This is a genomic window from Cronobacter universalis NCTC 9529 (assembly GCF_001277175.1).
Classification (GTDB): Bacteria; Pseudomonadota; Gammaproteobacteria; order Enterobacterales; family Enterobacteriaceae; genus Cronobacter; species Cronobacter universalis.
In genome coordinates, this window is the sequence record NZ_CP012257.1 from 3,826,359 (window position 1) to 3,882,708 (window position 56,350).

52 protein-coding genes, 1 tRNA gene, 3 rRNA genes and 1 riboswitch (2 of these 57 only partly in view) are annotated in these 56,350 nt (G+C 56.4%); of the genes, 18 read left to right on the forward strand and 38 right to left on the reverse strand.

Going from position 1 to position 56,350, the window contains the following annotated elements:
• A protein-coding gene (malK, locus tag AFK65_RS17610; protein WP_007702337.1) for a maltose/maltodextrin ABC transporter ATP-binding protein MalK crosses the window boundary here: on the reverse strand, positions 1–291 show its 5' portion. The gene continues 819 nt to the left of window position 1, outside the view; only the first 291 of its 1,110 coding nucleotides appear in the window; its start codon is at positions 289–291; the stop codon falls past the left edge of the window.
• Between the two features lie 368 nt (positions 292–659).
• Here malK and malE point away from each other — a divergent pair, with 368 nt between their 5' ends.
• The 5 genes from malE to AFK65_RS17635 all read left to right on the forward strand — a co-directional run bounded on the left by malE (position 660) and on the right by AFK65_RS17635 (position 5,808).
• Positions 660–1,850: a maltose/maltodextrin ABC transporter substrate-binding protein MalE gene (gene malE / locus AFK65_RS17615; protein WP_007702340.1), complete on the forward strand. Its 1,191-nt coding sequence runs from the start codon at positions 660–662 to the stop codon at positions 1,848–1,850.
• Between the two features lie 196 nt (positions 1,851–2,046).
• Positions 2,047–3,591, forward strand: coding sequence for a maltose ABC transporter permease MalF (gene malF / locus AFK65_RS17620; RefSeq protein ID WP_007702342.1), 1,545 nt, complete (start codon positions 2,047–2,049; stop codon positions 3,589–3,591).
• An 11-nt stretch (positions 3,592–3,602) separates the two neighbouring features.
• Positions 3,603–4,493, forward strand: a complete 891-nt coding sequence (gene malG, locus AFK65_RS17625; RefSeq protein ID WP_004387533.1) for a maltose ABC transporter permease MalG — start codon at positions 3,603–3,605, stop codon at positions 4,491–4,493.
• A 206-nt stretch (positions 4,494–4,699) separates the two neighbouring features.
• Complete coding sequence (locus AFK65_RS17630) at positions 4,700–5,341, forward strand: hypothetical protein (protein ID WP_038856162.1); 642 nt, start codon at positions 4,700–4,702, stop codon at positions 5,339–5,341.
• Entirely contained in the window at positions 5,341–5,808 is a 468-nt protein-coding gene (locus tag AFK65_RS17635; RefSeq protein ID WP_038856161.1) for an acyltransferase, read from the forward strand. The genes AFK65_RS17630 and AFK65_RS17635 overlap by 1 nt, the downstream gene beginning before the upstream one ends.
• Before the next feature lie 240 nt (positions 5,809–6,048).
• Here the strand turns inward: AFK65_RS17635 and AFK65_RS17640 are convergent, their stop codons facing one another.
• The 5 genes from AFK65_RS17640 to pgi all read right to left on the reverse strand — a co-directional run bounded on the left by AFK65_RS17640 (position 6,049) and on the right by pgi (position 11,867).
• Positions 6,049–8,145 (reverse strand): YjbH domain-containing protein, encoded by a 2,097-nt coding sequence (locus AFK65_RS17640; RefSeq protein ID WP_038856159.1) that lies wholly within the window; start codon positions 8,143–8,145, stop codon positions 6,049–6,051.
• Positions 8,145–8,879, reverse strand: coding sequence for a capsule biosynthesis GfcC D2 domain-containing protein (locus AFK65_RS17645; RefSeq protein ID WP_007702356.1), 735 nt, complete (start codon positions 8,877–8,879; stop codon positions 8,145–8,147). Before AFK65_RS17645 ends, AFK65_RS17640 begins: the two co-directional genes overlap by 1 nt.
• The gene (locus AFK65_RS17650; protein WP_007702358.1) at positions 8,879–9,514 is read right to left on the reverse strand and encodes a YjbF family lipoprotein; all 636 of its coding nucleotides are present in this window, start codon (positions 9,512–9,514) and stop codon (positions 8,879–8,881) included. The genes AFK65_RS17645 and AFK65_RS17650 overlap by 1 nt, the downstream gene beginning before the upstream one ends.
• A gap of 68 nt (positions 9,515–9,582) precedes the next feature.
• The gene (gene yjbE / locus AFK65_RS17655; protein WP_015742674.1) at positions 9,583–9,831 is read right to left on the reverse strand and encodes an exopolysaccharide production protein YjbE; all 249 of its coding nucleotides are present in this window, start codon (positions 9,829–9,831) and stop codon (positions 9,583–9,585) included.
• Positions 9,832–10,217: 386 nt separating this feature from the next.
• On the reverse strand, positions 10,218–11,867 hold the full coding sequence (gene pgi, locus AFK65_RS17660; RefSeq protein ID WP_038856155.1) for a glucose-6-phosphate isomerase: 1,650 nt from the start codon (positions 11,865–11,867) through the stop codon (positions 10,218–10,220).
• A 686-nt stretch (positions 11,868–12,553) separates the two neighbouring features.
• Positions 12,554–12,747, forward strand: a riboswitch (Lysine riboswitch).
• Between the two features lie 113 nt (positions 12,748–12,860).
• Here pgi and lysC point away from each other — a divergent pair.
• Positions 12,861–14,213 (forward strand): lysine-sensitive aspartokinase 3, encoded by a 1,353-nt coding sequence (lysC, locus tag AFK65_RS17665; protein ID WP_038856154.1) that lies wholly within the window; start codon positions 12,861–12,863, stop codon positions 14,211–14,213.
• Between the two features lie 22 nt (positions 14,214–14,235).
• Here lysC and AFK65_RS17670 read toward each other — a convergent pair whose 3' ends face one another.
• From AFK65_RS17670 to AFK65_RS17680, 3 genes are read right to left on the reverse strand one after another with little or no spacing between them, the layout of a single operon-like run.
• A complete protein-coding gene (locus AFK65_RS17670) occupies positions 14,236–15,021 on the reverse strand; it encodes a nucleotidyltransferase domain-containing protein (RefSeq protein ID WP_038856153.1) in 786 nt (261 codons plus the stop codon).
• 16 nt (positions 15,022–15,037) lie between these two features.
• Complete coding sequence (locus AFK65_RS17675) at positions 15,038–16,264, reverse strand: RtcB family protein (RefSeq protein ID WP_007702371.1); 1,227 nt, start codon at positions 16,262–16,264, stop codon at positions 15,038–15,040.
• A gap of 2 nt (positions 16,265–16,266) precedes the next feature.
• Positions 16,267–17,400 (reverse strand): slipin family protein, encoded by a 1,134-nt coding sequence (locus tag AFK65_RS17680; protein ID WP_007702374.1) that lies wholly within the window; start codon positions 17,398–17,400, stop codon positions 16,267–16,269.
• Positions 17,401–17,875: 475 nt separating this feature from the next.
• On the opposite strand from AFK65_RS17680, the gene rtcR reads away from it, so the two are divergent.
• The 3 genes from rtcR (at position 17,876) to AFK65_RS17695 (ending at position 20,926) form a co-directional block, all read left to right on the forward strand.
• Complete coding sequence (rtcR, locus tag AFK65_RS17685) at positions 17,876–19,468, forward strand: RNA repair transcriptional activator RtcR (protein WP_007702375.1); 1,593 nt, start codon at positions 17,876–17,878, stop codon at positions 19,466–19,468.
• 162 nt (positions 19,469–19,630) lie between these two features.
• Positions 19,631–20,563, forward strand: a complete 933-nt coding sequence (gene panS / locus AFK65_RS17690) for a ketopantoate/pantoate/pantothenate transporter PanS (RefSeq protein ID WP_007702376.1) — start codon at positions 19,631–19,633, stop codon at positions 20,561–20,563.
• Between the two features lie 90 nt (positions 20,564–20,653).
• Positions 20,654–20,926: a DUF3811 domain-containing protein gene (locus tag AFK65_RS17695; RefSeq protein ID WP_007702377.1), complete on the forward strand. Its 273-nt coding sequence runs from the start codon at positions 20,654–20,656 to the stop codon at positions 20,924–20,926.
• 30 nt (positions 20,927–20,956) lie between these two features.
• Here the strand turns inward: AFK65_RS17695 and AFK65_RS17700 are convergent, their stop codons facing one another.
• Positions 20,957–21,280 (reverse strand): helix-turn-helix domain-containing protein, encoded by a 324-nt coding sequence (locus AFK65_RS17700; protein ID WP_007702380.1) that lies wholly within the window; start codon positions 21,278–21,280, stop codon positions 20,957–20,959.
• Entirely contained in the window at positions 21,277–21,627 is a 351-nt protein-coding gene (locus AFK65_RS17705) for a type II toxin-antitoxin system RelE/ParE family toxin (protein ID WP_007702383.1), read from the reverse strand. Before AFK65_RS17705 ends, AFK65_RS17700 begins: the two co-directional genes overlap by 4 nt.
• A 216-nt stretch (positions 21,628–21,843) precedes the next feature.
• On the opposite strand from AFK65_RS17705, the gene AFK65_RS17710 reads away from it, so the two are divergent.
• Both AFK65_RS17710 and AFK65_RS17715 read left to right on the forward strand, forming a co-directional pair.
• Complete coding sequence (locus AFK65_RS17710) at positions 21,844–22,149, forward strand: type II toxin-antitoxin system RelE/ParE family toxin (RefSeq protein ID WP_032804980.1); 306 nt, start codon at positions 21,844–21,846, stop codon at positions 22,147–22,149.
• A 4-nt stretch (positions 22,150–22,153) separates the two neighbouring features.
• Positions 22,154–22,429: an addiction module antidote protein gene (locus AFK65_RS17715; protein ID WP_007702390.1), complete on the forward strand. Its 276-nt coding sequence runs from the start codon at positions 22,154–22,156 to the stop codon at positions 22,427–22,429.
• 16 nt (positions 22,430–22,445) lie between these two features.
• On the opposite strand, the gene AFK65_RS17720 is transcribed toward AFK65_RS17715, so the two are convergent.
• Both AFK65_RS17720 and metH read right to left on the reverse strand, forming a co-directional pair.
• A complete protein-coding gene (locus tag AFK65_RS17720; protein ID WP_038856148.1) occupies positions 22,446–24,077 on the reverse strand; it encodes a Na/Pi cotransporter family protein in 1,632 nt (543 codons plus the stop codon).
• A 471-nt stretch (positions 24,078–24,548) separates the two neighbouring features.
• The gene (metH, locus tag AFK65_RS17725) at positions 24,549–28,232 is read right to left on the reverse strand and encodes a methionine synthase (RefSeq protein ID WP_038856147.1); all 3,684 of its coding nucleotides are present in this window, start codon (positions 28,230–28,232) and stop codon (positions 24,549–24,551) included.
• A gap of 197 nt (positions 28,233–28,429) precedes the next feature.
• Here metH and iclR point away from each other — a divergent pair, with 197 nt between their 5' ends.
• The gene (gene iclR / locus AFK65_RS17730) at positions 28,430–29,266 is read left to right on the forward strand and encodes a glyoxylate bypass operon transcriptional repressor IclR (RefSeq protein ID WP_004387513.1); all 837 of its coding nucleotides are present in this window, start codon (positions 28,430–28,432) and stop codon (positions 29,264–29,266) included.
• Positions 29,267–29,309: 43 nt separating this feature from the next.
• Here iclR and aceK read toward each other — a convergent pair whose 3' ends face one another.
• The 8 genes from aceK to AFK65_RS17770 form a co-directional block, all read right to left on the reverse strand.
• Positions 29,310–31,100, reverse strand: coding sequence for a bifunctional isocitrate dehydrogenase kinase/phosphatase (aceK, locus tag AFK65_RS17735; protein ID WP_038856145.1), 1,791 nt, complete (start codon positions 31,098–31,100; stop codon positions 29,310–29,312).
• A 175-nt stretch (positions 31,101–31,275) separates the two neighbouring features.
• Positions 31,276–32,583, reverse strand: coding sequence for an isocitrate lyase (gene aceA, locus AFK65_RS17740; protein ID WP_007702409.1), 1,308 nt, complete (start codon positions 32,581–32,583; stop codon positions 31,276–31,278).
• Positions 32,584–32,616: 33 nt separating this feature from the next.
• The gene (aceB, locus tag AFK65_RS17745; protein ID WP_038856143.1) at positions 32,617–34,215 is read right to left on the reverse strand and encodes a malate synthase A; all 1,599 of its coding nucleotides are present in this window, start codon (positions 34,213–34,215) and stop codon (positions 32,617–32,619) included.
• Between the two features lie 272 nt (positions 34,216–34,487).
• On the reverse strand, positions 34,488–35,417 hold the full coding sequence (metA, locus tag AFK65_RS17750) for a homoserine O-acetyltransferase MetA (RefSeq protein WP_007702416.1): 930 nt from the start codon (positions 35,415–35,417) through the stop codon (positions 34,488–34,490).
• A gap of 268 nt (positions 35,418–35,685) precedes the next feature.
• Positions 35,686–35,801: ribosomal RNA gene (rrf, locus tag AFK65_RS17755) — 5S ribosomal RNA — on the reverse strand.
• A gap of 92 nt (positions 35,802–35,893) precedes the next feature.
• Positions 35,894–38,795: ribosomal RNA gene (locus tag AFK65_RS17760) — 23S ribosomal RNA — on the reverse strand.
• A gap of 202 nt (positions 38,796–38,997) precedes the next feature.
• A tRNA-Glu gene (locus AFK65_RS17765) sits at positions 38,998–39,073 on the reverse strand.
• 79 nt (positions 39,074–39,152) lie between these two features.
• Positions 39,153–40,695, reverse strand: a 16S ribosomal RNA gene (locus AFK65_RS17770).
• Together the 16S, 23S and 5S rRNA genes with 1 tRNA gene alongside form the textbook arrangement of a ribosomal RNA operon.
• Positions 40,696–41,171: 476 nt before the next feature.
• Between AFK65_RS17770 and AFK65_RS17775 the strand changes: the two genes are divergently transcribed.
• Positions 41,172–41,729, forward strand: coding sequence for a gamma carbonic anhydrase family protein (locus AFK65_RS17775; RefSeq protein ID WP_007702419.1), 558 nt, complete (start codon positions 41,172–41,174; stop codon positions 41,727–41,729).
• On the opposite strand, the gene AFK65_RS17780 is transcribed toward AFK65_RS17775, so the two are convergent.
• The 6 genes from AFK65_RS17780 to dprA are packed head-to-tail and all read right to left on the reverse strand — an operon-like array spanning position 41,705 to position 45,480.
• On the reverse strand, positions 41,705–41,962 hold the full coding sequence (locus AFK65_RS17780) for a DUF1488 family protein (RefSeq protein WP_038858798.1): 258 nt from the start codon (positions 41,960–41,962) through the stop codon (positions 41,705–41,707). The two genes, AFK65_RS17775 and AFK65_RS17780, sit on opposite strands and share 25 nt — an antisense overlap.
• A complete protein-coding gene (gene aroE / locus AFK65_RS17785; RefSeq protein WP_007702424.1) occupies positions 41,959–42,777 on the reverse strand; it encodes a shikimate dehydrogenase in 819 nt (272 codons plus the stop codon). The genes AFK65_RS17780 and aroE overlap by 4 nt, the downstream gene beginning before the upstream one ends.
• 3 nt (positions 42,778–42,780) lie before the next feature.
• Positions 42,781–43,353 carry an L-threonylcarbamoyladenylate synthase type 1 TsaC gene (tsaC, locus tag AFK65_RS17790; RefSeq protein ID WP_007702427.1) on the reverse strand — a complete coding sequence of 191 codons (573 nt, stop codon included), beginning with the start codon at positions 43,351–43,353 and terminating at the stop codon, positions 42,781–42,783.
• Positions 43,343–43,900 carry a DNA topoisomerase family protein gene (locus tag AFK65_RS17795; RefSeq protein WP_032804985.1) on the reverse strand — a complete coding sequence of 186 codons (558 nt, stop codon included), beginning with the start codon at positions 43,898–43,900 and terminating at the stop codon, positions 43,343–43,345. The genes tsaC and AFK65_RS17795 overlap by 11 nt, the downstream gene beginning before the upstream one ends.
• Positions 43,901–43,922: 22 nt before the next feature.
• Positions 43,923–44,396 (reverse strand): DUF494 family protein Smg, encoded by a 474-nt coding sequence (gene smg, locus AFK65_RS17800; protein ID WP_004388634.1) that lies wholly within the window; start codon positions 44,394–44,396, stop codon positions 43,923–43,925.
• The gene (gene dprA, locus AFK65_RS17805) at positions 44,368–45,480 is read right to left on the reverse strand and encodes a DNA-protecting protein DprA (protein ID WP_007702438.1); all 1,113 of its coding nucleotides are present in this window, start codon (positions 45,478–45,480) and stop codon (positions 44,368–44,370) included. Before dprA ends, smg begins: the two co-directional genes overlap by 29 nt.
• Before the next feature lie 129 nt (positions 45,481–45,609).
• Between dprA and def the strand changes: the two genes are divergently transcribed.
• The 5 genes from def (at position 45,610) to mscL (ending at position 50,427) form a co-directional block, all read left to right on the forward strand.
• Positions 45,610–46,125, forward strand: coding sequence for a peptide deformylase (gene def, locus AFK65_RS17810; protein WP_007702442.1), 516 nt, complete (start codon positions 45,610–45,612; stop codon positions 46,123–46,125).
• Between the two features lie 18 nt (positions 46,126–46,143).
• Positions 46,144–47,091, forward strand: a complete 948-nt coding sequence (fmt, locus tag AFK65_RS17815) for a methionyl-tRNA formyltransferase (RefSeq protein WP_038858795.1) — start codon at positions 46,144–46,146, stop codon at positions 47,089–47,091.
• 68 nt (positions 47,092–47,159) lie between these two features.
• Positions 47,160–48,449, forward strand: coding sequence for a 16S rRNA (cytosine(967)-C(5))-methyltransferase RsmB (rsmB, locus tag AFK65_RS17820; RefSeq protein WP_038858800.1), 1,290 nt, complete (start codon positions 47,160–47,162; stop codon positions 48,447–48,449).
• Positions 48,450–48,489: 40 nt separating this feature from the next.
• Positions 48,490–49,866: a Trk system potassium transporter TrkA gene (gene trkA / locus AFK65_RS17825; RefSeq protein ID WP_007764763.1), complete on the forward strand. Its 1,377-nt coding sequence runs from the start codon at positions 48,490–48,492 to the stop codon at positions 49,864–49,866.
• A 153-nt stretch (positions 49,867–50,019) separates the two neighbouring features.
• Positions 50,020–50,427 carry a large-conductance mechanosensitive channel protein MscL gene (gene mscL / locus AFK65_RS17830; RefSeq protein ID WP_032804988.1) on the forward strand — a complete coding sequence of 136 codons (408 nt, stop codon included), beginning with the start codon at positions 50,020–50,022 and terminating at the stop codon, positions 50,425–50,427.
• Here mscL and AFK65_RS21370 read toward each other — a convergent pair.
• The 11 genes from AFK65_RS21370 to rplO all read right to left on the reverse strand — a co-directional run.
• Positions 50,378–50,641: an alternative ribosome-rescue factor A gene (locus AFK65_RS21370; RefSeq protein ID WP_071602586.1), complete on the reverse strand. Its 264-nt coding sequence runs from the start codon at positions 50,639–50,641 to the stop codon at positions 50,378–50,380. The two genes, mscL and AFK65_RS21370, sit on opposite strands and share 50 nt — an antisense overlap.
• Positions 50,642–50,693: 52 nt before the next feature.
• Positions 50,694–51,119, reverse strand: a complete 426-nt coding sequence (zntR, locus tag AFK65_RS17835) for a Zn(2+)-responsive transcriptional regulator (RefSeq protein WP_007702465.1) — start codon at positions 51,117–51,119, stop codon at positions 50,694–50,696.
• A 2-nt stretch (positions 51,120–51,121) separates the two neighbouring features.
• On the reverse strand, positions 51,122–51,487 hold the full coding sequence (locus AFK65_RS17840) for a DnaJ family domain-containing protein (RefSeq protein ID WP_007702468.1): 366 nt from the start codon (positions 51,485–51,487) through the stop codon (positions 51,122–51,124).
• A 117-nt stretch (positions 51,488–51,604) separates the two neighbouring features.
• Entirely contained in the window at positions 51,605–51,991 is a 387-nt protein-coding gene (rplQ, locus tag AFK65_RS17845) for a 50S ribosomal protein L17 (RefSeq protein WP_004388624.1), read from the reverse strand.
• Between the two features lie 40 nt (positions 51,992–52,031).
• The gene (locus AFK65_RS17850; RefSeq protein WP_007702470.1) at positions 52,032–53,021 is read right to left on the reverse strand and encodes a DNA-directed RNA polymerase subunit alpha; all 990 of its coding nucleotides are present in this window, start codon (positions 53,019–53,021) and stop codon (positions 52,032–52,034) included.
• 25 nt (positions 53,022–53,046) lie between these two features.
• Entirely contained in the window at positions 53,047–53,667 is a 621-nt protein-coding gene (gene rpsD, locus AFK65_RS17855) for a 30S ribosomal protein S4 (RefSeq protein ID WP_004388622.1), read from the reverse strand.
• Positions 53,668–53,698: 31 nt separating this feature from the next.
• Positions 53,699–54,088, reverse strand: a complete 390-nt coding sequence (gene rpsK / locus AFK65_RS17860) for a 30S ribosomal protein S11 (RefSeq protein WP_004388621.1) — start codon at positions 54,086–54,088, stop codon at positions 53,699–53,701.
• A 16-nt stretch (positions 54,089–54,104) separates the two neighbouring features.
• Positions 54,105–54,461 carry a 30S ribosomal protein S13 gene (rpsM, locus tag AFK65_RS17865; protein ID WP_004388620.1) on the reverse strand — a complete coding sequence of 119 codons (357 nt, stop codon included), beginning with the start codon at positions 54,459–54,461 and terminating at the stop codon, positions 54,105–54,107.
• Between the two features lie 146 nt (positions 54,462–54,607).
• On the reverse strand, positions 54,608–54,724 hold the full coding sequence (gene rpmJ, locus AFK65_RS21375; RefSeq protein WP_000868187.1) for a 50S ribosomal protein L36: 117 nt from the start codon (positions 54,722–54,724) through the stop codon (positions 54,608–54,610).
• Between the two features lie 30 nt (positions 54,725–54,754).
• Complete coding sequence (secY, locus tag AFK65_RS17870) at positions 54,755–56,086, reverse strand: preprotein translocase subunit SecY (RefSeq protein ID WP_004388619.1); 1,332 nt, start codon at positions 56,084–56,086, stop codon at positions 54,755–54,757.
• Between the two features lie 7 nt (positions 56,087–56,093).
• On the reverse strand, positions 56,094–56,350 hold the 3' portion of the coding sequence (gene rplO / locus AFK65_RS17875) for a 50S ribosomal protein L15 (protein ID WP_004388618.1). The gene runs 178 nt beyond the window's last position; 257 of the gene's 435 nt are visible here — the last part of the coding sequence; the start codon falls outside the window, past its right edge — the gene reads right to left on this strand; its stop codon occupies positions 56,094–56,096.

The window sequence follows — 56,350 nt, forward strand, 5'->3', positions numbered from 1 at the left end:
AGACATGTTTTCAGCCACGGACAGGTGCGGATAGAGCGCGTAAGACTGAAACACCATCCCCACGCCGCGCTCGGCGGGCGGCACGTCGTTCATACGCTTGCCGCCGATATGCAAATCGCCGCTGGTGATGGTCTCAAGCCCGGCAATCATACGCAGCAGCGTTGATTTCCCGCAGCCCGACGGCCCGACAAATACGACAAACTCGCCTTCGGTAATGTCGAGGTTGATATCTTTCGACACCACAACGTCGCCCCAGGCTTTTGTTACGTTGCGAAGCTGAACGCCTGCCATTCCCTTCTCCCTTGTTTACTTCACCCGATTTCACGGGAAAAACACGTTGACGGCACTATGCCCCTCAGGCGAGGGCGAGCCATCCTCCACCCTTGCCTTTTTTATGGGGGAGGAGACGGGAGGATGAGGGGGTGGCGGCTGTCCTGCGGCCGGGCGGCCCGCGGCGATTTTCGTGATGTAAGCGGCAAAAAACGCAGCGGTTTTCTGTGCGCAGGGCCACAGAAAATCCACTTATGTTATGCAGATCACACTACGAAGCGGTGGGGCGTAGAGGAAAGGAGGATGAGAAGCGCTTGCCAGATGCCCAGACTGTTACACGTAAAGCCAATACGTGTATCCACGCGCAAACCACTAAAAGGATAGGAGTTATGAAAATTAAAAGCGGCGTACGCCTCCTCGCTCTCTCAGCGCTGACGACGGCGCTCTTTTCTGCCTCTGCTCTGGCCAAGATTGAAGAAGGTAAGCTGGTTATCTGGATCAACGGCGACAAAGGCTATAACGGCCTGGCCGAAGTGGGTAAGAAGTTTGAACAGGACACCGGCATTAAAGTCACCGTTGAACATCCGGACAAACTGGAAGAGAAATATCCGCAGGTTGCCGCAACCGGCGACGGCCCGGACATTATCTTCTGGGCGCACGACCGTTTTGGCGGCTACGCGCAGTCTGGCCTGCTGGCGGAAATCACGCCGGAGAAAGCCCTCCAGGACAAGATTTACCCGTTCACCTGGGACGCGGTGCGCTATAACGGCAAAATCATTGCTTATCCGGTTGCCGTGGAATCCCTGTCGCTGATTTACAACAAAGATCTCGTGCCGAATCCGCCGAAAACCTGGGAAGAGATCCCGAAACTCGATAAAGAACTGAAGGCGAAAGGCAAGAGCGCGCTGATGTTCAACCTGCAGGAGCCGTACTTCACGTGGCCGATTATTGCCGCTGACGGCGGTTACGCCTTTAAGTTTGAAAACGGCAAATATGACGTGAAAAACGTCGGCGTCGATACCGCAGGCGCCAAAGCGGGCCTGAATTTCCTGGTCCAGCTTATCAAAGATAAACACATGAACGCCGACACCGACTATTCCATCGCGGAAGCGGCGTTTAACAAAGGCGAAACCGCCATGACCATTAACGGTCCGTGGGCGTGGGCCAACATCGATAAGAGCAAAGTCAATTACGGCGTGGCGCAGCTGCCGACCTTTAAAGGCAAACCGTCTAAACCGTTCGTCGGCGTGCTGAGCGCGGGTATCAACGCCGCCAGTCCGAACAAAGAGCTGGCCAAAGAGTTCCTGGAAAACTACCTGCTGACCGATCAGGGTCTGGAAGCGGTAAACAAAGACAAGCCGCTGGGTGCCGTCGCGCTGAAATCTTATCAGGAGAAGCTGGAGAAAGATCCGCGCATCGCCGCCACCATGGCGAACGCGAAAACTGGCGAAATCATGCCTAACGTGCCGCAAATGTCCGCGTTCTGGTATGCCGTACGTACCGCCGTGGTCAACGCCGTCACCGGTCGTCAGACCGTGGACGCCGCGCTGAAAGACGCGCAGGGCCGTATCGCGAAGTAACGGTCGTGGAAAATGGCGGGTGCGCTTTGCTTACCCGCCCTACAAAACCATTCTCAGAGATTTACGGTGGGTAAGCGACGCGCACCCGCGAACACCCTGTAGGGTGGGTAAGCGACGCGCACCCGCCACACCCTGTAAAGAGTTGCACCGTGGCGCGGCCACACCCACGTTTTCATCGTTGTTGAGGATTATCCCCATGGATGTCATTAAAAAGAAACACTGGTGGCAAAGCGACGCGCTGAAATGGTCGGCGATAGGTCTGCTGGGCATACTGGTGGGTTACCTTGTTGTTTTAATGTACGCACAGGGGGAATACCTGTTCGCCATCATGACGCTGATTTTAAGCTCGGCTGGCCTCTATATTTTCGCGAACCGCCGCGCCTACGCGTGGCGCTATGTTTACCCGGGGCTGGCAGGTATGGGGCTGTTCGTGCTCTTTCCGCTGGCCTGTACCATCGCTATCGCCTTTACCAACTACAGCAGCACCAACCAGCTCACGCAGGAGCGCGCGCGTCAGGTGCTGATGGACCGTAAATACCAGGCGGGCGAAAGCTATGCCTTTGGCCTGTATCCCTCAGGCGAGCGGTGGCGCCTGGCCCTCACGGACGGCGCCAGCGGCAAATATTATGTTTCTGAACCGTTTAAATTTGGCGGCGAGCAGAAACTGAAGCTTTCCGCCGCGCCAGCCCTGCCGGAAGGCGAACGCGCCAGCCTGCGCGTCATCACGCAAAATCGCCAGGCGCTGAACCAGATCACCGCCGAACTGCCGGACGAAAGCCAGCTGGTGATGAGCTCGCTGCGCCAGTTCTCCGGCACCCGTCCGCTCTATGCGCTCGCCAATGACGGCACGCTCACCAACAACCAGAGCGGCGTGAAATACCGCCCGAATAACGATATCGGCTTTTATCAGGCGGTGAGCGCTGACGGCCAGTGGGGCGATGAGAAGCTGAGCCCCGGTTATACCGTGACGATCGGCTGGGATAACTTCCTGCGCGTCTTCGTCGATGAAGGCATTCAGAAACCGTTTATGGCGATCTTCGTCTGGACGGTCGTCTTCGCGGCGCTGACCGTCGTGCTGACCGTGGCGGTCGGCATGGTGCTGGCGTGCCTGGTGCAGTGGGAATCGCTGAGGGGCAAAGCTATCTACCGCGTGCTGCTCATTCTGCCGTATGCGGTGCCGTCGTTTATTTCCATTCTGATTTTCAAAGGGTTGTTCAACCAGAGCTTTGGTGAGATCAACATGATGCTGAGCGCGCTGTTTGGCATCAAACCGGCGTGGTTTACCGACCCGACCACGGCGCGCACCATGATCATTATCGTCAACACCTGGCTTGGCTACCCGTACATGATGATCCTCTGCATGGGGCTGCTGAAGGCTATCCCGGACGATCTGTATGAGGCTTCCGCGATGGACGGCGCAGGCCCGTTCCAGAACTTCTTTAAAATCACGTTCCCGCTGCTGATAAAGCCGCTGACGCCGCTGATGATCGCAAGCTTCGCGTTTAACTTTAATAACTTCGTGCTGATCCTGCTGTTAACCAACGGCGGCCCGGATCGCATCGGCACCACGACGCCTGCGGGCTATACCGACTTGCTCGTGAGCTACACCTGGCGTATCGCCTTTGAAGGCGGCGGCGGTCAGGACTTTGGCCTCGCGGCGGCTATCGCCACGCTTATCTTCCTGCTGGTGGGCGCGCTGGCGGTCGTGAACCTCAAAGCCACGCGCATTAAGTTTGACTAAGGAGATCCCACATGGCTATGGTGCAACCCAAATCGCAAAAGCTGCGTCTGCTGGCGACTCACCTGCTGCTGCTGGCGTTTATCGCCGCCATTATGTTCCCGCTGTTGATGGTCGTGGCGATTTCGCTGCGCCCCGGCAACTTCGCGACCGGTAGCCTCATCCCGGATCAAATCTCCTGGGAGCACTGGCGGCTGGCGCTCGGTTTCAGCGTGGAGCATGCCGATGGCCGCGTCACGCCGCCGCCGTTCCCGGTGCTGCTGTGGCTGTGGAACTCAGTGAAAATCGCGGGCATTACCGCGGCAGGCATTGTGGCGCTCTCCACCACCTGCGCCTATGCCTTCGCCCGCATGCGTTTCCCGGGTAAAGGCGCGCTGCTGAAAGGCATGCTGATTTTCCAGATGTTCCCGGCGGTGCTGTCGCTGGTGGCGCTCTACGCCCTGTTTGACAGGCTCGGTCAGTACATTCCGTTTATCGGGCTTAATACCCACGGCGGCGTGATCTTCGCGTATCTGGGCGGTATCGCGCTGCATGTCTGGACCATCAAAGGCTATTTCGAAACCATCGACGGGTCGCTTGAAGAAGCGGCGGCGCTGGATGGCGCGACGCCGTGGCAGGCGTTCCGGCTGGTGCTGCTGCCGCTGTCGGTGCCGATCCTGGCGGTGGTCTTTATTCTTTCGTTTATCGGCGCGATTACCGAAGTGCCGGTCGCCTCGCTGCTGCTGCGCGATGTCGACAGCTACACCCTGGCGGTGGGCATGCAGCAATATCTCAACCCGCAAAACTACCTGTGGGGCGATTTCGCGGCGGCGGCCGTGTTGTCAGCCATCCCAATCACCGTGGTCTTCCTGCTGGCACAGCGCTGGCTGGTGAGCGGCCTCACGGCGGGGGGCGTCAAAGGTTAAGTCTCTTCATCGTTATTTTGCCACTGTAGTCCCATTGTATCCCTGACTGTAAGTCTGTTTTGGCGGCCCCGTGCCGCCTTTTTTTATGCGTGTTTCCCCTGCGCGGCGGTTAAAAACATGGCGAGCGTCTATAGTTAAAGGTTCAGGTTTTGCCCGGCCCGCGAGAGGCTGTGCACTGTAAAGTTTACTGATAACAGGGAAAGAAAATGAAAATAGCCTGCCTGCATACGGCGCAAAGCAACGTGGCGGTTTTTGATGAGGCAGCCCGCGCGCTGAATCTTCCGCAAGACGCCTTAACCCATAAAGTGATGCCGCACCTGCTTGAACAGGCGCAAGCCGCAGGCGGCGTCACGCCCGAGATTGAAAAAGAGACGATAGCGGCGCTCGCGGATCTGCGCACTGATGCCGACGTGGTGCTGCTTACCTGCTCGACGCTGGGCTCCGCCGCCGATTTCCTGGCGCAGGATCCGGGCATTATGCGTGTCGACCGCGCGCTGGCGCAGGCGGCAGCGACCGCCGGGCAGCCCGTTGTGGTGCTCTGCGCCGCGCCGACCACGCTGCACCCCACCGCCGCGCTGTTTCGCGCCACGCTCGCCCCCATCACGCCGCTTGGGGTTGAGATTGTCCCCGATGCCTGGGCGCTGTTTCAGAGCGGTCAGCACGACGCCTTTCACCAGCGCATCGCCCAGGCCGCTGAGCAGGCGTTCGCGCGCAGCGCAGGCTGCGTGGCGCTGGCGCAGGCCTCTATGGCGGGCGCGGAGCGTTATTTCAGCCATCCCAAACTGCTCACCAGCCCACGCGCCGCGCTGGCGCAGATTGCGGCGCGCATTGAGCGGGAGCGCGCATAATGACGACACCCGTGCCTGAACTGCGTGAAGTGGCCGTGCGCGATGTGACCGTCGGGCGCGACGTGGTGATTTATCAGCCCGCCAACGTGTATGGCTGCGAGCTGGGCGATGAGGTGTTTATCGGCCCGTTTGTGGAGATCCAGCGCCATTCCCGCATCGGGCGCGGCACGCGCGTGCAGTCGCATACGTTTATTTGCGAGTACGTGACCATCGGCGAAGATTGTTTTATCGGCCACGGGGTGATGTTCGCCAACGATATGTTTCGCGACGGCAAGCCGGACCCGAACAGCGAGAATTGGGGGCGGATTGTGATTGGTAATGGCGTGTCGATTGGCAGCAACGCGACCATTCTCGCGGTGTCGATTTGCGATGGCGCGGTGATTGGCGCAGGCAGCGTGGTGACAAAGTCGATTACTGAAAAAGGGGTGTACGCCGGTAACCCGGTGCGGTTGTTGCGGCGATTGTAGTCATATTGCGTGGCGGGTGCGCTACGCTTACCCGCCCTACAACATCTCACCGTCCCACATGGACCATCCGTAGGGTGGGTAAGCGAAGCGCACCCACCGTTGAACATGGGCCGTCCGTAGGGTGGGTAAGCGCAGCGCACCCACCGTTGAACATGGGCCGTCCGTAGGGTGGGTAAGCGCAGCGCACCCACCATCCCACATAAGCCACCCACCGCTTCGTAAACCTGAACCACCGCCCTATTACCGGAAGTTCAGGCTCTTATCGCTGGTCATGCTGTAGAGATCAAACTTACGGCCCAGCATCTGACCGCCGTCACGGGTGAGCGGCGTCCAGCCGATCGCGGCCCGGCTGCGGGTCGGGCTGGTGGTGAAGAGATCAAACGGCACCGACACATAGACGCCTTTGGTGAAATCGCCCTCGCCATACTCTTCCGGCGAGACGTTCGTGATAGTCGCGTACGCGCCCACCACAATCCCGCTGTCGAAGTGTTTCGAGACTTCCAGCGTGCCGCCCTTATCGCCTGCCAGATACTGGCCGACGCTCGCTTTAATCAGCACATCCTGCGCAAACGGCGGCGTCCAGTACGCGGTCAGGTGACCGGTTTTCACGCTGTAGTCGGTGAATTTCATCATGTTCTGCGGGCTGGTCCAGTCACGCTGTTTCACGTAGTTGCCATTGACCCCAAACGCCCAGTTGCTGTCCACCGGACGCCACAGCACTTCCGCGCCGGCACCGGCATACATGGTTTCCAGATAGCCCGCGTAGACCTGTCCGTAGAAATCGCCGCCCAGATGTTGGAAGTAGTTCGCCTGCAGGTTGTTAACGTAATAGTTGTTCTCAACATATTCGCGCACGCGGGTACGCACGCGCGGCAGCGGCGAACGATCTTTCGGGTCGGTGTAGCTGAACTTGTCGTAATTGTTCGCTAGGTTCACAAACACGCTGCCGGAGGTTAGCAGGTGGTCGGTCATCCACCAGTCGGCGGTGCCCATCAGGCCCAGCTGATACATGTAGAAGTTTTCCGGGCCGCCGATGGACTGGTTCAGCACCGGGTTGATCGCGACATTAAAGCGCGATTTCTCGATATACCAGCCCTGCTCCGGGTTCTCCGCCTCGACCGGCGTCATGCGCTGCTGCGCCAGCGGCGTCTCATGGCCGAGCGGTTCGCCTTCCAGATGACGCTTCAGGCTCGCCACGTCGGTTTCCGTGGTGACCTGCGGCATATTGAGCCGCGTTTCGGTCACGCGGATGCGGTTCACGCCTTCCGGCAGGTCATTCATGATAATGCGGTTGGCGCGCTCGATCCCTTCGCGCGAATCACGGTATTTATACTGCTCGCCCGTCACGTAGAGCGTGTCGCCCTTCACCTGAATCTGCGGGTCGTTAAGACCGGCGTTGTATTTCAGCGAAGTAAGCTGGTTCGCCACCACGCTGTGCTGCAACATCGCGTCCTGCGGCTGCGGATCATACTCAGGGCGGCGGTTATCGTTATAGGACGGGCGCAGATCGTTAAAGTTGGTGCGCAGCGTAAAGCCGAACATCACCGTGTTGCCGCGCTCGTAGCTCAGGTTAACGTCCGCCCAGTCGGCGACGCGATAAATCGCGCCCACGTTGAATTTGCTTTTCTGATCGATTTTGCCCGCGAAGTCCTGGGTGTAGTTGTTGCCTTCATACTCCAGCTTCAGGCGCAGCGGCTGCCACGGCGTCTGGTATTCGATACCGCCGAAAATCGCCGCCGGGCCGTGGAACATGGTGCTGCCGTCAATCGAGCCCGCGCGCTGGTAGCTCGGATCGCGGTAGCAGAATTTATCGTCGTACTGGCAGAACGGGTTTTTCACGTTGCCGTTCGTTCCCAGATAACCCCAGCCCAGGCCGAGCGAGAAATCAAACGGGCCCCAGGCTTTGCTGGCGACAAGGTATTCGGCGTCAAACAGCCCCGTACCGCCGATATCGCGCGCGCCCACCGCCACCTGCGGCAGCCAGTACCCCTCTTCCCACAGGCGCAGCTTGAGATCGAACGCCTTATCTTTGTAGGTCTGATCGCCGGAGAACGCATCCACGTTAGAGTATTCACGGGTACGCACGTCGGTGTAGCGCAGCGTGGTTTCCAGCCACGGGAAGAGCTGAATGGAGGCGGAGTAGTAGCGATACTGATCGTTATCGTGATAGTTAAGACTCAGCTCACCCTCGCGCGCCATGCGCGCCGTCGGCGTCTGCATCAGGCCGACGCCGCCGAAATCTGTCTGCGAAGGGCCCACCGGCGCCGGATACGTTTCGGCATGACAGGCGGAAGCGACCGCCAGCGCCAGCAGGCTGAAATAGTAATGTTTTTTCATTAATCCGGTACCCGATGCGTCAGAGAAGAGATGATTTGCTCGTTCAGCCCGTCATACGCTGAGGTAAACGTATGGTCAGCGAAGCCGACATACAGAATGCTGCCGGGCATCGGCTCAACGTGGCGCTTATTCCAGTACGCCACCGGCACCTTTTCCACGCGCCCGGTCGGCTGAATCAGCCAGGCGTAGCTACGCTCGGCGCCGCTCAGACGGCTGACCTCATCCAGGTAATCGGTCACGGGTTTGCCGGGGGTAAACGTTTTTTTGCCCGGCGCGCTGACAAGCCCGACAAGCGTAATGGTGGACGGCTGCGGGCCCACCCATAACTCATAGTCGCCTTCCAGCGGCGGGTTGTTGTGCGGACGCACCCGCACGCGATCCGGGTCGAGGATCACTCTCTGACGGCCTGTCACTTTGATGGCCTGTAACTGCTGGCGCACGCGGTTAATCGCCGCGCCGTCATCGCCGCCCTCTTCGGCGGCAAGCGACGCCAGGCGGTTGAGCAGCACCTGATGCTGCGCCTGCGCCTCAACGCTTGCCTGACGTTCGCTGATAACCGCGCCCAGCCACCAGCTGCCGGCTAACTGCGGTTGAGAAACCAGATCGGCGAGATGTTTCGCGCCGGAGACTTTTAGCGGCTGTGCGTGGTCCCGATAAACGGTAATAGTGCCGTCGGCGAAAGCGCAAAAGCTGCCGAGGCTAAAAATCAGCGAAGCGATAAGTGTGGTTTTCATTATTTCGCTGCCTTCAACAGAATGGTGGTGACCGGAAAATACCCCGCTCCCAGATATTGTTTTGACTGACGAATCTGTCCATCGCTGTCCACCCAGAAGCGGTTGTGCCAGGTGGCGGCTTCCGTGGTCACTTCTTCATCCAGCACGCGCACCGGCGTGATGTCGCTGCCCACTTTCAGGGTATCGGTGCCGTCCCAGGTAAAGGTGGAGCGGGCGGTGGCGTAACGCACCTGATGACGCTCGGTCCAGCCCATCGTGCGCGTCCAGCTTGCGCCGTCGATAATCTGGTTGGCATGAACCAGCGGATCGGCCGCCAGATTATTGATGTCTATCAGGTTGTCGGCGAGGCTTAAGGTTTTCACGACGCGCCCGCGCTGCGTCACGATGGTCGCGCGGTCCTGCGTCACCCATTTTTGCTGGCCGTTTTCAGAAAAGGCGAGGACCACAAAGAGTTGCGGGCCGTTATTCAGCGTCATGTACTGGCTGGCGTAGGGCATGTTCTGGATATCGTCATCCGTGAGCTGCACGCCATCCGGGCCGAAAATACTTTGCCTGAGTGAATTGCCGAGTCCCTTGGTCGTGGTGGAGCAGGCCTGAATCATCAGGCACATCAACACAATCGCGAGTCGCTTCACGATATTTCCCCAAAAAAAGTCAAAATAACCACACCGTAGTGTGGTTATGGTTAAAGCCCCCGAAGGGTTTACTGGGTGGTCGTGCTGGTGGTGGTGGTGGTGGTGGTCCCGGTATTGGAACCATCGCCGCCGCCGGTGGCGGCAAGCGCCACACCGACAACCGACCCTACAGTGCTTGACGCGCTGGCGCTGGAGCTGCCAACCGACACGGAGGTCGCTGCTGAGCCTGCCGCTTCACCGACGCTAACCGGTGCCGCCTGGGCTGAGACAGCGCCAAGCGCTGCAATGGCGAAAACGCCACTAAGGATTTTCTTCATATCAATTTCCCTTCATTGAATGAATGGAGATTTACCTGAAAAGCTTTTCAGGCGCTTCCGAGTATACACAACAACCCCTGTCGGTTTACGACACAGGGAAATAGGCACAGGGTTTTAGGATAATTAGACAAACCGCGCAGGATGGCGTAATAAATTTTATATAAATCGCCTGTTTTTCATGCGCTTATAATATATTCCTGAAAAACGGAAATCCGGTTTATCTGAAAGGCTTCAGGCGTGCAGAGAGCCAGCGCGGCGATTTTCGGATTAACCTCAAGATTAAAGAGTAGCGGGACGCGGGCGAACAACAAGATTTATCCGATAAAAAAATGCCGGCATATTGCCGGCATCATTACATTACGCTTATTTTTAACGCTTATTTAAAATCAGCCGCGCCAGGCTTTATAACGGTTAATTAAGCCGTTGGTGGAGCTGTCATGGCTGTCGACCGATTTATCATCGCCCAGCTCCGGCAGGATGCGGTTAGCGAGCTGTTTGCCCAGCTCCACGCCCCACTGGTCGAAGGTAAAGATGTTCAGGATGGCGCCCTGGGTGAAGATTTTGTGCTCATAGAGCGCAATCAGCGCGCCCAGGCTGAACGGGGTGATTTCACGCAGCAGGATGGAGTTGGTCGGGCGGTTGCCTTCAAACACTTTAAACGGCACCACGTTTTCCAGCTGTGCCGGATCTTTGCCCTGGTCGCGGAACTCTTGTTCCACCACGTCGCGGGATTTACCGAACGCCAGCGCTTCGGTCTGGGCGAAGAAGTTTGAGAGCAGTTTCGGATGATGATCAGACAGCGGGTTATGCGTAATCGCCGGCGCGATGAAATCGCACGGGACCAGTTTGGTGCCCTGGTGGATCAGCTGATAGAACGCGTGCTGGCCATTAGTGCCCGGCTCGCCCCAGATAATCGGGCCGGTCTGGTAATCCACGGCGTTGCCGTCACGGTCAACGTATTTACCGTTGGATTCCATATTGCCCTGCTGGAAGTACGCCGCGAAGCGGTGCATGTACTGGTCGTACGGCAGAATCGCTTCGGTTTCGGCACCAAAGAAGTTGTTGTACCAGATGCCAATCAGCGCCAGCAGCACCGGCAGGTTTTTCTCAAACGGCGTGGTGGAGAAGTGTTTGTCCATCTCGTGCGCGCCGGAGAGCAGCTCGACAAAGTTGTCGTAGCCCACGGACAGAATGATAGAGAGACCAATCGCCGACCAGAGGGAGTAACGGCCGCCGACCCAGTCCCAGAACTCAAACATGTTCGCGGTATCGATGCCGAAATCGCCGACCGCTTTCGCGTTGGTGGAGAGCGCCGCGAAGTGCTTCGCCACATGCTTTTCGTCACCGGCGGTTTTCAGGAACCAGTCGCGCGCGCTGTGGGCGTTGGTCATGGTTTCCTGAGTGGTGAAGGTTTTGGACGCCACCAGGAACAGGGTGCTTTCCGGGTTCACCTTTTTCAGCACTTCGGCGATGTGGGTGCCATCGACGTTGGAGACAAAGTGCATGTTGAGGTGATTTTTGTACGGGCGCAGGGCTTCGGTCACCATGAACGGGCCGAGGTCAGAGCCGCCGATACCGATGTTCACCACGTCAGTGATAGGCTTGCCGGTATAGCCTTTCCATTCGCCGGAGATAATGGCTTCGGAGAATTTTTTCATCTTCTCCAGCACGGCGTTCACTTCCGGCATCACATCTTTGCCGTCCACCAGGATCGGCGTATTGCTGCGGTTGCGCAGCGCGACGTGCAGCACGGCGCGGTCTTCGGTGCGGTTGATCTTCTCGCCGGAGAACATGGATTTAATGGCGCCCGCCAGATCGGTCTCTTTTGCCAGATCCAGCAGTTTGCTGAGCGTTTCTTCCGTGATGCGGTTTTTAGAGTAGTCCACCAGCATCTGATCGTTGAAGGTGGCGGAGAATTTACCGAAGCGGTCAGCGTCTTTGGCGAAGAGTTCCGCGAGGGTGACATCCTTCATCGCGTCGAAGTGATTTTGTAGTGCCTGCCAGGCAGAAGTCTGCGTTGGGTTGATGTTTTTCATAGCAATACTCTTGTGATTTGAGAATTGTGACTGCGGTCGATTGTAGCGCCAGTCGCTGAAATTGTGATGATTTTTATCATAAGGCCGGACGCCAGCCTCCCCGGCGACAAGAGAAAAGTATAGCCGTTATAAGTTATTTTCCTGGCAGCCTGCGTAATATGAAAAATCCCCATGACCGTATCGTTGACAATCCCCCGCCCAACCCTTTATTTATGAATAAGTACCGGCCCGACGCGCCCTGCGCACGCCTGGCCGGTCTTTTTTCTGCGGCTTTAGCCAATTGCTTACGCAACCTGAAGCTGCCTCTGACGCCCGCTTAGGGTTTTGCGCATTACGGCAATAAAGCAGCAGCACAGCGTCAGCGTTTTTCAGATGAGTTCGGGTATGGCAAGCGCAACCAATGCCGCCATAGCCTGAGTAAAGAAAGAGAACACGATTTTCAAACGGTTTGGGGTTACGCGAAGGCGGCGACGCAGCGAATCCCCAGGAGCATACAAAAGTATGTGACTGGGGTGAGCGAGGAAAGCCAACACACGCGTAGCCACAAACAGGACGAAAATCATTGTTTTCCAAAATAGTTCGGGGTGTGGCAAGGCGGTAAGCGAGCGAATCCCCGGGAGCATACAAAAGTATGTGACCGGGGTGAGCAAGCGCAACCAACGCCGCCACAGCCTGAAATATGAAGGAAAACCGGAAGAGGCGCGTCGGCCAGGTAACGTGTGCGAGGAACCCGTCCCACGACCACACGCGAGGGGGAACGACGCCGAGATGGCGCGCTGTCTGGTAAGGCGCGTCATCGGCTGCAGGGGCTGAATCCCCTGGGCTGTCACCCGAAACGACGGCAGTCGAACGTTTCGCAAGGTGGAGCGCTTCTGGGTGTATCGTAACGTAGGTTTTATCCTCCTGCGTCCGCCCCTTTACTGCGCTTTCCTTGTGCCCAGGCTGAACAGATTCCGCCATACATGATGAATGGCGCCCTGACACGAGGTTGTTATGAGAGATTCTTTAGTGGTCGCTAAATTTGGCGGCACCAGCGTGGCGGATTTCGACGCCATGAACCGCAGCGCCGATGTCGTTCTGGACGACGGTCACGTCCGTCTGGTGGTGCTTTCCGCCTCCGCCGGGATCACTAATCTGCTGGTGGCGCTGGCGGAAGGTCCCGAAGCGACCGAGCGCTTTGTGAAGCTCGACGCCATTCGCAAGATCCAGTACGACATTCTGGAGCGCCTGCAAAACCCGGCGGTTATCCGCGAAGAGATTGATCGCCTGCTGGAAAATATCGCCACGCTTTCGGAAGCCGCGTCGCTGGCGACCTCTACCGCGCTCACCGACGAACTGGTTAGCCACGGCGAGCTGATGTCCACCCTGCTGTTTGTCGAGATCCTGCGCGAGCGCGGCGTGGACGCGCTGTGGTTTGACGTGCGTAAAGTGATGCGCACCAGCGACCGCTTCGGCCGCGCCGAGCCGGATGTCGCGGCGCTCGCGGAGCTCTGTACGCAGCAGCTCGCGCCGCGCCTGACGGAAGGGTTGGTGATCACCCAGGGGTTTATCGGCAGCGAAGCCAAAGGACGCACCACCACGCTTGGCCGCGGCGGCAGCGACTATACCGCCGCCCTGCTCGCCGAGGCGCTGAAAGCGCGCCGCGTGGATATCTGGACGGACGTGCCGGGCATCTACACCACCGATCCGCGCGTGGTGCCCGCCGCGAAACGCATTGATGAAATCGCGTTTGAAGAAGCCGCCGAAATGGCGACGTTCGGCGCCAAAGTGCTGCACCCGGCGACGCTGCTGCCCGCCGTGCGCAGCGACATTCCGGTGTTTGTCGGCTCCAGCAAAGATCCGAAAGCGGGCGGCACGCTGGTATGCAACAAAACCACCAACCCGCCGCTGTTCCGCGCGCTGGCGCTGCGCCGCAAGCAGACGCTGCTGACGCTCCACAGCCTGAACATGCTGCACTCGCGCGGTTTCCTCGCGGAAGTGTTCAGCATCCTGGCGCGACATAATATTTCGGTCGATCTCATTACCACCTCGGAAGTGAGCGTGGCGCTGACGCTCGACACCACCGGCTCCACCTCAACCGGCGACACGCTGCTGACCCAGGCATTGCTGACCGAGCTCTCCTCGCTCTGCCGCGTGGAAGTGGAGGAAAACCTGGCGCTGGTGGCGCTGATTGGCAATAACCTTTCTAAAGCCTGCGGCGTCGGCAAAGAGGTGTTTGGCGTGCTGGAGCCGTTTAACATCCGCATGATTTGCTACGGCGCGTCGAGCTATAACCTCTGCTTCCTGGTGCCGGGCAACGACGCGGAACAGGTCGTCCAGAAGCTGCACCAGAATCTTTTTGAATAAGTAAAAAAATGGCCTGACATTGTCAGGCCATCACCGTTTCATAAAGCAGCTTATCTAACTGACTCGCCTGCGCCTTTTCGCTGTGCGGCAGCTCGGGCGGGGTTTCGCCGCGCGCCAGCTCTGCGGCGATAAACGCATGTATCCGCGGCATCGATGCGCCATACTCAGCCTCGCCCGCCCGCTGTTTTCTCGCCAGCAGCGTGTCGATTTCTTCCCGCAGCAGCGGATCGTTCACCGTGCCCTCCAGCAGCGTGCAGAATCGCATCGGCGGCGCGCCCTTACCCGCTTCCACCCAGCGCACCGCCAGCAGCGGGCGCAGCACGTAGAAATATTTCTTCAGCCGCACCGTCTCGCCCTGCAAATAACTGTGAAAGTTTTTGCGGGCCATCGAGTAGTAGTGCCAGCGCGCACGCTCAGCGGAGAACCAGAGCGGCACCTGGTCACGCAGCGCGCCGATGGCGGTCTCATCCTGCCGGTAGACTATCGGCGAGTCGAGCCACTCGATAAGCGTCGGGTTCGCCCGCTTGAGCAGCCCGAGCGCTTTGCGCCACTCCCAGCCGCAGACGTCGAGCGTGTCGTCGATGGGCAGTTCGATAACATCGCGCGGCGCATCGACCCGTAAATACCACTCAGGCGGATGCACATAGAGAAAGCGCACGTCGTAGTCGCTGTCCGGCGAGGCAAAGCCCCAGCCCCGGCTCCCCGATTCGCAGGCGTAAAGCACCTTCACGCCATACTTTGTTTCCACCTCGTTTAACACCTGCCGCACGCGCTCGCGCATGGCGGCGTCCACCCCGTTCAGTTCCATCATTTTTCCTTAAAAATTATCCTTTCACGCACACGACCTGACGCAGCGTATGCACAATCTCCACCAGCGACGACTGCGCGGCCATCACGGCGTCGATGTCTTTATACGCCATCGGGATCTCATCGAGCACGTCGCTGTCTTTACGGCACTCAACGTGCGCCGTGGCGCGAATTTGATCTTCCACCGTGAAGCGTTTTTTCGCCGCGGTACGGCTCATCGCGCGCCCTGCGCCGTGGCTGCATGAACAAAAGCTCTCTTCGTTTCCCAGCCCGCGCACGATAAAGCTTTTCGCGCCCATGGACCCCGGAATGATCCCCATCTGGCCTTTTTGCGCCGACACCGCCCCTTTGCGCGTCACCAGGATCTCTTCACCAAAGTGCGTCTCTTTCTGCACGTAGTTATGGTGGCAGTTCACGGCCTCCTGCTGCGTCATAAACGGCTTCGTGATAATCGCGGAAAGCGCCGCCAGCACGCGGTTCATCATCACTTCGCGGTTCTGGCGCGCGAAATCCTGGGCCCATTCGACCGCCTCAATGTAATCGGCGTAGTGTTTGCTGCCTTCTTCAAAATAGGCGAGATCGCGGTCCGGCAGATTCGCCATATGGCGCTGCATATCTTTCTGCGCAAGCCCGATGAAATGGGTGCCGATGGCGTTACCCACGCCGCGCGACCCGCTGTGCAGCATCACCCACACGCGCTCCTGCTCATCAAGGCAGATCTCGATAAAGTGGTTACCCGTACCGAGCGTTCCCAGATGCTGATGATTATTAGTCTTCAACAGGTTGGGATATTTATCCGTCAGGCGCTTAAAGCGCGACGCAAGCGGCGCCCAGTGGTGATCCACATCCTGCGGCGTGTTCGACCACGCGCCTTTATCACGCTGGCCGCGCCCTGTGGTGCGCCCGTGCGGAACGGCCTGTTCGATGGCGCTGCGCAGCCCGCTCAGGTTATCCGGCAGATCGCGCGCCACGAGCGACGTGCGCACCGCGATCATTCCGCAGCCGATATCCACCCCCACCGCCGCCGGGATAATCGCCCCTTTGGTCGGGATCACGCTGCCGATGGTCGATCCTTTACCCAGATGCACATCCGGCATCACCGCCAGATGTTTAAAAATAAACGGCATTTTCGCCGTTTTCAGCAGTTGCTCACGCGCTTCCGGCTCTACCGGCACGCCGTGGGTCCACATTTTTACCGGCGCGCCGTTAGCCTGCGCCAGCGTCTGATAGTGATTCTCTTGCATTGTCATACCCCTTTAATCTGTACCAGCCCCTGCAGCACCTGATCCAGGCCGCCGAATACGGAGATCTTATCGATACGCTCCGCCACTTTTTCCAGGGTTTCGAGCTCTTTCAGTCGCAGCGCGACCGGGTTGTTTTCCATCACTTTCGCGGTGTTCAGCAGCGAACGGGTCGCGGCGGTCTCTTCACGACGACGAATCACGTTCGCCTGCGCGGATTTCTCCGCTTCCACCAGCCGCGACAAAATCGTTTTCATGTCGCCCGGCAGCACGATGTCTTTCACGCCGGTCGACGCCACGTCGATACCAAACGGCGCCATACGTGCGATAACCTGCGCGCTCACCACATCGTCGATAACCTGTTTATTTTCCAGCAGCTCATCGAGCGTGCGGGTGCCGACCGCCTCGCGCAGCCCAAACTGCAATTCGCGGTATAAATGCTCCAGCGGTTTGGCAAGCTGGCTGTACGCCTGCAACACGTCCTGATAGCGCCAGTTGGCCCCCAGATTAATGCGCAGGTTCACTTTATCTTTAGTCAGGATCTCCTGACCGGACACTTCCATCGCCTGAAGGCGCGTATCCACCACTTCCGCCTCCACCAGATGGTTGATTTTCCAGTACGCGCTTAAGCCTGGCGGCAGCAGCGGCTGGGTGACGCCGTCGATTTTCAGCACGCCCGCATGCCAGGCGGGCACGTTAACGGTCAGGATCGCGTCGCGCCCTTTCACTACGGCATCGCGGCCGCGCGGTTGCAGCACGGCGGTCATTATCTCCGTCGGTACCTGCACGTCGCGGGTATCCATATGCACGGCGCGCAGGCTGTCGCCGTCGCGCCAAAAGAGACGCCGCGCGCCCGGCGGGATAATTTCCACCAGCACGTTGTTGCGCCACAGCGCCGCGGTTTCGTTATCGGCGGTATCGACCGCCAGGCAATATTTCTCTACCCATTCTGGCTGAAAACGGCGCAGATAGTCGGCCAGTTCCGGCGCGACGTCGCCGCTGTTCATCTCCACCAGCGTCACGTCCGGTTTGTTAAACCAAGGCAGGCGATGCTCGCCTGCTTCCAGCACCTGATAAAAGTCGCCCTGTTTTGCCAGTAAACCCAGCTGGCCCTTACGAATCGTCACTTTGTTATTCATTTTTTTCCCTTACTGTTGTGGCTGACGCGAATAACGGCGCGAAGCGGGAGGGGGAAGCCACCTCTGTTCCGGTCTTTTCTGCCTGCCGCCCGGCGCCGTTACCGGCGTCAGTGCGTGGCGGTCGCTAACGACTCAACCGCCGGGGTACTGCTTCAAAGGTTTCTCTGGAAGGAGAAAGAAAATTCAGGAGTCGAACCTGATAAACCGACAGTTTTCCGCGTCATTGCACTGGCGGAACGCCCCCTGGATAACGTGTTACCGTTCCCGGTGCGCCGGCGGGGTCATTAGCCCCTGCATACCCAGCGTGCTGACAACGTAGTAATTGCCAGAAGCGTGCCAGTTTCAGTTAAGGTGAAAATAAATTTTTAAGTTATTGATTATTAATAGTTAAATTTTTGATGCGATGCGCGACGGCTATAACAGAAAGGGATATGATTTATCTTTCAATATCGTTATTTATCTTTAAGGATAAAACATGCAAAAGCGTCGCGTGGTGATTGGCATGCTGGGCACCGTACTGGACCGGCGCGGTAAGCGCGCCAACCGCTGGAATAAATGGCGCCCCTCCATCGCGCTGTGTCAGCAGCCCGGTTTGCCTGTCGACCGCTTTGAATTGCTGCATCAGGCGCGCGACGCGTCGCTCGCAGAGCGGGTCATGGAAGATATCGCCGCCGTCTCGCCGCATACCGAAGTGCGCCCGCACACCGTGGTGATGGACGATCCGTGGGATTTCGAGGAGGTGTACGCGGCGCTGCTGGATTTCGCCACGCGCTATCCCTTTGATACCGACAATGAAGAGTATCTGGTGCATATCACCACCGGCACGCACGTAGCGCAGATCTGCTGGTTCCTGCTGACCGAAGCGCGGTATCTCCCGGCGGCGCTGTTACAGACCAGCCCCGATCGCCGGGGCGATGAGGAAGATCAGAAAGCCACCGGCACGGCGTCGGTCATCGATCTCGATTTAAGCCGCTATGCGACGCTGACCAGCCGCTTCCAGCGCGAGCAGCAGCAGTCGGTGTCGTTTCTCAAATCCGGCATCGACACCCGTAACGCCACGTTTAACCGCCTGATCGACCAGATCGAGCGCGTGGCGCTGCGATCCACCGCGCCGATTCTGCTGACGGGGCCGACCGGCGCCGGGAAATCATTTCTCGCAAAGCGCATTTTCCAGCTGCGCCAGGCGCGGCATCTGGTGCAGGGAAAGCTGGTCTCCGTGAACTGCGCGACGCTTCGCGGCGATAACGCGATGTCGACGCTTTTTGGTCATGTGAAGGGCGCGTTTACCGGCGCGCAGCAGGCGCGGCATGGGCTTTTGCGCGAGGCCGACGGCGGCGTGCTGTTTCTGGATGAAATCGCCGAGCTGGGGCTCGATGAGCAGGCGATGTTGCTGAAAGCTATTGAGGAAAAGACCTTTTTCCCGTTCGGCTCGGATAAAGAAGTGCGGAGCGATTTCCAGCTTATCGCCGGTACGCACCGCGACATGGCGCGATGGGTCGCCGAAGGTCGCTTTCGTGAAGATCTCTACGCGCGCATTAATATGTGGGCCTTCGCGCTGCCGGGCCTCGCCGAGCGCCGCGAGGATATCGCGCCGAACGTGGAGTATGAGCTACAGCGCTTCTCGGCGCAGCAGCAGACGCAGATCCGCTTTGATAAAACCGCGCGCGAGCGCTATCTCGCTTTTGCCTGTTCGCCACAGGCGCGCTGGCCGGGCAACTTTCGCGAACTGGGCAGCTCGGTGGCGCGCATGGCGACGCTTGCCGAACAGGGACGTATTACCGACGCCTTAGTCGAGGAAGAGATCGCCCGCCTTACCGCGAGCTGGCAGCCGCTCGCAGACCCTGCCGTCGCGCTGCCCGTCGACACCGCGACGCTCGATCTCTTCGACCGCGACCAGCTGACGGCGGTTGTTGCCGTGTGCCGGCGCAGCGCCTCGCTCTCCGAAGCCGGACGCACGCTGTTTGCCGTTTCACGCCAGAAGAAAGCCAACCCGAACGATGCCGACCGGCTGCGTAAATATCTGGCGCGCTTTGGGCTGAGCTGGGAGCAGGTTAAAGCCCCTGAATGAGGGCTTTTCATCATAATTTGTTTGAATAACTTTCCTTCGCACGATAAACAATATCAATGGCCGGGCTCGATCCCGGCCTTTTTTATAATTACACAACACAACATTCTCCCCGGCGATGCCGCGTTACGACGACGGTTCGCCACGGGGCGCAAGGAAAACACGATGCTCGCGACACTCACCCGGCTGTTCCCGCTCTGGGCGCTGCTGCTCTCGGTTATTGCTTATTACACGCCCTCCACGTTTACGCCCATCGGCCCGTGGGTCAGCACGTTATTGATGCTGATTATGTTTGGCATGGGCGTGCACCTGAAACTCGACGATTTTAAACGCGTGCTGTCGCGCCCCGCGCCGGTGGCCGCCGGGATTTTCCTGCATTACCTGGTGATGCCGCTAGCCGCCTGGCTGCTGGCGATGCTGTTCCATATGCCTCCGGATCTCTCCGCCGGTATGGTGCTGGTGGGAAGCGTGGCGAGCGGCACGGCGTCTAATGTCATGATCTATCTGGCGAAAGGCGATGTGGCGCTGTCGGTGACCATCTCGTCGGTTTCAACGCTGGTGGGCGTAGTGGCCACGCCGCTGCTGACGCGCCTTTATGTTGACGCGCATATCCAGGTGGATGTAATGGGAATGCTGCTGAGCATTCTGCAAATCGTGGTGATCCCGATTGCGCTCGGGCTTATTGTGCATCACCTGTTCCCGCGCGTGGTGAAAGCGGTAGAGCCTTACCTGCCCGCGTTTTCCATGGTGTGTATTCTGGCGATTATCAGCGCCGTGGTAGCGGGCTCCGCCTCGCATATCGCGTCGGTCGGGCTGATGGTGATTGTGGCGGTTATTCTGCATAACAGTATCGGCCTGCTCGGCGGTTACTGGGGCGGGCGCCTCTTCGGCTTTGACGAATCCACCTGCCGGACGCTGGCGATTGAAGTGGGGATGCAAAACTCCGGGCTCGCCGCCGCGCTTGGAAAACTCTATTTCTCGCCGCTCGCGGCCCTGCCTGGCGCGCTGTTCTCGGTGTGGCATAACCTTTCCGGCTCGCTGCTCGCGGGCTACTGGTCCGGTAAACCGGGGGACGGAAACGCAAAAAAAGCGCGCTGATCAAATAAGCCCGGCGAAACCGGGCTTATTTACTGAGTTAGCGGCGGCGTTGCGTTACACTGGCGGCTCACCCCCTGAGGAGTCGCCACTATGTCCCTGCCCCGACTGACCCAGAAAGAGATGACGGAAAGCGAACAGCGCGAATTAAAAACCCTGCTCGACCGCGCCCGCATCGCCCATGGCCGCCCGCTCACGAATTCCGAAGCCAACCACGTCAAAAAAGAGTATATCGACAAGCTGATGGCGCAGCGCGAACAGGCGGCGAAGCAGACGCGCAAACAGAAAAAAGCGCAGGCGTATAAACCGGACAGCGACGCGACCTTTTCGTGGTCGGCCAGCACGCCCGTGCGGGGACGGCGTTAACGCGCAGCGATCGCCTATGCCCGCCCCTTTTCAGGCGGGCTGATAGATCAGGCGCATTTTTCCGCGCGCCTGTTGTGCCTCGCCCACGACGATGCTGATATCTCGCCCGAGGAGCATCAGGCAGGCCATCATTTTCGTTTCGCTGATCCCGCGAAACTGGCCGCGAAGTAACAAAGAGAGTTTTGGCTGGGTCATGCCCAGAAGACGTGCCGCCTCCTGCTGGGTTAAGCCGCGCGCTTTAAGAAGGTCGGTAATGGCCATCGCGAGCTGCGCTTTTAGCTGCATCTCTTCGGCATCGATAAGCCCGAGATCGTCATACACATTTCCGTTACTGCGTTCAATGTCTGCTGTCATTTCAGCCCTCCGGCGTGGCATTGCGCGGCTTTCAGTCGCTGTTCAATTTTGTCCATTTCCGGTCGGGGCGTGGCAATACAGGAAGAGGATTTCTTCTGGAAAACGTGCAGGACATAAATCGCCTCTCTCAGGCGCACGGTATAGACCGCCCTAAAGGTATTTCCCTGGTTATCCTCCACCACCTCAAGCACACCCGCGCCGCCGAATCCTTTGAGGGGTTTAGCCTGCGGATGGCGTCTGCCCTGCTGCGCCAGGTAAAGCGCATAACCAAAAAGATCCTGAACATCCTCCGGCAGCGCCTGAAGATCTTTTCTGGCCTGCCCGACCCAAAACAACGGTTTTATCATGTAGCGTTCCCTCTGATTATACCTTTATGGGTATAAAAAACAGCGTCCGGCTTTCACGATAAAATAAAAAACCCCGCCGTCAGCGAGGTTTTTTGTCATCTTTCGGCATATCTTCCAGATTCATTACAGACGCCTTTGTTACCTTTTTTATGACACTTATTCTCCCTGAGCAGACTTGTAGAATTCGCATGTAGTTTTTAAAATACAGGGAGCGTTATGAAGCATATTTTTCAAACTGAAGTATTCCGCCGTTGGCAAGCCAGTCTGAAAGACCAGCGGGTAAAAACGATGATTGCCGCGCGGCTTTTTCGGCTGGCTAATGGTTTGCCTGGTGATGTTAAGCCCGTCGGCGCAGGCATCAGCGAGCTGCGTATTCACTACGGCGCGGGATACCGGATTTATTTCAAACAACACGGCGACGTGATTGTCATTTTGCTTTGTGGTGGTGATAAGCACACGCAGGATAAAGACATTCTTCTTGCGAAAATGCTGGCTGACCTGCCAGAGAACCAGTGGAGATAATGTGATGAAGCTGACCGAATACGATCCCGCTGCGGCGCTGATTGATGATGAGGAGATCGCCTTCTTTATGGCGGACGCGCTCGAAACTGGCGACGCCGGACATATTGCAAAGGCGCTGGGCATCGTCGCGCGCGCTAAAGGCATGTCGCATATCGCCTCTCAGACAGGGTTGTCGCGTGAACAGCTGTACCGTTCTTTCAGTGATAAAGGCAACCCAACGCTTAAAACCACGCTGGCAGTGATGAAAGCGCTGGGTCTCGGTTTAACGATTAAATCATAAAAGCGGCCTTGTAAGGCTACTCTTCCAGCCGCTCCTCATCGTCATCCGGCTGTTCGAGAATGCTGTAAGCCACGGCGCAGAACAGTGAGTTCAGGCGCTTCATATCGCCAAGCAGCCCCAGATGCAGCGAGCTGGTTTCAATACTCTGCACATTTTGCTGATGCAGTCGGTCCACATGCGCATGGGCGTAGCGGCGGTTGAGGATGCGAAAACGGTGTTTATGGCGCCGCAGACGGCGAGCGCTTTGCACGTCTCCCGCGAAAAAGACCGACAGGCTGAGCTTCAGGTTGGCGGTCAGTTTCTCCAGCAGGGTATCCAGCTCTTTCACGCCTTCCGGTGAAAACGCGCGGCGCGCGGCCAGCGATTTGTTCGCCACTTCGCTGCCCATACGCTCCAGAATATCCGCCGCCTGTTCGAGGTTCAGCGACATTTCAATAATTTCCGCCCAGCGTTTCGCCTCCTCTTCAGCCAGATCCTCTTTCGGCATGCGCGCCATATAGAGCTTGATGGCGGTGTAGAGCACATCCACGTCGTCGGCGAGCCGCCGCAGCGTTTTCTCCTGGCGCGGTTCGCCGTGCATCACTTTGCCGTAGACCTCCAGCATCTGCTCCAGCACGTCGCCGATGCGCAGCGTTTCGCGCGCGGCGTTGGCGAGCCCCAGCGCCGGCGTGTCGAGCGCGCTCGGGTCAAGATGCCGCGGCTTCATGCGCAGATCGGTTTCCGGGGCGTCGGGAATGATGCGCTGGCAGAGGCGCGCCATCATGCCCGCGAAGGGCACCATCACGAGGCAGCGAATGAGGTTGTAGAAAACGTGGAAATAGATAACCAGTTCCGACTCCTCCAGCGGCAGCTTATGGAGGGTTTGCGCCAGCAGCGGCACGAAAGGCAGCACCAGCAGGCTGCCCACCAGCTTAAACAGCAGACTGCCGAGCGCCACGCGCCGCGCCGCCGGGCTGGCGGCGCCGTTATTGAGCATCGCCAGCAGGCCGGAGCCGAGGTTCGCGCCAATCACCAGGCAGAGCGCCACCTGAAATGAGATGACGTCCGTGGCGTTGAGCGTGGCGGTCAGCAGAACCGCCGCCAGGCTTGAGTAGCTGATGACCGCGAACATGGCGCCGATTAGCGCGTCGAGCATGATATCGCCGGTGAGCGAGGCGAAAATCACCTGCACGCCGGAGGCCTGGGTGATGGGCGTGACCGCCTGCACGATAAGCTCCAGCGCCTGCAAAATCAGCCCAAGGCCGATAGCGACGCGCCCCATCTGGCCGGCGCGGCTCTGTTTACGGCCCAGAAAGAAGATGACGCCGATAAAAATCAGCAGCGGCGAGAGCCACGAGAGATCGAAGGTGAGCACGCGCGCCATGAGCGCCGTACCGACATCCGCGCCGAGCACAATGACCAGCGCGGGCGTGAGCGCCACCAGATCCTGCGCGACGAACGAAGTGACAAGCAGCGTGGTGGCGTTGCTGCTCTGCACCAGCGCCGTCACGCCGATGCCCGCGCAGAAGGCGAGCGGTTTTTTCTCAACGCTGCGGCTGAGCACGCTTCTTAAGCGCGCGCCGAAGACGCGCATGACGCCGGTACGCACGATGTGAGTGCCCCAGACCAGCAGCGCCACAGCAGAAAGCAGGTGTAACAGCGTTAACACGGCTTCTCCTTATCGTTGTGTTTTCCTAAGAAGCAGATACGTCTCCGCTCCTTTGATGAGTATAAGTAATTAACCGGAGGAAGTATTGGACGGTGGGGATATCAGAGACAGTCAGGCGCGGGATGATGCCGGAGATGGCGGGTGATGAGGAAAAGGCGGGTGTTGGGTGATGACGGAAAGGCGGGTGCGCTACGCTTACCCGCCCTACGTTTCATCTTAGAGGTCTAATGTGTTGTAGGGTGGGTAAGCAACGCGCACCCACCAGCGTGTTCATCTTACGAGTCTAATCCATTGTAGGGTGGGTAAGCAACGCGCACCCACCAGCGTGTTCATCTTACGGGTCTAATCCATTGTAGGGTGGGTAAGCAACGCGCACCCACCAGCGTGTTCATCTTACGGGTCTAATCCGTTGTAGGGTGGGTAAGCAACGCGCGCCCACCAGCGTGTTCGTCTTACGGGTCTGGTGCGAAACTAATCCGCGTCGTAACCGAGGTTCGCCGCAAGCCACCGCTCCACCTCGCTCACGCTCATCCCTTTGCGCTGCGCGTAATCTTCCACCTGGTCGCGCTGGATCTGCGCCACGGCGAAATATTTACTTTCCGGGTGACTGAAATACCAGCCGGAAACCGAGGCCCCTGGCCACATCGCGTAGGACTCCGTGAGCTTCATGCCGATGCGGTTTTCCACGTCCAGCAGATCCCAGATAACTGATTTCTCGGTGTGCTCCGGGCAGGCCGGATAGCCGGGCGCCGGGCGGATGCCCTGATAATTTTCGCGGATGAGCTCCTCATTGCTGAGGTTTTCATAAGGCGCGTAGCCCCACAGCACTTTACGCACGCGCTCATGCAGATACTCGGCGAACGCTTCCGCCAGACGGTCAGCCACCGCTTTCACCATGATTTTATTATAATCATCGTGCCGCGCGTCGAAGGCCTCCGCCAGCGCGTCCTCCTCCAGCCCGCCGGTCACGGCGAACGCGCCGAGGTAATCGGCTTTGCCGCTGTGTTTCGGGGCCACAAAATCCGCCAGACAATAGTTCGCAAAGCCCACTTTCTCGGTCTGCTGACGTAAGTGATGACTTACTGACAACACATGCGTACGCGTCTCGTCACGGTAAATTTCGATATCGTCGCCGACGCGGTTCGCCGGGAAAAGTCCCACCACGCCGCGCGGCGTCAGGGATTTTTCGGCGCTCAGTTTGTCGAGCATCTCGTTGGCGTCTTTAAATAGCCGCTGCGCCTCCTCGCCCACAATCTCATCTTCCAGAATGCGCGGATATTTCCCGGCGAGCGACCAGGTCATAAAGAACGGCGTCCAGTCGATGTAATTACGCAGCGTCTCGATGCTCGCCACCACCTCTTCGACGCCCGGACGGTGCGCGACGGGCGGCGTGTAGCTTTCCCAGTCGAACGCCAGATCGTTTTCACGCGCGGCGGCGAGCGTCACCGGCGGCGTGCGCGGTTTTTTTCGCCCGTGCTGGATACGCACGGTTTCATACTCTTTGCGGGTGCGCGCGACGAAATCGTCACGCAGCGTGTCGGAGAGCAGCGAAGAGACCACGCCCACGGTGCGCGACGCGTTCTGAACATAGACCGTCGGCCCGCTGTAGTTCTGCTCGATTTTCACCGCCGTATGGGCTTTCGAGGTGGTCGCGCCGCCGATCAGCAGCGGCAGGGTAAAGCCCTGACGCTCCATCTCTTTCGCCACGTTCACCATCTCATCGAGCGACGGCGTGATAAGCCCGGAGAGCCCGATGATATCGGCGTTTACTTCACGCGCGGTTTTGAGGATTTTATCCGTCGGCACCATCACGCCGAGATCGATAATCTCGTAGTTATTACACTGCAACACCACGCCGACGATATTTTTGCCGATGTCGTGCACGTCGCCTTTCACGGTCGCGAGCACGATTTTGCCGTTGCTCTTGCCCACTTCCTTACTGGCCTGAATGTATGGTTCCAGGTACGCCACCGCCTGCTTCATGACGCGAGCGGATTTCACCACCTGCGGCAGGAACATTTTCCCCTCGCCGAACAGATCGCCGACCACGTTCATGCCGTCCATCAGCGGGCCTTCAATCACCTGAATAGGACGTTCCGCCTGCTGGCGCGCCTCTTCGGTATCCTGCTCGATAAACTCGGTAATGCCTTTGACCAGCGAATATTCGAGGCGCTTTTTGACATCCCACGAGCGCCACTCGGCCTGCTGAGCGTCAGCGGCGCTGTCCGCTTTGCTGCCGCGGTACTTTTCGGCAAGCGCCAGCAGCCGCTCGGTACCATCGGCGCGGCGATTAAGGATGACGTCTTCTACCGCGTCGCGCAGCTCGGTGGGCAGATCGTCGTAAATCGCCAGCTGTCCGGCGTTAACGATGCCCATGTCCATGCCGTTGCGGATGGCGTAGTAGAGGAACACGGCGTGGATCGCCTCGCGCACCGGGTCGTTGCCGCGAAACGAGAAGGAAACGTTGGAGACGCCGCCGGAGATCAGCGCATGCGGCAGCTCGCGTTTAATATCTTCACATGCGCCGATAAAATCCTGCGCGTAGTTGTTGTGTTCATCGATGCCGGTCGCGACCGCGAAAATGTTCGGGTCGAAGATAATATCTTCCGGCGGGAAGCCGACCTCTTCGGTGAGGATTTGATAGGCGCGGCGGCAGATCTCTATTTTGCGCTCGCGGGTGTCGGCCTGGCCCACTTCGTCAAACGCCATCACCACCACCGCCGCGCCGTAGCGGCGCACCAGTTTCGCGTGATGCACAAACGCCCCGACGCCCTCTTTCATGGAGATCGAGTTAACGATGCCTTTGCCCTGAATGCATTTCAGGCCTTTCTCGATAACGTCCCATTTTGACGAGTCGATCATAATCGGCACGCGGGCGATATCTGGTTCGCCCGCGATAAGGTTGAGGAAGCGCACCATCGCCGCTTCGGCGTCGAGCATCCCTTCATCCATGTTGATATCGATAATCTGCGCGCCGTTTTCGACCTGCTGGCGCGCCACATCCAGCGCTTCGCTGTATTTCTCTTCTTTGATTAAGCGCTTAAATTTGGCCGAGCCGGTGACGTTGGTGCGCTCGCCGACGTTCACAAACAGCGAGTCGTCGCCGATGTTGAGCGGCTCAAGGCCCGCCAGGCGGCAGGCGACGGGAATATCCGGCAGTTTGCGCGGCGGCAACCCCTCCACGGCGCGGCTCATGGCGGCGATATGTTCCGGCGTGGTGCCGCAGCAGCCGCCGACGATATTCAAGAAGCCCGATTCCGCCCATTCGCGGATTTGCGCGGCCATCACATCGGCGTCTAAATCATATTCGCCGAAGGCGTTCGGCAGGCCCGCGTTGGGATGCGCGGTAACGTAGCATTCCGCGATTCGCGACAGCTCCGCCACGTACTGACGCAGTTCGTCCGGGCCCAGCGCGCAGTTAAGGCCGAAAGTGAGCGCATCGGCGTGGCGCAGCGAGTTATAAAACGCTTCGGTGGTCTGGCCCGATAGCGTGCGGCCGGAAGCGTCGGTGATCGTGCCGGAGATCATGATGGGCAGCTCGACGCCGAGCGCGTCGAACTCCGCCTTCACGGCGAAGATCGCGGCCTTGGCGTTAAGCGTATCGAAGACCGTTTCGATAAGAATCAGATCCGAGCCGCCTTCTATCAGCGCCCGCGTGGATTCGCGGTAAGCGTCCACCAGCTGATCAAAAGTAATATTACGGAAGGCCGGGTCGTTCACATCAGGAGAAATCGAGGCTGTACGGTTAGTGGGCCCTAACACACCTGCCACATAACGCGGTTTTTCCGGCGTGCGCGCCGTCCATTCATCGGCGCAGGCGCGGGCCAGCTTCGCGGCTTCGTAGTTGATTTCCGCCGACAGCGATTCCATCTGGTAATCGGCCATCGCGATGGTCGTCGAGTTAAAGGTGTTGGTCTCGATGATATCGGCGCCCGCTTCAAAGTAGGCGTAGTGGATAGCGGCGATGATATCTGGCTTAGTGAGTACCAGCAGGTCGTTGTTGCCTTTTAGATCGCACGGCCAGTCGGCGAAACGCTCGCCGCGGAAATCCTCTTCATCCAGACGATAGCTCTGGATCATGGTGCCTATACCGCCGTCCAGCACCATAATGCGTTCCGCTAATTGCCGGTGCAGCTGTTCAGATTTGCTACTCACATTTGCTCCTGATACTCGACAAAACCCAGGCCGGAAAGGCCAGCAAACCATACTGGCATAAAGCGATCGGGCGGGAAAGGCGCGCGGCGGCAACTTGAGACATGTTCATTATTCACTGCTCCGATGAGTTGCCTGGCGGTTGCATTATCGCCAAATAAAACGAAAATGATTTCCACGATACAGAAAAGGAGGCCGCTATGGTCGCTACCGTACCCGCCAAACGTGGTAAAAAGCCCCGCAACGCCGCCGCTGCCGCCGCCCCGCAGGCGACGGGCCAGGTGCAGTCGCTCACGCGCGGCCTGAAACTGCTGGAGTGGATAGCTGAATCGCAGGGTAGCGTGGCGCTGACGGAGCTGGCGCAGCAGGCCGGATTGCCGAATTCCACCACTCACCGCCTCCTGACGACGATGCAGCAGCTGGGCTTTGTGCGGCAGGTCGGCGATTTAGGCCACTGGGCCATCGGCGCGCACGCCTTTATTATCGGCAGCAGTTTTCTGCAAAGCCGCAACCTGCTGGCGATTGTGCACCCGATTCTGCGCAAACTGATGGAAGAGTCCGGCGAAACCGTCAACCTTGCGGTGCTGGATAAGAGCGACCATCAGGCGATTATTATCGACCAGGTACAGTGTACCCAGCTGATGCGCATGTCCGCGCCGATTGGCGGCAAGCTGCCGATGCACGCCTCCGGCGCCGGCAAAGCGTTTCTGTCGCAGTTAAGCGATGAGGATGTTTCCGCGTTGCTGCACCGCCAGGGGCTGAAAGCCTATACACACGCGACGCTGGTGGCGCCCGCGCACCTGAAAGACGATCTCGCCCAGACGCGCAAACGCGGTTATTCGTTTGATGATGAAGAGCACGCGCTTGGCCTGCGCTGCGTGGCCGCCTGTATTTACGACGAGCACCACGAGGCGTTCGCCGCGATCTCTATCTCCGGCCCGATTTCGCGCATGACCGACGATCGCGTGACGGAGTTAGGCGCAATGGTGATCCGCGCGGCGAAAGAAGTGACGCAGGCTTTCGGCGGCGTTCGTTAAATGGCTTGCGGGCGTCAGAGGTTCTCCGCCTGACGCCTTCGCTTTAGCCCTCGCCCACCGCAGAGGGCGCAATTGCTGAAACGGCTGCCTCCGGGTGGCCGTTGTGGTTTTTCCAGCGCACGCAAAAGCGCTGGCGGCGGCGGTACGCGTACACATCTTCCACATACCCTTCCCGAATGCGCGTCTGTAGCGCGCGCCAGTAGCTGGCGCTGAACAGATCGCTGTGCATCTCCTCAAACAGCGGGCCGATTTTCGGGTCGGCGCAGAGCCAGTGGCGAAACTCCTCCGGGAAGACGTCGCCGGGCGCTACGCTGTACCAGGGCTCGGCGCTGAGCTCGTCCTCCGGGTAGCGCGGCGGCGGGATATCGCGAAAGTTTACTTCGGTCATGTAGCAGATCTCGTCGTAATCGTAGAACACGACCCGCCCGTGGCGCGTGACGCCGAAGTTTTTAAACAGCATGTCGCCGGGGAAGATATTAGCCGCGGCGAGCTGGCGGATGGCGTTGCCATACTCTTCGATGGCGTCGCGCAACTGCTGGCCCGTCGCCTGCTCCAGCCAGATATTGAGCGGCACCATCCGGCGTTCAATATAGAGATGGCTGATGGAGATTTTATCGCCCATGTCGGTGAGCTTCTGCCCGACTTCCTGTTGCAGCAGCGCCATCAGTTCCGGGCTGATACGGCGTTTTTCAATGACGAAGTTTTCAAACTCCTGAGTATCCGCCATGCGCCCGACGCGGTCGTGCTCTTTCACCAGCTGGTAGCAGGCGCGCACATGCGCTTCGCTCATCTCTTTTTGCGGGGCGAAGCTGTCTTTGATGACTTTAAAGACGCGATCAAACCCCGGCAGCGTAAATACCAGCATCACCATGCCGCGAATGCCTGGCGCCTCGATAAACTGCTCGTCGGCGTGACGCAGATAGTGGAGATATTCGCGGTAGCTTTCGGTTTTGGCGTGTTTCTGGCAGCCAATCGCCATATAGAGTTCGGCCGTGGTTTTGCCCGGCAGGATCTCACGCAGCCATTCGACAAGCGCGGCGGGTAGCGGCGCGTACACCATGAAATAAGAGCGGGCGAAGCCGAAAACGATGCTCGCACCAGCGCTGCCGGTGAGGCAGGTATCGACAAACAGTTCGCCGTCGTCGCTGCGATGGACAGGCAGCAGAAAAGGCAATGTGGCGTCAGGCAGGCGCAGTTTTCCCACCAGCCAGGCGGCTTTATTGCGGTAGAAGAGTTCGTTCGCCACCTCCAGATGCGCCTGCGCGAGGCGCGCCGGGCCGAGTGTCTCATTCAGGTGCGTGATGATATAGCGAACGTCGCGCGCCAGATCCTGCCACGGCAGGCGCAACGGGAGATCGGTGAGCAAGGTGGTAAGAAGCGGCTGCCAGCCCTGCTCCGGGAAAAAATTTTTCGCGAGCGGCCGCGGCATGGTGCGAAAACGTCGCTCGGGCTGGGAGCTGAATATAAACAGCCTGTCCGGCGTCAGCGAGCGGTGGTCGTACAGCCTGCAATAAACGGAATTAAAAAAGCTTTCAGCAATTTCAAAGCGTGGGTAATCGGGAAGCAAGTCGGTGTAATGGCGCTTCACGCGCAGCAGAAAATCGGGATCGGTGGCCTTGCCTTCCATAATGCAGCGCAGCTGCTCGACCACCAGCCCGACGTGGTGATCGTAGAGGTGGATGCGGCTTTTCATCGCCTGCTGAACGGCGTGCCAGTCGGCCTGCTCGAAGCGATGCTGCGCGCCCGCGGTAATTTCCAGAAAACGACCATATTGCGCGTCAAACCCCTGCAGGATGGTTTGGGCGATGAGTAGCTCCAGTCCACGCGGCGGCATAGGCAGGCTCCGTGTGTGAAAATAAAGGTATGGCAGATAAGTCACGCGCACCCATCATGAGAACGCGGTGGATGCGCTGCGCTTATCCACCCTACACAGGATCAAAACGGTTGTAGGGCGGGTAAGCGACGCGCACCCGCCATCGCAACCAGGGGATGCGCACCTTAAAGCAGCGTCAGAACTGCGCTTCTTCGGTCGAGCCGGTTAACGCCGTCACGGATGACACGCCGCCCTGGATAATGGTCGTGACATTATCAAAGTAACCGGTGCCCACCTCCTGCTGGTGCGACACGAAGGTGTAACCCTCTTTGCCCGCGGCGAATTCCGGCTGCTGCACTTTCTCGACGTAATGCCGCATCCCTTCGCCCTGGGCATAAGCGTGGGCGAGATCGAACATGTTGAACCACATGCTGTGAATACCCGCGAGCGTGATGAACTGGTATTTGTAGCCCATCGCCGACAGCTCTTCCTGGAAAGACGCGATGGTTTTGTCATCAAGCTTTTTCTTCCAGTTGAACGACGGCGAGCAGTTATAGGCCAGCAGCTTGCCGGGGAAACGGGCATGGATAGCTTCGGCGAAGCGTCGCGCCTGGTCGAGATCCGGCGTGGAGGTTTCACACCACACCAGATCCGCGTACGGCGCATAGGCGAGCCCACGGCTGATCGCCTGCTCGACGCCCGCGCGGGTGCGGAAGAAGCCTTCGCTGGTGCGTTCGCCGGTAATGAATTCGCTGTCATACGGATCGCAGTCGGAGGTGATGAGATCCGCCGCATCGGCATCGGTGCGCGCAATCAATAGCGTCGGAACGCCCATAACGTCGGCCGCGAGCCGTGCGGCGACAAGCTTCTGGATAGCTTCCTGGGTGGGTACCAGCACTTTGCCGCCCATATGGCCGCACTTTTTCACCGAGGCGAGCTGATCTTCAAAGTGCACCGCCGCGGCACCGGCTTCAATCATCGCTTTCATCAGCTCGAACGCATTCAACACGCCGCCAAAGCCCGCCTCGGCATCGGCCACGATCGGCAGAAAATAGTCGACATAGCGCGGATCGCCAGGCTCAATGCCCGCGGCCCACTGGATCTGATCGGCGCGACGAAACGTGTTGTTGATCCGCTCAACCACCGCAGGTACGGAGTTCGCCGGATAGAGCGACTGGTCCGGATACATGCTGGCGGCAAGGTTGGCGTCCGCCGCGACCTGCCAGCCGGAAAGATAGACCGCCTCGATCCCCGCTTTCGCCTGCTGCAATGCCTGCCCGCCGGTCAGCGCGCCCAGGCTGTTGACGTAGCCCTTTTTCGACTCGCCGTGCAGCAGACGCCACATTCTTGCCGCGCCAAGCTGCGCCAGCGTGCATTCCGGATTGACCGAACCGCGTAATTTCACCACGTCCTGCGCGCTATAGGGGCGGCGAATGCCTTCCCAGCGCGGGTTTGTCCATTCCTGCTCTAACTGCTGAATCTGTTGGGTACGTGTTGTTGTCATGGCAGATGCTCCGTGTTGTTGTGGTGGTGTAGGTCAGGCAAGCAGGCGATAGCCCGGCAGCGTCAGGAAGTCGATGAGTTCATCAGACGTGGTGATTTGCTCCATCAGACGCGCGGCCTCGTCAAAACGGCCGTGGCTGTAGCGCTGTTCGCCAAGCTCCTCCTGAATGACCCGCATCTCTTCGGCCAGCATCTGGCGGAACAGATCTTTAGTGACTTTGCTGCCGTTGCTGAGCGTTTTCTGATGGTGTATCCACTGCCAGATGGAGGTGCGTGAAATTTCCGCCGTCGCGGCATCTTCCATCAGGCCATAAATCGGTACGCAGCCGTTGCCGGAAATCCACGCTTCGATGTATTGCACCGCCACGCGAATATTGGCGCGCATCCCTTCTTCCGTACGCTCGCCGGGGCATGGCTCAAGCAGCTGCGCGGCGGTGATGGGCGCGTCGTCTTCACGCAATACATGCAGCTGGTTTTTATGCTCGCCAAGCGCAGCGTCAAAAACCGCCATGACCGTATCGCCAAGACCGGGGTGAGCAATCCAGGTGCCGTCGTGACCGTTCGCGGCTTCCAGCTCTTTATCCGCCTTCACTTTGTTAAGCACCCAGTTGTTGCGCTCGGTATCTTTGCTCGGGATGAACGCGGCCATACCGCCCATCGCGAACGCGCCGCGGCGGTGGCAGGTTTTAATGAGGAGCCGCGAATAAGCGCTCAGGAAGGGCTTATCCATGGTGACGGATTGTCTGTCCGGCAGAACGCGGTCGGGGTGGTTTTTAAGGGTTTTGATATAGCTGAAGATGTAATCCCAGCGGCCGCAGTTGAGGCCGACGATATGATCGCGCAGCGCGTGCAGGATCTCGTCCATCTGGAACACGGCAGGCAGGGTTTCAATAAGCAGCGTGGCTTTGATGGTGCCGCGCGGCAGGTTAAAGCGATCTTCGGCATAGCTGAAGACTTCGCTCCACCAGGCCGCCTCCTGCCAGGACTGCGTTTTTGGCAGGTAGAAATAGGGGCCGCTGCCTTTGGCCAGCAGATTTTTATAGTTGTGGAAGAAGTAGAGCGCGAAATCGAACAGGCTGCCAGGCACAGGCTCGTCGCGCCAGGTGACATGTTTTTCAGGCAGATGCAGGCCGCGCACGCGGCAGATCAGGACCGCAGGATTCGGCCTGAGCTGATAAATTTTGCCCGCCTCGTTGGTCCAGGTAATCGTGCCTTTTATCGCATCACGCAGGTTGATTTGCCCCTCAATGACTTTACTCCACGCGGGCGCCAGCGAATCCTCGAAATCCGCCATAAACACTTTGACGTTAGCATTAAGCGCGTTGATGACCATCTTGCGCTCAACCGGGCCGGTTATCTCGACCCGGCGGTCGAGGAGATCGTCAGGAATGCCGCGAATTTTCCAGTCGCCATTTCTGATGGAAGCCGTTTCCGAAAGAAAGTCAGGCAGCTTTCCGCCATCAATTTCTTTCTGCACTTGCTGACGTGCGGCAAGCAGGCTATTGCGTTGCGGCGTGAAGCGCGCCACCAGTTCGGTAAGAAAGTCGACGGCTTCCGGCGTCAGGATCTGCCGTTCCTGGTCGCCAAAAGGCTGGCTGAAAGCCAGTTCTGCGGTCATTGCCTGTTGATTCATAGCAGCGCTCCTCGGTTTTGATCCAAAAGATTCCCCATAGCAGGCGTACGCGATCTCATGCGTTCAGATTTCGTACAGCATCATTAAGACTACTCATTCTTTTTCTAAAATCAAAAACAATTTCCATTTTAATAAAATATTCATTCTAATTAGCTGATTAGAAAAAGAATAAAGTATCTTGATTGGCTGAAGTGGTTTTCAAAAACAAAAAAGGCACCCGAAGGTGCCTGATCAAGAGTGCTGAAACGCTTAAGGATCGCGTGCGCGGGAGATTACTCGAGCGTGGGATTCATATGGCGCAGATCGTATGGCGTGATCTGATACACATAGTAATTGAGCCAGTTGGTGAAGAGCAGATTACCGTGGCTGCGCCAGGTGGCGCGCGGCGTTTTGGTCGGGTCGTCATTCGGGAAATAGTTATACGGCACGCGCGGCGCCAGACCAGCCTCAACGTCGCGGAAATACTCGCCGGCAAGCGTCAGGGCGTCGTACTCCGGGTGGCCGGTAACGAACGCAATACGTTTGTCTTTGCTGGCGAACAGGTAGGCGTCGCCCTCTTCCGATTCGGCCAGAATATCGAGATCGGTGTAGTCGCGGATAAGCGCCGCCGGGAAATCGGCATAGCGTGAATGCGGCGCCAGGAAAGTATCGTCAAACCCTTTAGTCAGCAGCGCGTGCGGCTGCGTAATGTGATGCTCGTAAACGCCGGAGATTTTCTCCTGGCGCGTCTGCTTGGGGATGCCATAGAGGATATTTAGCGCCGCCTGGACGGCCCAACAGACGAAAAGCGTGGAGGTCACGTGCTCTTTCGCCCACTCGAGCACCTGCTGGATCTGCGGCCAGTAGGCGACATCGTTAAACTCAACGAGGCCCAGCGGCGCGCCGGTCACGATGAGACCATCGTAGTTGTCGTCGCAGATATCTTCAAAATTACAGTAGAAGTTGTTGAGATGCTCCGCAGGCGTGTTGCGTGATTCACGGCTGTCGATACGCAGCAGGCGAATATCCACCTGCAGAGGGGAGTTAGAGAGAAGCCGCAGGAACTGATTTTCCGTTTCGATTTTCTTGGGCATCAGATTCAGGATAAGAACTTTAAGCGGTCGAATCTCCTGAACGCTGGCGCGTGACGTGGTCATCACGAAGACATTTTCCTGACGCAGAAAATTGACGGCTGGTAACTCATCAGGCACCCGAATCGGCATAACCTTTTCCTCACAACATACGTTTATACGTTTAGACATCCAGACAGCCAACAATAACCAGGAATGGCGCGAATGTCGAGCGGGAGTACGAAAGGTGAAAATGTTTCACAGGGCGGACCTGCGTTGTTAAGTATAAGAAGCAGGTAAAAAGTCGTGAGCGATGGTAAAACCGACGAACGGCGCAGCCGCATTAAAAGGGCTGAAATGGGGATTTTTGAGCTATAAAAGCAAAAACCCCTCAGCGGCGCTGAGGGGTTCTTTATTTGATGCCTGGCAGTTCCCTACTCTCGCATGGGGAGGCCCCACACTACCATCGGCGCTACGGCGTTTCACTTCTGAGTTCGGCATGGGGTCAGGTGGGACCACCGCGCTACAGCCGCCAGGCAAATTCTGTTCGTCCACCGCTTTACGCCATGAACGTTTATCCGTCACAAGCTGAATATCTCTCTCAACACGCCAGACTTCTTTGGCGTTGTAAGGTTAAGCCTCACGGTTCATTAGTACCGGTTAGCTCAACGCATCGCTGCGCTTACACACCCGGCCTATCAACGTCGTCGTCTTCAACGTTCCTTCAGGAGACTTATAGTCTCAGGGAGAACTCATCTCGGGGCAAGTTTCGTGCTTAGATGCTTTCAGCACTTATCTCTTCCGCATTTAGCTACCGGGCAGTGCCATTGGCATGACAACCCGAACACCAGTGATGCGTCCACTCCGGTCCTCTCGTACTGGGAGCAGCCCCCCTCAATTCTCCAGCGCCCACGGCAGATAGGGACCGAACTGTCTCACGACGTTCTAAACCCAGCTCGCGTACCACTTTAAATGGCGAACAGCCATACCCTTGGGACCTACTTCAGCCCCAGGATGTGATGAGCCGACATCGAGGTGCCAAACACCGCCGTCGATATGAACTCTTGGGCGGTATCAGCCTGTTATCCCCGGAGTACCTTTTATCCGTTGAGCGATGGCCCTTCCATACAGAACCACCGGATCACTATGACCTGCTTTCGCACCTGCTCGAGCCGTCACTCTCGCAGTCAAGCCAGCTTATGCCATTGCACTAACCTCCTGATGTCCGACCAGGATTAGCTGACCTTCGTGCTCCTCCGTTACACTTTGGGAGGAGACCGCCCCAGTCAAACTACCCACCAGACACTGTCCCCACGCCGGATCACGGCGCCAGGTTAGAACATCAAACATTAAAGGGTGGTATTTCAAGGTTGGCTCCACGCAGACTGGCGTCCACGCTTCAAAGCCTCCCACCTATCCTACACATCAAGGCTCAATGTTCAGTGTCAAGCTGTAGTAAAGGTTCACGGGGTCTTTCCGTCTTGCCGCGGGTACACTGCATCTTCACAGCGAGTTCAATTTCACTGAGTCTCGGGTGGAGACAGCCTGGCCATCATTACGCCATTCGTGCAGGTCGGAACTTACCCGACAAGGAATTTCGCTACCTTAGGACCGTTATAGTTACGGCCGCCGTTTACCGGGGCTTCGATCAGGAGCTTCTCTTGCGATAACCCCATCAATTAACCTTCCGGCACCGGGCAGGCGTCACACCGTATACGTCCACTTTCGTGTTTGCACAGTGCTGTGTTTTTAATAAACAGTTGCAGCCAGCTGGTATCTTCGACTGACTTCAGCTCCACCCGCAGGGGCTTCACCTACATGTCAGCGTGCCTTCTCCCGAAGTTACGGCACCATTTTGCCTAGTTCCTTCACCCGAGTTCTCTCAAGCGCCTTGGTATTCTCTACCTGACCACCTGTGTCGGTTTGGGGTACGATTTGATGTTACCTGATGCTTAGAGGCTTTTCCTGGAAGCAGGGCATTTGTCACTTCAGCACCGTGGTGCCTCGTCATCACGCCTCAGCCTTAACTTTCCGGATTTGCCTGGAAAGTCAGCCTACACGCTTAAACCGGGACAACCGTCGCCCGGCCGACATAGCCTTCTCCGTCCCCCCTTCGCAGTAACACCAAGTACAGGAATATTAACCTGTTTCCCATCGACTACGCCTTTCGGCCTCGCCTTAGGGGTCGACTCACCCTGCCCCGATTAACGTTGGACAGGAACCCTTGGTCTTCCGGCGAGCGGGCTTTTCACCCGCTTTATCGTTACTTATGTCAGCATTCGCACTTCTGATACCTCCAGCATGCCTCACAGCACACCTTCACAGGCTTACAGAACGCTCCCCTACCCAACAACACATAGTGTCGCTGCCGCAGCTTCGGTGCATGGTTTAGCCCCGTTACATCTTCCGCGCAGGCCGACTCGACCAGTGAGCTATTACGCTTTCTTTAAATGATGGCTGCTTCTAAGCCAACATCCTGGCTGTCTGGGCCTTCCCACATCGTTTCCCACTTAACCATGACTTTGGGACCTTAGCTGGCGGTCTGGGTTGTTTCCCTCTTCACGACGGACGTTAGCACCCGCCGTGTGTCTCCCGTGATAACATTCTCCGGTATTCGCAGTTTGCATCGGGTTGGTAAGCCGGGATGGCCCCCTAGCCGAAACAGTGCTCTACCCCCGGAGATGAGTTCACGAGGCGCTACCTAAATAGCTTTCGGGGAGAACCAGCTATCTCCCGGTTTGATTGGCCTTTCACCCCCAGCCACAGGTCATCCGCTAATTTTTCAACATTAGTCGGTTCGGTCCTCCAGTTAGTGTTACCCAACCTTCAACCTGCCCATGGCTAGATCACCGGGTTTCGGGTCTATACCCTGCAACTTAACGCCCAATTAAGACTCGGTTTCCCTTCGGCTCCCCTATGCGGTTAACCTTGCTACAGAATATAAGTCGCTGACCCATTATACAAAAGGTACGCAGTCACCCTCTTACGAAGGCTCCCACTGCTTGTACGTACACGGTTTCAGGTTCTGTTTCACTCCCCTCGCCGGGGTTCTTTTCGCCTTTCCCTCACGGTACTGGTTCACTATCGGTCAGTCAGGAGTATTTAGCCTTGGAGGATGGTCCCCCCATCTTCAGACAGGATATCACGTGTCCCGCCCTACTCATCGAGCTCACAACCTGTGTGCCTTCGTGTACGGGGCTGTCACCCTGTATCGCCGGCCTTTCCAGACCGTTCCACTGACACACACGCTGATTCAGGCTCTGGGCTGTTCCCCGTTCGCTCGCCGCTACTGGGGGAATCTCGGTTGATTTCTTTTCCTCGGGGTACTTAGATGTTTCAGTTCCCCCGGTTCGCCTCGTTTGACTATGTATTCATCAAACGATGATGCACCGAAGTGCACCGGGTTTCCCCATTCGGACATCGCCGGTTATAACGGTTCATATCACCTTACCGGCGCTTTTCGCAGATTAGCACGTCCTTCATCGCCTCTGACTGCCAGGGCATCCACCGTGTACGCTTGTTCGCTTAACCTCACAACCCGAAGAAGTCTTCGCGCTGCGAGTTTGAGAGACTCTGACACACCGCGCATTCCTTGTTTACGGAAGAATGCAACAGCGTGTCTGTTTCAATTTTCAGCTTGTTCCGGATTGTTAAAGAGCAAATATCTCAAACGTGACTTTACAGTCAGTTTTGAGATATTAATCGGTAACGCCTTTCACTCATTACCAGCAGGTGGCGTCCCTTAGGGGATTCGAACCCCTGTTACCGCCGTGAAAGGGCGGTGTCCTGGGCCTCTAGACGAAAGGGACTTCGCTTTCGCAGACAACCCTGCTTCTTTACTTTCTATCAGACAATCTGTGTGAGCACTACGAGGTTGTATCTTTCAGGTAAGGAGGTGATCCAACCGCAGGTTCCCCTACGGTTACCTTGTTACGACTTCACCCCAGTCATGAATCACAAAGTGGTAAGCGCCCTCCCGAAGGTTAAGCTACCTACTTCTTTTGCAACCCACTCCCATGGTGTGACGGGCGGTGTGTACAAGGCCCGGGAACGTATTCACCGTGGCATTCTGATCCACGATTACTAGCGATTCCGACTTCATGGAGTCGAGTTGCAGACTCCAATCCGGACTACGACGCACTTTATGAGGTCCGCTTGCTCTCGCGAGTTCGCTTCTCTTTGTATGCGCCATTGTAGCACGTGTGTAGCCCTGGTCGTAAGGGCCATGATGACTTGACGTCATCCCCACCTTCCTCCGGTTTATCACCGGCAGTCTCCTTTGAGTTCCCACCATCACGTGCTGGCAACAAAGGATAAGGGTTGCGCTCGTTGCGGGACTTAACCCAACATTTCACAACACGAGCTGACGACAGCCATGCAGCACCTGTCTCAGAGTTCCCGAAGGCACTCCCGCATCTCTGCAGGATTCTCTGGATGTCAAGACCAGGTAAGGTTCTTCGCGTTGCATCGAATTAAACCACATGCTCCACCGCTTGTGCGGGCCCCCGTCAATTCATTTGAGTTTTAACCTTGCGGCCGTACTCCCCAGGCGGTCGACTTAACGCGTTAGCTCCGGAAGCCACGCCTCAAGGGCACAACCTCCAAGTCGACATCGTTTACGGCGTGGACTACCAGGGTATCTAATCCTGTTTGCTCCCCACGCTTTCGCACCTGAGCGTCAGTCTTCGTCTAGGGGGCCGCCTTCGCCACCGGTATTCCTCCAGATCTCTACGCATTTCACCGCTACACCTGGAATTCTACCCCCCTCTACGAGACTCAAGCCTGCCAGTTTCAAATGCAGTTCCCAGGTTGAGCCCGGGGATTTCACATCTGACTTAACAGACCGCCTGCGTGCGCTTTACGCCCAGTAATTCCGATTAACGCTTGCACCCTCCGTATTACCGCGGCTGCTGGCACGGAGTTAGCCGGTGCTTCTTCTGCGAGTAACGTCAATGACTGCGGTTATTAACCACAATCCCTTCCTCCTCGCTGAAAGTACTTTACAACCCGAAGGCCTTCTTCATACACGCGGCATGGCTGCATCAGGCTTGCGCCCATTGTGCAATATTCCCCACTGCTGCCTCCCGTAGGAGTCTGGACCGTGTCTCAGTTCCAGTGTGGCTGGTCATCCTCTCAGACCAGCTAGGGATCGTCGCCTAGGTGAGCCGTTACCCCACCTACTAGCTAATCCCATCTGGGCACATCTGATGGCATGAGGCCCGAAGGTCCCCCACTTTGGTCCGAAGACGTTATGCGGTATTAGCTACCGTTTCCAGTAGTTATCCCCCTCCATCAGGCAGTTTCCCAGACATTACTCACCCGTCCGCCACTCGTCAGCAGAGCAGCAAGCTGCTCCCTGTTACCGTTCGACTTGCATGTGTTAGGCCTGCCGCCAGCGTTCAATCTGAGCCATGATCAAACTCTTCAATTAAAAGTCTGATGCTCAAAGAATTAAACTGTTAGTTCGTAATGAATTAACTGTTGTTCACTTGAGACTTGATATTCGTTTATCGTCCGTAGACGTTAAGATATCAGTGCCCCGAGTGCCCACACAGATTGTCTGATAAATTGTTAAAGAGCGGTGCGACGCGGCGTTCAGCCTGCTGTCGCGAGGTGGCGTATATTACGCTTTCCTCTTTCAGAGTCAACCCTTAATTTCAGGATTTTTCTCTCATCGCTTTAGCAATTTCGTGAAGTGCTTCACATTGCCGTCTCGATGGAGGCGCATTATAGGGATCTCAGTTTTCAGCACAACCCTTTTTTCGATATTTTCTTTCAACTGCTGTTTTTTCATGCTTATTGCTGCGATCCCGCGCGATCTGCTCAACGAACAGGCGCATTTACGCTTGCACACCGCTCTAAATCCAACCAAAGTCTTCTTACGATTGATAAGAAACCGAGGCGACTATGTCTTCTTCTGTATTACGTCCTTATAAAAATACCTTTCCCGCCACAGGGCAGCGCGTGATGGTTGATAGTTCGAGCGTAGTGATTGGCGATGTCAGGCTGGCTGACGATGTCGGCGTCTGGCCTCTGGTGGTCATTCGGGGCGATGTCAATTACGTTGCCGTTGGCGCGCGCACCAATATTCAGGATGGCAGCGTCTTACATGTCACGCACAAGTCTTCTTATAACCCTGACGGTAATCCGCTCGTCATTGGCGAAGACGTTACGGTCGGGCATAAGGTCATGCTGCATGGCTGCACCATTGGCAATCGCGTGCTGGTCGGCATGGGATCGATCGTGCTTGACGGCGCCATTATAGAAGATGACGTGATGATAGGCGCCGGAAGCCTGGTGCCGCAGAATAAGCGTCTGGAAAGCGGCTACCTGTATCTCGGCAGCCCGGTAAAACAGATTCGCCCTTTAAAAGACGCGGAGCGCGAAGGGCTGCGCTATTCGGCGAATAACTATGTGAAGTGGAAAGATGAGTATCTGGCTCAGGAGAGCCAGACCCACCCCTGATTATCCTCTTCCTGAGCAGCGATAAGCTGCTCAGCTTCTTCCTCAAGATCCCAACGGTGCTGGCGAAAAGCGGCTATCCAATCTTCTGGCGATTTTCCTGAGAAGCGAGCCACCAGCACAGACTGTGGAATCGCACAGGTAAGAACCAGTCCATTGACCAGCGCCGGAAAACACACGGCCTGTCGCTGTTCATCCCACTGCTCACGATCCGGGAACTGAATCGCCTGGTTCATTGCGCCAGCTCCTGCCTGAGCTTTTCAATCACCGGCACAACTTCCGGCAGGACGCCATGCCAGAGCAAAACCGCATGCGCCGCCTGGCCCACCAGCATCCCCAGCCCATCCGCCAGTTGCGTTGCGCCCTGCGCATGACACCATGCAAGAAAAGGCGTCAACCCTTTCTGGTAAAACATGTCATAGCATTTCGTTGTTTTACCTGGCAGCGAAGACGGGAGCGCCGGGATTTCGCCATGAATCCCGCTGGAAGTGGCATTAATAATAAGATCGAACTCATGACCAGCCAGATCTTCAAGCGCGACGGCGCTCACGCTGCCAGTGTGACTGAAGAGCGTCGCCAGTTCCTGCGCGCGGGCAAAGGTGCGGTTAGTAATGCTTACAGCGCAATCCAGCGACAGCAGAGGCAACAAGACGCCCCGCGCCGCGCCGCCAGCACCCACCAGAAGGATCCGGTAACGTGGCTGGATCATGCCGAGGCGCTCAAGATCGCTTAAAAGACCAATACCATCCGTGTTGTCGCCCAGTAAACGCCCGTCCTCGAGCCGCTTCAGCGTATTGACCGCACCGGCAAGCGCCGCTCTTTCCGTCAGCTCATCGGCGCGGGCAAACGCCTGTTCTTTAAAAGGCACCGTCACGTTTGCGCCCTTTCCACCTGTGCTGAAGAAGTCTTCCAGCGTCTTTACAAAGTTATCAAGCGGCGCCAGCACGCGGCCATACGGATGCGTAATCTGTAACTGCTGCGCAAATTGCTGGTGAATAAACGGCGATTTACTGTGCGAGACCGGGTTACCAAAAACAGCGTAGGTTTTCATGCGTTACCCTTGTCGGAAAAGTTCACCCGTCAGCGCATCACGGATCTCGGAAGGATTTTGTCGACCACCCGTTGCGCCATGCAGCACAGGGAAATCATCGCCAAACTGTGCCAGTACTTCCTGCGCCGTACGGCATGGTTCAAGCCCGGAAAGATTGGCGCTGGTCGACACCAGCGGCTTGCCAAAGGCTTCGCACAGCGTAATTACCTGCGGATGATTCGTGACACGAACCGCAAGCGAGTCGAAACGACCGGTCAGCCAGCGTGGCGTTGACGGCTTTGCCGGAAATACAAACGTGACAGGCCCAGGCCAGCAGGCAAATACCGCTTCACGCTGTTCTGACGTTAATGCCGCGTCGTCAATATAAGGCTTAAGTTGCTCAAAATTCGCCGCAATCAGGATAAGCCCTTTTTCCATTGGACGCTGTTTTAACTCAAGCAGACGTTTTACGGCGGTTTCGCTGTCGGGATCGCACCCGACGCCAAAGACTGCTTCAGTTGGATAAGCGATGACTTGTTCTTTTTTAAGGACGTCGACAATAGACGATATCGCGTCCGCAGGCTGATTATTCTTCACTGTCTTTTTCCGCCGTTACCGGCTTTCCACATTGTTTACTGGCGCAAAAGCGTTTCATGCCCTGCGCGGTTTTCTTTTCTGTAAGGAGGGGATAATGGCATTCCGGGCACTCGCCAGCCACCGGTCTGGTATTAATCACAAACTGGCATTCCGGATAGCGATCGCATGAATAGAAGGTTTTGCCAAAGCGCGACCGACGCTGAACCAGATGACCGTCGCTGCACTGTGGACAGCGTAATGCGGTTTCGTCCGGTTTGTCGATCTGCTCGGTGTGCTCGCACTCAGGGTAACGGCTGCACCCGATAAACATGCCAAAACGCCCCTGCCGTAGCACAAGCGTCGCGTCACATGCCAGGCATTGCTGGCCTTCGAGCACTTTGACGATGTGACCGTCCGCCTGGCCTTTCAGCGGGCGGACGTAATCACACTCAGGATACTGTGAACATCCCAGGAAAGGACCATGCTTCCCGGAACGGATAAGAAGTTCAGCCCCGCATTTTGGGCAGGGCTCGTGTTTGGGCACTGAAAAGAGTGCTGACCTTGCCATAATTCACCACCGCGCTGAAAATTCAGTGCAGCATACCGTCATTCACTTCAAAGAGCAGTTCTTCCATTTGTTGATAGGCATTTTCGCATCCGGGAATGTTGAAAAGCACCATCAGGATGACCCACTTGAGATCTTCTAAATCAAACTCGGCGGTATCCAGCGCCATGACACGCTCAATGACCATCTCACGAGTCTCGAGATTCAGCACCTGAATTTGTTCCAGAAACAGCAGGAACCCCCGACAGCTGGCGTCCAGCCGCTGGCACTCTTCTGCGGTATAAATACGCATTGAGAGTGGATCCGACGCCAGTTGCATCGGCGCGGAAAGACCATCCTGATAATCCGCCAGCTTTTCCAGCCATAACAGCGCATTAAAGATATCTTCCTGATCAAAACCCGCATCCGTCAGGTCCCGCGTCAGCTTATCCTGGTCAACGCGCATCTCAGCTTCGTTATGGATATAGGTTTCAAACAAATACATTAGTACGTCGAACATGGCCTGCCCTCCTCACTCGGACATAGCCGCCGGGTACAGCTGCGATCCATCCTGCTAACTCCAGTTCGAGTAGCTGGGCTACCGTCAATGGCACAGGTTGGCCGGCACGTTCAGCGACGACGTCAACAGGTGTAACCTCATCTCCTACGTTAGCCAACAGCTCGGGAAATGGCAATGCACCTTCCTCTTGATCCGGTGAATAATTAACAGTCGTGAGCCAGGGCAGCTCGTTTTGTAAATAATCGATAATGTCCTGAGGATGCGTAACGGCGATAGCGCCTTGCTTAATCAACCAGTGCGGCCCTTCACAGCCGGGGTTACCGAGAGGGCCCGGCAGTGCGAAAACTTCGCGCCCCTGCTCCAGCGCGCACCGGGCGGTAACCAGTGAGCCGCTGCGTAAGGCCGCTTCGACCACCAGCACGCCGACGCTTAATCCGCTGATGATACGATTACGCCTTGGGAAATGCGCAGGCCGGGGCTGCGCCTCAAAAGGGAACTCTGACACCAGCGCTCCGCCTTGCTCAATGATCTCCTCCGCCAGTTTGCGGTGACGCGCCGGGTACACCTGCATCAGGCCGTTGCCCAGCACGGCGATAGTTTTCCCCTGCGCCTTGAGCGCGCTGCGGTGCGCGATAGCGTCTATCCCCAGCGCAAGCCCGCTGGTTAAGGTAAGGCCGCTCTCCGCAAGCGCATAACAGAGTTTGCTGCCCCACTGCTCGCCATACCACGAATGATGGCGGCTACCGACGACAGCCAGCTGCTGTCGGGTCAATGCCCTGGGATCGCCTGCCACCAGCAACGCGCCCGGGAACCATTCAATCACACGCAGAGAAACGGGATAATGCGGGGAGAGCGCGGTAAGTAAATGATGCCCCGGCATTTCAAGCCAGCGCAGAGCCGCCTCAAGCCTCGCCTGCGGATAGCCAAAAAAGAGCGTTCGTTGCTTTATATTGAGCCCCGCCAGCCGTAAAGCATCCGCGGTATCGTCGGGCATATTTTGCAGGCACTGGAAAGCCCGAACCATTGTCTCACCGCTCAGGCTATACACCGCCATCAGGCGTAACCAAATCTCTGTTGGTGACATCGCGCTATCCCCCGCCAGCCGCCGTTCTCTAATCCCTGTGATTCGTTGCTGATGCTGTCAATCAAAGGGGGATTTGTCTAGAATAGAGGTTAAGATCCTTTCAACTCTTGAATACAGCTCTGGAAATTTATGTCAGTTTTGCAGGTATTACATATTCCGGACGAGCGGCTTCGCATCGTCGCTGAACCGGTTAAAGAAGTTAATGCAGATATTCAGCGTATCGTTGATGATATGTTCGACACGATGTACGCCGAAGAAGGCATTGGGCTTGCCGCAACCCAGGTGGATATTCATCAGCGTATTATCGTGATTGATGTTTCCGAAAACCGCGATGAGCGCCTGGTGCTTATTAACCCTGAGCTGCTGGAACAGTCCGGCGAAACCGGCATTGAAGAAGGCTGCCTGTCTATCCCGGAGCAACGCGCTTTTGTGCCGCGCGCCGAGAAAGTGAAAATCCGCGCGCTTGACCGCAACGGCAAATCGTTTGAACTGGAAGCTGACGGCCTGCTGGCCATTTGTATCCAGCATGAAATGGATCATCTGGTCGGTAAACTGTTTATTGATTATCTGTCGCCGATGAAGCGTCAGCGTATTCGCCAGAAAGTTGAAAAACTGGATCGCATGAAGGCGAAAGCCGCAGGTTAAATAAAGACAGGGAATAACGTGTCCGAGTCACTTCGCATTATTTTCGCCGGTACGCCGGATTTCGCAGCGCGTCACCTTGACGCGCTGTTGTCCTCTTCGCATCAGGTAGTTGGCGTTTTCACTCAGCCAGATCGCCCGGCGGGCCGCGGCAAAAAGCTGCTGCCAGGGCCGGTAAAAGTGCTGGCGCAAGAAAATGACATCCCGGTCTTTCAGCCAAAATCGCTGCGTCCTGCGGAGAACCAGGAACTGGTGTCCGCGCTCAATGCTGATGTGATGGTGGTCGTCGCTTACGGTTTGATTCTTCCGGAAGCGGTGCTCGCCATGCCCCGCCTCGGCTGTATTAACGTACACGGCTCGCTGCTGCCGCGCTGGCGCGGCGCGGCGCCTATTCAGCGTTCGCTGTGGGCGGGCGATTCAGAAACCGGCGTGACTATCATGCAGATGGACAAAGGGCTCGACACCGGGGACATGCTGCATAAGCTCTCCTGCCCGATTACTGCCGACGACACCAGCGCCTCGCTGTATGACAAGCTGGCGCAGCTGGGCCCGCAAGGGCTGCTCGCCACGCTTGAGGATCTTGCAACGGGCCGCGCGGTTCCTGAAAAACAGGATGACGCGCAGGCAACATATGCTGAGAAGCTCAGTAAAGAAGAGGCCCGCCTCGACTGGACGCTTTCCGCCGCGCAGCTTGAACGCTGTATCCGTGCGTTTAACCCCTGGCCTGTTAGCTTTTTCATGGTTGAGGATCAGCCAGTGAAAGTCTGGAAAGCATCGGTTATCCGTCAGCAGAGTAACGCGACTCCTGGCGCTATCCTCGATGCAGGTAGACAGGGGATCCAGATAGCGACAGCGGATGGCATCCTTAATCTGGAAGAGCTCCAGCCTGCGGGTAAAAAACCGATGTCAGCGCAGGATCTTTTAAACTCCCGCCGGGAGTGGTTTACGCCAGGCGCTATTCTTGCCTGAGCGACGGCATTAACAGCCCGGTTTTCCGGGCCTTTTTATTTCAGATGCAGGTCAACCTGCCCGTGGCTATGAAAAAATCCATTAATCTCCGCAGCCTGGCGGCGCAGGCTATCGAACAGGTAGTCGAAAAAGGCCAGTCCCTCAGTACCGTTCTGCCGCCGCTTCAGCATAAAGTCTCTGATAAAGACAAAGCGCTGTTACAGGAACTCTGTTTCGGCGTTCTGCGTACGCTCTCGCAGCAGGAATGGCTTATCAATAAACTGATGTCGCGCCCGATGACGGGTAAACAACGTACCATCCATTATTTGATCATGGTGGGCTTGTATCAGCTTCTTTATACCCGTATCCCGCCACACGCGGCGCTGGCTGAAACGGTAGAAGGCGCGGTGGCTATTAAACGCATGCAGTTTAAGGGGCTAATTAACGGCGTGTTGCGCCAGTTTCAGCGCCAGCAGGACGAACTGCTGGCTGAATTCGCCGGTCAGGATGCGCGCTGGTTACACCCGATGTGGTTACTGAACAGGCTTCAAACCGCCTGGCCCCAGGAGTGGCAAGCGGTTGTGGAAGCCAATAACGAACGGCCGCCGATGTGGCTGCGCGTCAATCGTCAGCACCATTCCCGCGACGAGTGGCTTAAGCTGCTGGAAGAACAAGGGATGGCGGGCCATATCCACCCGCGCTACCCGGACGCCATACGCCTTGAGGCGCCGGCGCCGGTTAGCACGCTGCCAGGCTTTGATCAGGGTTGGGTTACTGTGCAGGACGCCTCGGCACAGGGCTGCGTCGAACTATTAGCGCCGCAAAACGGCGAGACGATTCTCGATCTGTGCGCCGCACCTGGCGGAAAAACTACGCATATTCTGGAAGCCGCGCCGCAGGCCAGCGTAATGGCCGTCGATGTGGACGCGCAGCGTATTTCCCGAGTCTATGAAAATCTCAAGCGTTTGAAGATGAAGGCCGACGTTAAAGTGGGCGATGGCCGCTTCCCGGCAACCTGGTGCGGCGATACGCAATTTGACCGGATCCTTCTTGATGCGCCCTGCTCCGCGACCGGCGTGATTCGTCGTCACCCGGATATTAAATGGCTGCGTCGTGATTCTGATATCAGTGAGCTGGCGCAGTTGCAGTCTGATATTCTCGACGCTATCTGGCCGCACCTCAAACCGGGCGGTACATTGCTGTATGCGACCTGTTCCATTTTGCCGGAAGAAAACAGCGAACAGATTCGGGCGTTTTTAACCCGAACGCCGAATGCGCAGCTGGACGGTACGGGTTCGGCGCAAACGCCAGGTATACAGAATCTTCCCGGCGCGGCCGAAGGCGATGGCTTCTTTTACGCTAAGCTAATCAAAAAGTGATCGGGCCCCGCAGGCGGCCCTGGATGGGTGAAGCATAACCATGAAGATAATCATTCTGGGTGCCGGTCAGGTGGGCGGCACGCTGGCGGAAAACCTGGTGGGTGAAAACAACGACATTACGGTTGTCGATACCAACAGCGATCGCCTTCGCGTACTTCAGGATAAGTTTGATCTGCGCGTTGTGCAGGGACACGGCTCCCATCCGCGTGTTCTGCGCGAAGCGGGTGCCGATGATGCGGATATGCTGGTTGCGGTGACCAGCTCCGATGAAACAAACATGATTGCCTGCCAGGTGGCGTATTCGCTGTTTAATACGCCTAACCGCATTGCGCGTATTCGCGCACCGGATTATGTGCGGGATGCCGAGCGCCTGTTCACCCCTGAAGCGGTGCCGATCGATCACCTAATCGCGCCGGAACAGCTGGTCATTGATAACATCTACCGCCTGATTGAATATCCGGGCGCATTGCAGGTGGTGAACTTCGCCGAAGGTAAAGTCAGCCTCGCGGTCGTGAAAGCCTATTATGGCGGACCGCTGGTGGGTAATGCGCTGTCGACCATGCGCGAACATATGCCGCATATCGACACGCGCGTGGCCGCCATTTTCCGCCATGACAGACCTATCCGCCCGCAAGGATCCACTATTGTGGAAGCGGGCGATGAAGTCTTCTTTATCGCGGCGTCGCAGCATATCCGCGCCGTGATGAGCGAACTTCAGCGTCTCGAAAAGCCCTATAAACGCATTATGCTGGTTGGCGGCGGTAATATTGGCGCAGGCCTCGCGCATCGGCTGGAAAAAGATTACAGCGTGAAGCTTATCGAGCGCGATCAACAGCGCGCGGCGGAGCTTGCCGAAAAGCTCCAGCACACGATCGTTTTTTATGGCGATGCCTCGGATCAGGAACTGCTCGCGGAAGAGCATATCGATCAGGTGGATCTGTTTATCGCCGTCACCAACGATGACGAAGCGAATATTATGTCCGCGATGCTCGCCAAACGGATGGGCGCCAAGAAAGTCATGGTGTTGATCCAGCGCCGCGCTTATGTGGATCTGGTGCAGGGAAGCGTGATCGATATCGCTATCTCTCCGCAACAAGCCACCATTTCTGCGCTACTTGGGCATGTGCGCAAGGCCGACATCGTGAGTGTTTCCTCTTTACGTCGTGGTGTGGCTGAAGCCATCGAAGCCGTTGCGCACGGCGATGAAACGACATCCAGAGTAGTGGGGCGGGTCATTGATGATATTAAACTGCCGCCGGGCACCATTATTGGTGCCGTTGTGCGCGGCAATGATGTCATGATCGCCAATGACAATTTACGTATTGAGCAGGGCGATCACGTCATTATGTTCCTGACCGATAAAAAATTCGTCACCGACGTCGAGCGGCTATTCCAGCCAAGCCCGTTCTTTTTATAAATATCTGGCGGCTACGGCCGCCATTATTATTTCTGCGTCATATTATCCGCATGGTTTACAAGGCTAAAAAGTAATTTGCATTATGCCTCGAAAATGGAAAATCATATTTCTTTTGTTAGACTTAGGTAGGCTTTGAAATCCAGGGAGCAGAAAATGAGCTTTTTTAAAGAGTTTCGTGAATTCGCAATGCGCGGAAATGTAGTGGATTTGGCAGTGGGTGTGATTATCGGTGCGGCTTTCGGTAAGATTGTCTCGTCACTCGTTGCCGATATCATTATGCCGCCGCTGGGTTTATTGATTGGTGGAATCGACTTTAAACAGTTCGCTCTGACGTTACGCCCTGCGGTTGGCGATACGCCAGCCGTTATCATGCATTATGGCGTGTTCATTCAGAACGTGTTTGATTTTGTTATCGTGGCTTTCGCTATTTTCCTGGCCATTAAGGTGATTAATAAATTACACCAGAAAAAACCCAAGGAAGCGCCGGGCCCAAGCAAAGAACAGGTACTGCTTACCGAAATCCGTGATTTGCTGAAAGAGCAAAACAATCAGCGTCCTTAACTGCCCTTAAAAGCAGAAGGCCAGTGGTAAAAAAGCGGTCTGCTTGTTTGCCACTGGCCTCCCAGTTACCTCTCTTGCCGTGTTTTGCTTTGCGCTGATAGCTACCTTTCCCTTTCAGATTCTTTTCGACGCGCTGACGAAACAGTGGATCATGTAACAAGGCCTCAATCGCGTTATCCTGAATTTGCCCCTTCGTATGTTTATACCGGTTCATAAATGCTCCTGTGGTGAATTCGCGGCAAGTTTAGGCCTGCAAAAGCAAAAGATCAATGTTGTCCGTTTTCTCCGTTAGCGCCCTGCTCCAGCGTCTCAAGAATCGAGCAATACACGCTGCTGTGCGCCGTCCCGCAGCACGCATCATTTAGCTTTTGCAGCGAAACACGCATGTTCTGTAGCTCCTGTATACGGCTGTCCACTTCATGCAGCCGCGCCTGAACAATACTCTTGGACTCCTGACAGGTGTGATGCTCAGGATCGATACGAATTGATAATAGCTCTCTTATCGCTTCAAGCGTGAACCCCAGTTGCCGCGCATGGCGAATGAAGCGCAGGCGCCGCAAATCGTTTTCTGTATAGAGCCGGAAACCGCCTTCTGTACGGATTTCATGCTCCATCATCTTCTGTTTCTCATAGTAACGCACGGTGTCAGGTGTGACATCAGCCAGACGGGCAAGCTCTCCGATACGGTACATACTTACTCCTCCAGTTTACTGGCGACGGCGCGGGCATAGCTGCCATGTAGAAAGTCTGTGCTAAGACCAGCCTGCTTTAATTTGAGCTCCAGTAGGGTCAGTCTCTTACAGACATGCTGATAATCAGGGTGCTGCTGATTGATGCCCTGGAGCAGGTCATTGAGCATCAGCGCTTCTTTCCGGGCTTCCAGTTCAGGCGGAAGAAAGCCCGCATTTTTCAATAACCGGTAACCCACCCGCAGCTCAGGATCCAGATGAGAATCATCATCCAGCATTAGTGGTTCCCCGGAACCAGGCAGATTGTCGAATTCGCCTTTTTGCTGGGCTTCGAGGATATGACGCTCAGCCCACTGATCCATTAACCACATCTCGGCCTCCTGGAAGGGAATAAGAAAAAATAACAGAAATGAAGCATAGGCGATGGGGACAAAGAACGACAGATATAAAAAAACCCGCCGAGGCGGGTTTTTTCACTTCACTGCAAATTACTCTGCAGCTGCTTCTGCTTGCGGCTCGGCGCGATCAACCAGCTCGATGTATGCCATCGGAGCGTTGTCACCAGCACGGAAGCCACACTTCAGAATACGAGTGTAACCACCGGCACGGCTCGCGAAACGCGGGCCCAGCTCGTTAAACAGTTTTGCCACGATCTCGTTATCACGAGTACGGGCGAATGCCAGACGACGATTAGCAACGCTGTCAGTCTTGGCAAGAGTAATCAGCGGCTCAACTACGCGACGCAGCTCTTTCGCTTTCGGCAGGGTCGTCTTGATGATCTCATGACGAACCAGAGAACCTGCCATGTTGCGGAACATAGCCTGGCGATGGCTGCTGTTGCGGTTCAGTTGACGACCACTCTTACGATGGCGCATGACCTTATCCTTCTCAGTAAAACCTTAACCTGTGATCCGGTTACTCGTCAGCAATGCTTGCAGGTGGCCAGTTTTCCAGGCGCATGCCCAGAGAAAGACCACGGGAGGCCAGCACGTCTTTAATCTCAGTAAGAGATTTTTTACCAAGGTTAGGCGTTTTGAGCAGCTCAACCTCGGTACGCTGTACCAGATCACCGATATAGTGGATAGCTTCTGCCTTGAGGCAGTTAGCAGAGCGGACAGTCAATTCCAGATCGTCAACAGGGCGCAGCAGGATCGGATCGAATTCTGGTTTCTCTTCTTTAACTTCCGGCTGACGAACATCACGTAAGTCAACGAAAGCTTCAAGTTGTTCTGCCAGAATGGTCGCCGCACGACGAATCGCCTCTTCAGGATCGATTGTGCCGTTGGTTTCCATTTCGATGACCAGCTTGTCCAGGTCGGTACGCTGTTCTACACGCGCTGCTTCAACATTGTAGGCAATACGTTCTACAGGGCTGTAGCAAGCGTCGACCAGCAGACGGCCGATTGGGCGCTCATCTTCTTCCGAATGAATTCGGGCAGACGCCGGCACATAACCACGACCGCGCTGAACTTTGATACGCATGCTAATAGATGCGTTTTCATCGGTCAGGTGGCAGATCACGTGCTGCGGCTTGACGATTTCGACATCACCGTCATGGTTGATGTCGGCTGCGGTTACAGGGCCAATGCCAGATTTATTCAGAGTAAGTACGACTTCATCTTTACCCTGAACTCTCACCGCCAGCCCTTTCAGGTTGAGCAGGATTTCCAGGATATCTTCCTGAACGCCTTCTTTGGTGCTGTACTCGTGCAGTACACCATCAATCTCAACCTCGGTCACCGCGCAACCCGGCATCGACGAAAGCAGAATACGGCGCAGTGCGTTACCCAGAGTATGGCCAAAGCCACGCTCTAAAGGCTCAAGGGTCACCTTGGCGTGCGTCGAACTCACTTGCTCGATATCTACCAGGCGCGGTTTTAGAAACTCTGTCACAGAACCCTGCATTGTGTCCTCTCTTTGGTACTAAGCTTTACTTGGAGTAAAGCTCGACGATCAGGTGTTCGTTAATGTCCGCAGACAGATCGGTGCGCTCAGGCTTACGCTTGAAGGTACCTTCCATCTTGCCAGCATCAACTTCCAGCCAGGTTGGCTTTTCACGCTGCTCAGCCAGCTCCAGAGCGGCTTTCACGCGAGACTGCTTTTTCGCTTTCTCACGAACGCTGACTACGTCGTTCGGACTAACCTGGTAAGAAGCGATGTTAACAACACGACCGTTTACCATAATCGCTTTGTGGCTAACCAGCTGACGTGCTTCTGCACGAGTGGCGCCGAAGCCCATACGGTATACAACGTTGTCCAGACGACCTTCCAGCAGAGCCAACAGGTTTTCACCGGTGTTGCCTTTCAGACGCGCGGCTTCTTTATAGTAGTTACGGAACTGACGCTCCAGCACACCGTAGATACGGCGAACTTTTTGCTTTTCACGCAACTGCACACCATAGTCAGACAGACGCGGTTTACGCGCACCGTGCTGGCCAGGAGCTTGTTCAATTTTACACTTGGTATCGATCGCGCGAACGCCAGACTTAAGGAACAGGTCTGTGCCCTCGCGACGGCTCAGCTTGAGCTTAGGACCCAAATATCTTGCCATTTTCTTTCTCCAACATTCCTAAAAACGGGCGTTATACGCGACGTTTTTTCGGCGGACGACAACCGTTGTGAGGGATCGGAGTCACATCAGTAATATTAGTGATGCGGAAACCAGCGGCGTTCAGAGCACGAATAGTAGATTCGCGGCCCGGACCCGGTCCCTTAACCATAACTTCCAGGTTCTTGATACCGTATTCTTTCACGGCTTCTGCGCAACGCTCTGCTGCAACCTGAGCTGCGAACGGAGTGGATTTGCGAGAACCACGGAAACCGGAACCACCGGCAGTTGCCCAACCCAAAGCGTTACCTTGACGATCAGTAATAGTAACGATGGTGTTGTTGAAAGAAGCATGGATATGAGCCACGCCGTCAGAGACTTGTTTTCTTACACGCTTACGTGCACGAACTGGTGCCTTTGCCATTATTCAATCACCCCGATTATTTCTTGATCGGTTTGCGCGGACCCTTACGGGTACGTGCGTTGGTCTTGGTACGCTGACCGCGAACCGGGAGACCACGACGATGACGCAAACCGCGATAGCAACCAAGATCCATCAGGCGCTTGATGCTCATACTCACTTCACGGCGCAGATCACCTTCAACGACAAATTTGGCAACTTCGTCACGCAGCGTGTCGATCTGTTCTTCAGACAGCTCACTGATCTTAACATCTTCAGCGAAACCCACTGCAGCCAGGATAGCTTTAGAACGGGTTTTGCCGATACCGTAGATCGAGGTTAATGCGATTACGGCATGCTTATGATCAGGAATGTTAATGCCTGCTATACGGGCCACTATGCACTCCTACTATATTGATTATGCGCCCCATGCTGAAAAGCCCGTTTTCAGGATACTCAAATGGAAACGCACAGACATACAAAAGATTGGCTGGCTAATCTAGCCAGCTCAACCCAACTTTGCAAGAAAAATATGCGAGATAATCAGCCTTGACGCTGTTTATGCTTCGGCTCGGCACTGCAAATCACACGGATGACGCCATCACGCTTAACGATTTTGCAGTTACGGCATAATTTCTTGACGGAAGCACGAACTTTCATTTTTACTCTCCGTAACTTCTCAAGCGACCATTAACGGCCATAGCCTTTGAGGTTCGCTTTCTTCAATGCAGACTCATACTGACTAGACATCATCAGAGTTTGCACTTGAGCCATAAAGTCCATGATCACAACAACAACGATAAGTAACGACGTTCCACCGAAATAGAACGGGACTTTCATTGCGTCACGCATGAACTCCGGGATCAGGCAAATGAAAGTAATATACAGCGCGCCAACCAGAGTCAGGCGTGTCATTACTTTATCGATATACTTCGCCGTTTGTTCTCCCGGACGAATTCCTGGTACAAATGCACCGGACTTCTTCAGGTTATCTGCTGTCTCACGCGGGTTGAAAACCAACGCCGTGTAGAAGAAACAGAAGAAGATGATTGCAGACGCATAGAGTAACACATAAAGCGGTTGCCCAGGCTGCAAATACAGCGAAATTGTTGTCAGCCAGTTCCAACCAGTACCGCCCCCGAACCATGACGCGATGGTCGCCGGGAACAGAATAATACTGGAAGCGAAAATTGCCGGAATAACCCCAGCCATGTTCACTTTCAGCGGTAAATGTGTGCTCTGTGCAGCATAGACACGACGACCTTGCTGACGTTTTGCATAGTTCACGACGATACGGCGCTGACCACGCTCAACAAAGACAACAAAGAAAGTCACTGCGAATACTAATACTGCAACCAACAGCAACAGGAGGAAGTGCAGGTCGCCTTGCCGCGCTTGCTCGATGGTATGGCCAATGGCCGGCGGAAGTCCCGCAACGATACCAGCGAAGATTATGATTGAGATACCGTTGCCGATACCACGTTCAGTAATCTGTTCGCCCAGCCACATCAGGAACATTGTCCCGGTAACCAGACTCACAACAGCGGTGAAATAGAATGCAAAGCCCGGATTAATTACCAGGCCTTGCATACCAGGCATATTCGGCAAACCGGTAGCAATACCGATCGACTGAAATATTGCCAGCACCAGAGTACCGTAGCGGGTGTACTGGCTGATCTTACGACGACCAGACTCCCCTTCTTTCTTCATTTCCGCCAGCGTCGGATGAACGACGGTCAGCAGCTGGATAATAATAGAAGCCGAAATATACGGCATAATACCCAAGGCGAAGATCGAAGCACGGCTAAGAGCACCACCAGAGAACATGTTGAACATTTCAATGATGGTGCCACGCTGTTGCTCAAGCAGTTTGGCAAGTACAGCGGCATCAATACCAGGGATCGGAATAAAAGAGCCAATTCGGAACACAATCAGCGCACCGATAACAAACAGCAGTCTGCGTTTCAGTTCGCCAAGGCCACCTTTGGCACTTTGAAAATCTAATCCCGGTTGTTTAGCCATCTGCTACTTATTCCTCGATTTTACCGCCAGCAGCTTCGATAGCAGCACGAGCGCCTTTAGTCACACGCAGGCCACGAACAGTTACCGGACGAGTAACTTCACCAGCAAGAATCACTTTCGCGAATTCAATCTGGATGCCGATAATGTTTGCCGCTTTCAGCGTGTTCAGGTCTACAACGTCGCCTTCTACTTTAGCCAGATCAGACAGACGAACTTCTGCAGTGATCATTGCTTTACGAGAAGTAAAACCGAATTTCGGCAGAC

Bases quoted from the DNA above. Each gene is read 5' to 3' on its own strand.
- AFK65_RS17795 (WP_032804985.1), bottom strand. From the start codon at position 43,900: ATGGCAAGGTCAGCACTCTTTTCAGTGCCCAAACACGAGCCCTGCCCA.
- AFK65_RS17850 (WP_007702470.1), bottom strand. From the start codon at position 53,021: ATGCAGGGTTCTGTGACAGAGTTTCTAAAACCGCGCCTGGTAGATATC.
- AFK65_RS17630 (WP_038856162.1), top strand. From the start codon at position 4,700: ATGAAAATAGCCTGCCTGCATACGGCGCAAAGCAACGTGGCGGTTTTT.
- rplQ (WP_004388624.1), bottom strand. From the start codon at position 51,991: ATGCGCCATCGTAAGAGTGGTCGTCAACTGAACCGCAACAGCAGCCAT.
- AFK65_RS17680 (WP_007702374.1), bottom strand. From the start codon at position 17,400: ATGAATAACAAAGTGACGATTCGTAAGGGCCAGCTGGGTTTACTGGCA.
- AFK65_RS17710 (WP_032804980.1), top strand. From the start codon at position 21,844: ATGAAGCATATTTTTCAAACTGAAGTATTCCGCCGTTGGCAAGCCAGT.
- malE (WP_007702340.1), top strand. From the start codon at position 660: ATGAAAATTAAAAGCGGCGTACGCCTCCTCGCTCTCTCAGCGCTGACG.
- panS (WP_007702376.1), top strand. From the start codon at position 19,631: ATGCTCGCGACACTCACCCGGCTGTTCCCGCTCTGGGCGCTGCTGCTC.
- AFK65_RS17780 (WP_038858798.1), bottom strand. From the start codon at position 41,962: ATGAACCAGGCGATTCAGTTCCCGGATCGTGAGCAGTGGGATGAACAG.
- AFK65_RS17715 (WP_007702390.1), top strand. From the start codon at position 22,154: ATGAAGCTGACCGAATACGATCCCGCTGCGGCGCTGATTGATGATGAG.
- AFK65_RS17695 (WP_007702377.1), top strand. From the start codon at position 20,654: ATGTCCCTGCCCCGACTGACCCAGAAAGAGATGACGGAAAGCGAACAG.
- AFK65_RS17675 (WP_007702371.1), bottom strand. From the start codon at position 16,264: ATGCAAGAGAATCACTATCAGACGCTGGCGCAGGCTAACGGCGCGCCG.
- rsmB (WP_038858800.1), top strand. From the start codon at position 47,160: ATGAAAAAATCCATTAATCTCCGCAGCCTGGCGGCGCAGGCTATCGAA.
- metA (WP_007702416.1), bottom strand. From the start codon at position 35,417: ATGCCGATTCGGGTGCCTGATGAGTTACCAGCCGTCAATTTTCTGCGT.
- secY (WP_004388619.1), bottom strand. From the start codon at position 56,086: ATGGCTAAACAACCGGGATTAGATTTTCAAAGTGCCAAAGGTGGCCTT.
- AFK65_RS17700 (WP_007702380.1), bottom strand. From the start codon at position 21,280: ATGACAGCAGACATTGAACGCAGTAACGGAAATGTGTATGACGATCTC.
- AFK65_RS17645 (WP_007702356.1), bottom strand. From the start codon at position 8,879: ATGAAAACCACACTTATCGCTTCGCTGATTTTTAGCCTCGGCAGCTTT.
- aceK (WP_038856145.1), bottom strand. From the start codon at position 31,100: ATGCCGCCGCGTGGACTGGAGCTACTCATCGCCCAAACCATCCTGCAG.
- yjbE (WP_015742674.1), bottom strand. From the start codon at position 9,831: ATGAAGAAAATCCTTAGTGGCGTTTTCGCCATTGCAGCGCTTGGCGCT.
- rpsK (WP_004388621.1), bottom strand. From the start codon at position 54,088: ATGGCAAAGGCACCAGTTCGTGCACGTAAGCGTGTAAGAAAACAAGTC.
- smg (WP_004388634.1), bottom strand. From the start codon at position 44,396: ATGTTCGACGTACTAATGTATTTGTTTGAAACCTATATCCATAACGAA.
- AFK65_RS17635 (WP_038856161.1), top strand. From the start codon at position 5,341: ATGACGACACCCGTGCCTGAACTGCGTGAAGTGGCCGTGCGCGATGTG.
- rtcR (WP_007702375.1), top strand. From the start codon at position 17,876: ATGCAAAAGCGTCGCGTGGTGATTGGCATGCTGGGCACCGTACTGGAC.
- mscL (WP_032804988.1), top strand. From the start codon at position 50,020: ATGAGCTTTTTTAAAGAGTTTCGTGAATTCGCAATGCGCGGAAATGTA.
- aceB (WP_038856143.1), bottom strand. From the start codon at position 34,215: ATGAATCAACAGGCAATGACCGCAGAACTGGCTTTCAGCCAGCCTTTT.
- dprA (WP_007702438.1), bottom strand. From the start codon at position 45,480: ATGTCACCAACAGAGATTTGGTTACGCCTGATGGCGGTGTATAGCCTG.
- malG (WP_004387533.1), top strand. From the start codon at position 3,603: ATGGCTATGGTGCAACCCAAATCGCAAAAGCTGCGTCTGCTGGCGACT.
- AFK65_RS21370 (WP_071602586.1), bottom strand. From the start codon at position 50,641: ATGAACCGGTATAAACATACGAAGGGGCAAATTCAGGATAACGCGATT.
- lysC (WP_038856154.1), top strand. From the start codon at position 12,861: ATGAGAGATTCTTTAGTGGTCGCTAAATTTGGCGGCACCAGCGTGGCG.
- AFK65_RS17705 (WP_007702383.1), bottom strand. From the start codon at position 21,627: ATGATAAAACCGTTGTTTTGGGTCGGGCAGGCCAGAAAAGATCTTCAG.
- trkA (WP_007764763.1), top strand. From the start codon at position 48,490: ATGAAGATAATCATTCTGGGTGCCGGTCAGGTGGGCGGCACGCTGGCG.
- AFK65_RS17640 (WP_038856159.1), bottom strand. From the start codon at position 8,145: ATGAAAAAACATTACTATTTCAGCCTGCTGGCGCTGGCGGTCGCTTCC.
- pgi (WP_038856155.1), bottom strand. From the start codon at position 11,867: ATGAAAAACATCAACCCAACGCAGACTTCTGCCTGGCAGGCACTACAA.
- zntR (WP_007702465.1), bottom strand. From the start codon at position 51,119: ATGTACCGTATCGGAGAGCTTGCCCGTCTGGCTGATGTCACACCTGAC.
- aroE (WP_007702424.1), bottom strand. From the start codon at position 42,777: ATGAAAACCTACGCTGTTTTTGGTAACCCGGTCTCGCACAGTAAATCG.
- AFK65_RS17840 (WP_007702468.1), bottom strand. From the start codon at position 51,487: ATGTGGTTAATGGATCAGTGGGCTGAGCGTCATATCCTCGAAGCCCAG.
- AFK65_RS17670 (WP_038856153.1), bottom strand. From the start codon at position 15,021: ATGGAACTGAACGGGGTGGACGCCGCCATGCGCGAGCGCGTGCGGCAG.
- rpmJ (WP_000868187.1), bottom strand. From the start codon at position 54,724: ATGAAAGTTCGTGCTTCCGTCAAGAAATTATGCCGTAACTGCAAAATC.
- iclR (WP_004387513.1), top strand. From the start codon at position 28,430: ATGGTCGCTACCGTACCCGCCAAACGTGGTAAAAAGCCCCGCAACGCC.
- rpsD (WP_004388622.1), bottom strand. From the start codon at position 53,667: ATGGCAAGATATTTGGGTCCTAAGCTCAAGCTGAGCCGTCGCGAGGGC.
- def (WP_007702442.1), top strand. From the start codon at position 45,610: ATGTCAGTTTTGCAGGTATTACATATTCCGGACGAGCGGCTTCGCATC.
- aceA (WP_007702409.1), bottom strand. From the start codon at position 32,583: ATGACAACAACACGTACCCAACAGATTCAGCAGTTAGAGCAGGAATGG.
- malF (WP_007702342.1), top strand. From the start codon at position 2,047: ATGGATGTCATTAAAAAGAAACACTGGTGGCAAAGCGACGCGCTGAAA.
- AFK65_RS17775 (WP_007702419.1), top strand. From the start codon at position 41,172: ATGTCTTCTTCTGTATTACGTCCTTATAAAAATACCTTTCCCGCCACA.